59 protein-coding genes, 1 tRNA gene and 1 pseudogene (1 of these 61 running past the window's edge) are annotated in these 57547 nt (G+C 43.7%); 9 read left to right on the top strand and 52 right to left on the bottom strand.

The features are described from left to right. From gshAB to J1C91_RS00920, 3 genes are all read left to right on the top strand, one after another. A protein-coding gene (gene gshAB, locus J1C91_RS00930) for a bifunctional glutamate--cysteine ligase GshA/glutathione synthetase GshB (protein ID WP_125438885.1) crosses the window boundary here: on the top strand, nt 1-1206 show its 3' portion. Its footprint begins 1047 nt before the window's first position; only the last 1206 of its 2253 coding nucleotides appear in the window; the start codon falls outside the window, past its left edge; it ends in the stop codon at nt 1204-1206. A gap of 235 nt (nt 1207-1441) precedes the next feature. Next, on the top strand, nt 1442-2287 hold the full coding sequence (locus tag J1C91_RS00925; protein ID WP_002899214.1) for a membrane protein: 846 nt from the start codon (nt 1442-1444) through the stop codon (nt 2285-2287). A gap of 24 nt (nt 2288-2311) precedes the next feature. Then, nucleotides 2312-3568, top strand: coding sequence for a toxic anion resistance protein (locus tag J1C91_RS00920; RefSeq protein ID WP_125438887.1), 1257 nt, complete (start codon nt 2312-2314; stop codon nt 3566-3568). A 76-nt stretch (nt 3569-3644) separates the two neighbouring features. Here J1C91_RS00920 and J1C91_RS00915 read toward each other — a convergent pair whose 3' ends face one another. Continuing rightward, nucleotides 3645-4463, bottom strand: coding sequence for an ADP-ribosylglycohydrolase family protein (locus J1C91_RS00915; RefSeq protein ID WP_125438889.1), 819 nt, complete (start codon nt 4461-4463; stop codon nt 3645-3647). A 118-nt stretch (nt 4464-4581) separates the two neighbouring features. On the opposite strand from J1C91_RS00915, the gene hslO reads away from it, so the two are divergent. Together hslO and dusB are read left to right on the top strand one after the other, a co-directional pair. After that, complete coding sequence (gene hslO / locus J1C91_RS00910) at nt 4582-5454, top strand: Hsp33 family molecular chaperone HslO (RefSeq protein WP_125438891.1); 873 nt, start codon at nt 4582-4584, stop codon at nt 5452-5454. After that, on the top strand, nt 5441-6421 hold the full coding sequence (gene dusB / locus J1C91_RS00905) for a tRNA dihydrouridine synthase DusB (protein WP_002908560.1): 981 nt from the start codon (nt 5441-5443) through the stop codon (nt 6419-6421). Before hslO ends, dusB begins: the two co-directional genes overlap by 14 nt. 135 nt (nt 6422-6556) lie before the next feature. On the opposite strand, the pseudogene tnpA reads toward dusB, so the two are convergent. From tnpA to J1C91_RS00855, 10 genes and pseudogenes are all read right to left on the bottom strand, one after another. Next, a pseudogene (gene tnpA, locus J1C91_RS00900) lies at nt 6557-7021 on the bottom strand (IS200/IS605 family transposase). A gap of 194 nt (nt 7022-7215) precedes the next feature. Then, a complete protein-coding gene (locus J1C91_RS00895; protein ID WP_002908557.1) occupies nt 7216-7965 on the bottom strand; it encodes a DUF6287 domain-containing protein in 750 nt (249 codons plus the stop codon). Between the two features lie 167 nt (nt 7966-8132). Then, nucleotides 8133-8915, bottom strand: coding sequence for an NUDIX domain-containing protein (locus J1C91_RS00890; protein WP_002907840.1), 783 nt, complete (start codon nt 8913-8915; stop codon nt 8133-8135). A 54-nt stretch (nt 8916-8969) separates the two neighbouring features. Further along, on the bottom strand, nt 8970-9785 hold the full coding sequence (pnuC, locus tag J1C91_RS00885; RefSeq protein ID WP_002907838.1) for a nicotinamide riboside transporter PnuC: 816 nt from the start codon (nt 9783-9785) through the stop codon (nt 8970-8972). A 21-nt stretch (nt 9786-9806) separates the two neighbouring features. Next, complete coding sequence (locus J1C91_RS00880) at nt 9807-10865, bottom strand: AAA family ATPase (RefSeq protein ID WP_002907836.1); 1059 nt, start codon at nt 10863-10865, stop codon at nt 9807-9809. A gap of 185 nt (nt 10866-11050) precedes the next feature. Continuing rightward, a complete protein-coding gene (locus tag J1C91_RS00875; protein WP_002894007.1) occupies nt 11051-11452 on the bottom strand; it encodes a DUF4430 domain-containing protein in 402 nt (133 codons plus the stop codon). Further along, nucleotides 11436-11921, bottom strand: a complete 486-nt coding sequence (locus J1C91_RS00870) for a hypothetical protein (protein WP_002899229.1) — start codon at nt 11919-11921, stop codon at nt 11436-11438. Before J1C91_RS00870 ends, J1C91_RS00875 begins: the two co-directional genes overlap by 17 nt. Before the next feature lie 42 nt (nt 11922-11963). Next, on the bottom strand, nt 11964-12707 hold the full coding sequence (locus J1C91_RS00865; protein WP_002920391.1) for a DUF4272 domain-containing protein: 744 nt from the start codon (nt 12705-12707) through the stop codon (nt 11964-11966). 92 nt (nt 12708-12799) lie between these two features. Then, complete coding sequence (locus J1C91_RS00860) at nt 12800-15229, bottom strand: ATP-dependent Clp protease ATP-binding subunit (RefSeq protein WP_101771879.1); 2430 nt, start codon at nt 15227-15229, stop codon at nt 12800-12802. Then, the gene (locus J1C91_RS00855; protein ID WP_002922632.1) at nt 15230-15694 is read right to left on the bottom strand and encodes a CtsR family transcriptional regulator; all 465 of its coding nucleotides are present in this window, start codon (nt 15692-15694) and stop codon (nt 15230-15232) included. A gap of 146 nt (nt 15695-15840) precedes the next feature. Between J1C91_RS00855 and J1C91_RS00850 the strand changes: the two genes are divergently transcribed. Beyond that, nucleotides 15841-16329, top strand: a complete 489-nt coding sequence (locus J1C91_RS00850; protein WP_002922633.1) for a hypothetical protein — start codon at nt 15841-15843, stop codon at nt 16327-16329. A 103-nt stretch (nt 16330-16432) separates the two neighbouring features. Here J1C91_RS00850 and tsf read toward each other — a convergent pair whose 3' ends face one another. Together tsf and rpsB are read right to left on the bottom strand one after the other, a co-directional pair. Beyond that, nucleotides 16433-17476: a translation elongation factor Ts gene (gene tsf, locus J1C91_RS00845; RefSeq protein WP_002908543.1), complete on the bottom strand. Its 1044-nt coding sequence runs from the start codon at nt 17474-17476 to the stop codon at nt 16433-16435. A 73-nt stretch (nt 17477-17549) separates the two neighbouring features. After that, nucleotides 17550-18332: a 30S ribosomal protein S2 gene (gene rpsB, locus J1C91_RS00840; protein ID WP_002894015.1), complete on the bottom strand. Its 783-nt coding sequence runs from the start codon at nt 18330-18332 to the stop codon at nt 17550-17552. A gap of 307 nt (nt 18333-18639) precedes the next feature. On the opposite strand from rpsB, the gene J1C91_RS00835 reads away from it, so the two are divergent. Both J1C91_RS00835 and J1C91_RS00830 read left to right on the top strand, forming a co-directional pair. Then, nucleotides 18640-18710 (top strand) — tRNA-Cys (locus tag J1C91_RS00835). 129 nt (nt 18711-18839) lie between these two features. After that, nucleotides 18840-19604, top strand: a complete 765-nt coding sequence (locus tag J1C91_RS00830; RefSeq protein ID WP_125330342.1) for a hypothetical protein — start codon at nt 18840-18842, stop codon at nt 19602-19604. 86 nt (nt 19605-19690) lie between these two features. On the opposite strand, the gene nusG is transcribed toward J1C91_RS00830, so the two are convergent. The 4 genes from nusG to pbp2a form a co-directional block, all read right to left on the bottom strand. Further along, nucleotides 19691-20227 carry a transcription termination/antitermination protein NusG gene (gene nusG, locus J1C91_RS00825; RefSeq protein WP_002894018.1) on the bottom strand — a complete coding sequence of 179 codons (537 nt, stop codon included), beginning with the start codon at nt 20225-20227 and terminating at the stop codon, nt 19691-19693. Between the two features lie 327 nt (nt 20228-20554). Beyond that, nucleotides 20555-20734: a preprotein translocase subunit SecE gene (gene secE / locus J1C91_RS00820; RefSeq protein WP_002894022.1), complete on the bottom strand. Its 180-nt coding sequence runs from the start codon at nt 20732-20734 to the stop codon at nt 20555-20557. A 9-nt stretch (nt 20735-20743) separates the two neighbouring features. Then, complete coding sequence (gene rpmG / locus J1C91_RS00815; protein WP_002894024.1) at nt 20744-20896, bottom strand: 50S ribosomal protein L33; 153 nt, start codon at nt 20894-20896, stop codon at nt 20744-20746. A 68-nt stretch (nt 20897-20964) separates the two neighbouring features. After that, nucleotides 20965-23193: a penicillin-binding protein PBP2A gene (gene pbp2a, locus J1C91_RS00810; RefSeq protein ID WP_125338020.1), complete on the bottom strand. Its 2229-nt coding sequence runs from the start codon at nt 23191-23193 to the stop codon at nt 20965-20967. Nucleotides 23194-23369: 176 nt separating this feature from the next. Here pbp2a and J1C91_RS00805 point away from each other — a divergent pair, with 176 nt between their 5' ends. Further along, nucleotides 23370-24245 carry an RluA family pseudouridine synthase gene (locus J1C91_RS00805; RefSeq protein ID WP_049542162.1) on the top strand — a complete coding sequence of 292 codons (876 nt, stop codon included), beginning with the start codon at nt 23370-23372 and terminating at the stop codon, nt 24243-24245. 74 nt (nt 24246-24319) lie between these two features. Here J1C91_RS00805 and J1C91_RS00800 read toward each other — a convergent pair whose 3' ends face one another. The 35 genes from J1C91_RS00800 to J1C91_RS00630 form a co-directional block, all read right to left on the bottom strand. After that, complete coding sequence (locus J1C91_RS00800; RefSeq protein ID WP_124765017.1) at nt 24320-25294, bottom strand: acyltransferase family protein; 975 nt, start codon at nt 25292-25294, stop codon at nt 24320-24322. 184 nt (nt 25295-25478) lie between these two features. Continuing rightward, entirely contained in the window at nt 25479-26495 is a 1017-nt protein-coding gene (gene galE, locus J1C91_RS00795; RefSeq protein ID WP_124765019.1) for a UDP-glucose 4-epimerase GalE, read from the bottom strand. Nucleotides 26496-26947: 452 nt separating this feature from the next. Then, nucleotides 26948-28357, bottom strand: a complete 1410-nt coding sequence (locus tag J1C91_RS00790) for a lipopolysaccharide biosynthesis protein (protein WP_125438893.1) — start codon at nt 28355-28357, stop codon at nt 26948-26950. A gap of 10 nt (nt 28358-28367) precedes the next feature. Then, the gene (locus J1C91_RS00785) at nt 28368-29453 is read right to left on the bottom strand and encodes an NAD-dependent epimerase/dehydratase family protein (protein ID WP_185761324.1); all 1086 of its coding nucleotides are present in this window, start codon (nt 29451-29453) and stop codon (nt 28368-28370) included. Next, nucleotides 29434-30156 carry a 2-C-methyl-D-erythritol 4-phosphate cytidylyltransferase gene (gene ispD / locus J1C91_RS00780; RefSeq protein WP_002894037.1) on the bottom strand — a complete coding sequence of 241 codons (723 nt, stop codon included), beginning with the start codon at nt 30154-30156 and terminating at the stop codon, nt 29434-29436. The genes J1C91_RS00785 and ispD overlap by 20 nt, the downstream gene beginning before the upstream one ends. Further along, nucleotides 30153-31478 carry an O-antigen polymerase gene (locus tag J1C91_RS00775; RefSeq protein WP_002907806.1) on the bottom strand — a complete coding sequence of 442 codons (1326 nt, stop codon included), beginning with the start codon at nt 31476-31478 and terminating at the stop codon, nt 30153-30155. Before J1C91_RS00775 ends, ispD begins: the two co-directional genes overlap by 4 nt. After that, on the bottom strand, nt 31478-32401 hold the full coding sequence (locus J1C91_RS00770; RefSeq protein ID WP_002911474.1) for a LicD family protein: 924 nt from the start codon (nt 32399-32401) through the stop codon (nt 31478-31480). Before J1C91_RS00770 ends, J1C91_RS00775 begins: the two co-directional genes overlap by 1 nt. A gap of 5 nt (nt 32402-32406) precedes the next feature. Then, complete coding sequence (locus J1C91_RS00765; RefSeq protein ID WP_002911473.1) at nt 32407-33366, bottom strand: glycosyltransferase family 2 protein; 960 nt, start codon at nt 33364-33366, stop codon at nt 32407-32409. A gap of 77 nt (nt 33367-33443) precedes the next feature. Then, nucleotides 33444-34244 carry a glycosyltransferase gene (locus tag J1C91_RS00760; RefSeq protein WP_185761329.1) on the bottom strand — a complete coding sequence of 267 codons (801 nt, stop codon included), beginning with the start codon at nt 34242-34244 and terminating at the stop codon, nt 33444-33446. A 44-nt stretch (nt 34245-34288) separates the two neighbouring features. Then, nucleotides 34289-35149 carry an NAD-dependent epimerase/dehydratase family protein gene (locus tag J1C91_RS00755; RefSeq protein ID WP_002908525.1) on the bottom strand — a complete coding sequence of 287 codons (861 nt, stop codon included), beginning with the start codon at nt 35147-35149 and terminating at the stop codon, nt 34289-34291. Between the two features lie 6 nt (nt 35150-35155). After that, on the bottom strand, nt 35156-35761 hold the full coding sequence (locus tag J1C91_RS00750) for a sugar transferase (protein WP_002908523.1): 606 nt from the start codon (nt 35759-35761) through the stop codon (nt 35156-35158). Between the two features lie 15 nt (nt 35762-35776). Next, nucleotides 35777-37579: a polysaccharide biosynthesis protein gene (locus tag J1C91_RS00745; RefSeq protein ID WP_002908522.1), complete on the bottom strand. Its 1803-nt coding sequence runs from the start codon at nt 37577-37579 to the stop codon at nt 35777-35779. Between the two features lie 41 nt (nt 37580-37620). Then, on the bottom strand, nt 37621-38319 hold the full coding sequence (locus tag J1C91_RS00740; RefSeq protein ID WP_002894050.1) for a polysaccharide biosynthesis tyrosine autokinase: 699 nt from the start codon (nt 38317-38319) through the stop codon (nt 37621-37623). A gap of 10 nt (nt 38320-38329) precedes the next feature. Next, entirely contained in the window at nt 38330-39025 is a 696-nt protein-coding gene (locus J1C91_RS00735; RefSeq protein WP_002894051.1) for a Wzz/FepE/Etk N-terminal domain-containing protein, read from the bottom strand. A 7-nt stretch (nt 39026-39032) separates the two neighbouring features. Next, a complete protein-coding gene (cps4B, locus tag J1C91_RS00730; RefSeq protein ID WP_002908520.1) occupies nt 39033-39764 on the bottom strand; it encodes a capsular polysaccharide biosynthesis protein Cps4B in 732 nt (243 codons plus the stop codon). Continuing rightward, nucleotides 39761-41269, bottom strand: coding sequence for an LCP family protein (locus tag J1C91_RS00725; RefSeq protein WP_002908518.1), 1509 nt, complete (start codon nt 41267-41269; stop codon nt 39761-39763). Before J1C91_RS00725 ends, cps4B begins: the two co-directional genes overlap by 4 nt. A gap of 205 nt (nt 41270-41474) precedes the next feature. Next, entirely contained in the window at nt 41475-42074 is a 600-nt protein-coding gene (gene nrdG / locus J1C91_RS00720) for an anaerobic ribonucleoside-triphosphate reductase activating protein (RefSeq protein ID WP_002899261.1), read from the bottom strand. Beyond that, nucleotides 42040-42585, bottom strand: coding sequence for a GNAT family N-acetyltransferase (locus J1C91_RS00715; protein WP_002908517.1), 546 nt, complete (start codon nt 42583-42585; stop codon nt 42040-42042). The genes nrdG and J1C91_RS00715 overlap by 35 nt, the downstream gene beginning before the upstream one ends. A gap of 9 nt (nt 42586-42594) precedes the next feature. Continuing rightward, entirely contained in the window at nt 42595-43092 is a 498-nt protein-coding gene (locus tag J1C91_RS00710) for a GNAT family N-acetyltransferase (protein WP_002908516.1), read from the bottom strand. Nucleotides 43093-43144: 52 nt separating this feature from the next. Beyond that, nucleotides 43145-43285, bottom strand: coding sequence for a hypothetical protein (locus J1C91_RS00705; RefSeq protein ID WP_002894059.1), 141 nt, complete (start codon nt 43283-43285; stop codon nt 43145-43147). Between the two features lies 1 nt (nt 43286). Next, nucleotides 43287-45482, bottom strand: coding sequence for an anaerobic ribonucleoside-triphosphate reductase (gene nrdD / locus J1C91_RS00700; protein ID WP_032912558.1), 2196 nt, complete (start codon nt 45480-45482; stop codon nt 43287-43289). 221 nt (nt 45483-45703) lie between these two features. Then, on the bottom strand, nt 45704-47251 hold the full coding sequence (locus tag J1C91_RS00695) for a hypothetical protein (protein WP_002908512.1): 1548 nt from the start codon (nt 47249-47251) through the stop codon (nt 45704-45706). 38 nt (nt 47252-47289) lie between these two features. Continuing rightward, the gene (locus J1C91_RS00690; RefSeq protein ID WP_002899268.1) at nt 47290-47433 is read right to left on the bottom strand and encodes a hypothetical protein; all 144 of its coding nucleotides are present in this window, start codon (nt 47431-47433) and stop codon (nt 47290-47292) included. Between the two features lie 178 nt (nt 47434-47611). After that, complete coding sequence (gene cls / locus J1C91_RS00685) at nt 47612-49147, bottom strand: cardiolipin synthase (protein WP_125438898.1); 1536 nt, start codon at nt 49145-49147, stop codon at nt 47612-47614. A gap of 194 nt (nt 49148-49341) precedes the next feature. Then, a complete protein-coding gene (locus J1C91_RS00680) occupies nt 49342-49821 on the bottom strand; it encodes an SP_0198 family lipoprotein (RefSeq protein WP_125438900.1) in 480 nt (159 codons plus the stop codon). A gap of 57 nt (nt 49822-49878) precedes the next feature. Further along, complete coding sequence (locus J1C91_RS00675) at nt 49879-51111, bottom strand: bifunctional folylpolyglutamate synthase/dihydrofolate synthase (protein ID WP_125438902.1); 1233 nt, start codon at nt 51109-51111, stop codon at nt 49879-49881. 181 nt (nt 51112-51292) lie between these two features. Continuing rightward, complete coding sequence (locus J1C91_RS00670) at nt 51293-51604, bottom strand: DUF1292 domain-containing protein (protein WP_002894073.1); 312 nt, start codon at nt 51602-51604, stop codon at nt 51293-51295. A 24-nt stretch (nt 51605-51628) separates the two neighbouring features. Then, nucleotides 51629-52048, bottom strand: a complete 420-nt coding sequence (ruvX, locus tag J1C91_RS00665) for a Holliday junction resolvase RuvX (RefSeq protein ID WP_002902035.1) — start codon at nt 52046-52048, stop codon at nt 51629-51631. After that, nucleotides 52048-52314 carry an IreB family regulatory phosphoprotein gene (locus J1C91_RS00660; protein WP_002894075.1) on the bottom strand — a complete coding sequence of 89 codons (267 nt, stop codon included), beginning with the start codon at nt 52312-52314 and terminating at the stop codon, nt 52048-52050. Before J1C91_RS00660 ends, ruvX begins: the two co-directional genes overlap by 1 nt. A 177-nt stretch (nt 52315-52491) precedes the next feature. Further along, nucleotides 52492-53034 (bottom strand): hypothetical protein, encoded by a 543-nt coding sequence (locus tag J1C91_RS00655; RefSeq protein WP_125438904.1) that lies wholly within the window; start codon nt 53032-53034, stop codon nt 52492-52494. A 105-nt stretch (nt 53035-53139) separates the two neighbouring features. After that, nucleotides 53140-53712: an SP0191 family lipoprotein gene (locus J1C91_RS00650; protein WP_002926368.1), complete on the bottom strand. Its 573-nt coding sequence runs from the start codon at nt 53710-53712 to the stop codon at nt 53140-53142. A gap of 135 nt (nt 53713-53847) precedes the next feature. After that, nucleotides 53848-54246, bottom strand: coding sequence for a transcriptional regulator Spx (gene spx / locus J1C91_RS00645; RefSeq protein WP_002894078.1), 399 nt, complete (start codon nt 54244-54246; stop codon nt 53848-53850). 85 nt (nt 54247-54331) lie between these two features. Then, nucleotides 54332-55480 carry a recombinase RecA gene (recA, locus tag J1C91_RS00640; RefSeq protein ID WP_002894079.1) on the bottom strand — a complete coding sequence of 383 codons (1149 nt, stop codon included), beginning with the start codon at nt 55478-55480 and terminating at the stop codon, nt 54332-54334. 57 nt (nt 55481-55537) lie between these two features. After that, nucleotides 55538-56794, bottom strand: a complete 1257-nt coding sequence (locus tag J1C91_RS00635) for a competence/damage-inducible protein A (RefSeq protein WP_049552831.1) — start codon at nt 56792-56794, stop codon at nt 55538-55540. Between the two features lie 409 nt (nt 56795-57203). Then, nucleotides 57204-57482, bottom strand: a complete 279-nt coding sequence (locus J1C91_RS00630; protein WP_223310420.1) for a bacteriocin immunity protein — start codon at nt 57480-57482, stop codon at nt 57204-57206. Nucleotides 57483-57547 lie beyond the last annotated feature (65 nt).

The following is a 57547-nucleotide window of genomic DNA, read 5'->3' as shown; positions in this document are numbered from 1 at the left end:
CTCCAAGCCATGGAAGAGCTCATCCAGCATTTTGAACTGCCAACTTACTACCAAGCCTTGCTTGAGCAGCTTAAGGAGGCACTTCTGAATCCTCAGCTTACCCTATCTGGTCAGCTCCTGCCTCATATTCAGCAGGATTCCTTAATGCCCTTTGGACTAGAAAAAGCAGAGGAATATCACCATTACGCTTGGACTGCTCCTTATGCCCTCAAAGGCTACGAAAATATGGAATTATCCACTCAGATGCTACTCTTTGATGCTATTCAAAAGGGGCTGAATGTAGACATCTTAGATGAAAACGACCAATTTCTCAAACTTTGGCATGGTCACCATGTGGAGTATGTCAAGAACGGCAACATGACCTCCAAGGATAACTATGTCATTCCTCTGGCTATGGCCAATAAAACCGTCACCAAAAAGATTTTGGCTGCAGCTGACTTTCCCGTTCCGGCTGGAGCAGAATTTTCTTCCCTTGAAGACGGACTGGCCTATTACCCTTTGATTAAGGACCGACAAATTGTCGTCAAACCCAAGTCAACCAACTTCGGACTAGGCATCTCTATCTTCCAAGAACCAGCTAGCCTGGAATCTTATCGCAAGGCTTTAGAGATTGCTTTTTCAGAAGACGCTGCTGTCTTAGTGGAGGAATTTATCGCGGGAACGGAGTACCGCTTCTTTGTCTTAGACGGTCAGTGTGAGGCAGTCCTCTTGCGAGTAGCAGCCAATGTCGTCGGAGACGGTCAGCATACCGTGAGAGAATTGGTTGCCATCAAAAATGACAATCCTCTGCGCGGGCGAGACCATCGTTCACCACTCGAAATCATTGAACTGGGGGACATTGAACTGCTTATGCTGGACCAGCAAGGCTATGGACCCGACGATATCCTGCCTGCTGGAGTCAAGGTGTACTTGCGCCGCAATTCCAATATTTCTACTGGCGGAGACTCGATCGATGTCACAAACAGCATGCACCCATCTTATAAGGAACTCACTGCGGACATGGCAAAGGCTATGGGAGCTTGGGCTTGTGGCGTTGACCTAATCATCCCTGACAGCTCTGCTATTTCCACAAAGGAAAATCCCAACTGTACCTGCATCGAGCTAAACTTCAACCCCTCTATGTATATGCACACCTATTGTGCTGAGGGACCGGGACAAAGCATCACTCCTAAAATACTGGCCAAACTTTTTCCAGAAATGGACTGATAAAACACGAATCGCAGGGAATTCCTTGCGATTTTTGTTTGAATACTTGAGAGAAACGAAGAAACTTTCGTTTTAGAAATGACGCTTGCTTTATTGATAGGAATCAAATGTCTTCCTGAATTAAGCAAATATAAAAAATGGTCTCAATATATAAAATCATTTCAATCTTTATCCTTCAAAAACCAGCTTTTATGTTAAAATAGAGATATCACATTGAGAAGAAAGAGCAAAGTCCATGTCGAGAAAAAAGGATGATTCTAACCAGCAACCAGAATGGTTTAGCTGGATTTGGATACTTGTATTTGTATTTGGTTCTGGAGCTGTAGCCAGCTATCTAATTCCCATAGCTATTCTGGGGGCTATTGGTTACGGAATCTATCGCCACCAAAGCCAGAAAAAAGTTCGGATTGAAGCAAAGCAAGCCAGCATTGGCCGTATTGAAGATTTGAAATCAGAAATTGGTCAGGCTGACCGCCGCATAAAAAAATTGGAAGCCTACCAAGAAGATGGGGACCAAGAAAGCTATCAGAATTTAGCTCTAGAAATTCTTCCCCAGCTAACCTATATCAAAAATGCTGCTAACGACCTACGAGGAGAAATTCCTGCTTCAGTCTACCAGCGGATCCAGACCAAAATTCGTACCGTAACCGATGAAATTGATGAACAACTGAGAAAGATTGAACGAGAGAAAAAACGAAAAGAAGCTCAGCCTAAGAAAACTAGTCTAGAAGAGCTAGCCCCAGAATTGGTCGCTACGGTTCGCAATATTCAGATTGACCATGAGGCCATTCTTCAAAAAATCTCTCAATCCGAAAGCAATAATAAGGAAGAGCTGACTGCCATTCATCAGTCCCAGATGGAGCACTACGAAGATATTTTAGAAGGTTACCTCAAAATCAAAGCTTCACCCAAAGATTTTTACAATGCAGAGGAGCGGCTAGCCAAGGCCAAAGCAGCTATAGAGCAGTTTGACTTGGACCTAGACGAAGCGCTGCGCCAATTAAATGAAGCTGATTTGAGGGACTTTGACATTAGCCTGCGCATCTTAGATAAAGAAAAGCACACAGACACCGGCTTTTAAGCTAGATAAACCAAAGGAGAAACTATGAGCCAAGAATTTAATTTTGATATTGATAAAATTGCCAATAATGCTATCAGCAAAAGCGACAAAACAACAGAAATCATCGAAGCCAACACGACTCAAGAAAATGGTCAGCTAACTTTTCTGGAAAAGCTGACTCCTGAGCAACAGAGTGCGATTACGGCTAAAGCTCCGCAGCTGGTGGATAATTTCGTATCAGACCAAAATGCCTTGCTGGACTTTGGCCAATCTGCTGTAGAAGAAGTCAACGGTACTGTCAATCGTATCTTAGCAGAGCAGAAAAAATTACAGATTCCCCAGGTAGATGAGCTTTTAAAAAATACCAACAAGGAACTCAATGGCTTTGTCGCAAAATACAAGGATGCTCAAGTAGCAGAATTGGACAAGAAGCCTAATTTCCTGGAAAAGCTCTTCAAACAGAGCAAAAACACTCTTCAAGAATTCTATTTTGATTCACAAAATATTGAGCAGAAAATGGACGGCATGGCTGCAACCGTCGTCAAGCAAGAAGACGTTCTGGCTCGCAATATTGTTTCTGCTGAAATGCTGATTGAGGACAATACCAAATCGGTTGAAAACCTAGTTGGAGTTATTTCCTTTATCGAAGCTGCTCAGCAAGAATCTGGCAATCGAGCGCTCAAGCTACAGGCTGAAGTTGCTCAGTTAGATATGACAACCGTTGACTACCAAGTCAAATCGCAAGAATTAGCCCGAATGACAGAGGTGGTCAATACCTTAGAGCAGCAACACACTGAATATGTCAGCCGTCTCTATGTGGCTTGGGCAACTACCCCTCAAATGCGTAATCTGGTCAAGGTTTCCTCTGATATGCGCCAGAAGCTAGGAATGCTCCGTCGAAATACCATTCCAACTATGAAACTGTCTATCGCCCAGTTAGGCATTCTCCAGCAATCGATGAAGTCTGGTCAGGTAGCTGACGCTATCTCTAATGCGAATAACGCTGCCCTGCAAATGCTCGCCGAAACGAGCAAGGAAGTCATTCCTCAACTGGAGCGGATTTCCCAAAGCCCTACTATCGCTGTTGAATCTGTCACTAAGCTGGCAGAAAGCCTCGTCGCACAAAATCAAGGCATTATCGAAGCCATTGATAAAGGACGAGAAAAACGCGCTCTGCTAGAAGCCACTGTTATCCAATCTGCAGAGACCATCAACAACTCTGTCAAACTGCGTGATCAAAAGATTATCCAAGCCCTGTTGGACCAAGGCAAGGAAGCCCAGAAAGAATTAACTACAGAATAAGCAAAAGAGCCTAGATGGCTCTTTTAATGTTTTACTTTTTAAATGATCAATACAGTCCTGTCTTCCGATTATCCCTTTAAAACAAGCAGCTTTCCAACAATTCTTTATGGCGCAGCTGGGCTAACCAGTTATCAGGAATTCCTTCCAAACCATAGAGGATACCAGCCAAGCCGCCAGCAACTGCTGCTACTGTATCAGTGTCATCGCCCAAATTAACAGCTTTCAGGACAGTTTCCAGATAAGAAGTGCTAGTCAGCAGACACCACAATGCTGCTTCCAAGGTATCCACCACATAGCCAGTAGAGCGAATGTCATCTTCGGTCAGCTCTGCTAAAGTTTGCAAACGAGCATAGGTCGTACTAGTCTCTAAGCCTAATAGTATTTCCGGTAGTTGCTGGCCTTTTAAGAGCCTACGAGCAATATCCACATAAAGCTGGCAGGCCTCCACAGAAGTCGCATGGGCATGTGTAATACTGGAAACAGCCTCAATATCAGACGGACCAGCTGCCGTAAAGGCTAGGGGCAGAATCCGCATCAAAGAACCATTCCCGTTGGAATATTCATCAGACAGACCGTGTCCACTTGTCAAGGCTTCGCGAGTCGTATTTCCTACATCAAAGGTCAGGCCATCTGGCGTGTAAACTCCCTCGAAGAGCCAATTTTTAAACCGCTGCTGCATATCAACAGGATCAATCTTACCTTTTTCCCTGATAGAATCACAGGTCGCCAAAACAAGGCTGGTATCATCTGACCAAGTGCCAGCAGGTTGCTGATGGCTGCCATAGCCCACCATCTCAACTGCTTCAAAACTGCTACGGGGCAAGAATTCATACGGAACTCCTAATGCATCAGCCACTGCCAGACCATAGATTGCCGCTTTCAAAGATTGGTTCATGCTAGCCTCCTCTGCTTTTTATTTTATTATACTATTTTTGATTTTAAAATTCTTCCTAACCTCAAAAAACAAGCGCAGTCGCGCGCTTGTTTTTCTATTTTGTGTTAAAATAAAAGGTATGGACAAAATTATCAAAACTATCTCAGAAAATGGTTCTTTCCGTGCTTATGTGCTGGATAGCACAGAGACGGTTCGGACCGCTCAAGAAAAACATCAAACTCAAGCAAGCTCTACCGTTGCACTTGGCCGTACACTGATTGCCAGCCAGATTTTGGCTGCAAATGAAAAAGGCCAGACCAAGATTACCGTCAAGGTCCTCGGGACCAGCTCACTAGGCGCGATCATCACAGTGGCAGATACCGAGGGTAATGTCAAAGGTTATGTACAGAATCCCGGAGTAGATATCAAAAAGACAGCTACCGGCGAAGTTCTGGTTGGTCCTTTTGTAGGCCAAGGCGAATTCCTCGTCATCACGGACTACGGTACTGGCAATCCTTACAACTCCATGACTCCTCTCATCTCTGGAGAAATCGGCGAAGACCTAGCTTTCTACCTAACCGAAAGCCAGCAAACACCTTCCGCAGTTGGTCTCAATGTCCTCTTGGATGAGAATGATAAAGTCAAGGTTGCTGGCGGTTTCTTGGTACAAGTTCTGCCTGGTGCTAAGGAAGCCGAAATCGCCCGCTTTGAGAAACGAATCCAAGAAATGCCTGCTATCTCAAAACTGCTGGAATCAGATAACCATATCGAAGCTCTGCTGGCTGCCATCTATGGTGATGAGCCATACAAACGCCTGTCTGAAGAAGAAATCCGCTTCCAGTGCGACTGTAGCAAAGAGCGCTTCATGAATGCCTTGGCTACCCTGCCAAAGGCTGACTTAGAAGAGATGTGTGACCAAGACCAAGGAGCCGAAATCGTCTGCCAATTCTGCCAAACTGCTTATCACTTTGACCAAAATGACTTGGAGGAACTGATTCGTGACAAATCTTAATACCCCTTTTATGATTGGGAAAGTCGAAATTCCCAACCGTACGGTTCTAGCACCTATGGCCGGCGTAACCAACTCTGCTTTCCGAACCATTGCCAAAGAGTTGGGAGCAGGCCTGGTCGTGATGGAAATGGTCTCTGACAAGGGCATCCAGTATAACAACGAAAAAACCCTCCACATGCTCCACATTGATGAAGGAGAAAATCCCGTTTCTATCCAGCTTTTCGGTAGCGACGAGGACAGTTTAGCCCGCGCAGCAGAATTTATCCAAGAAAACACCAAGACGGATATCGTCGATATCAATATGGGCTGCCCGGTCAATAAAATCGTTAAAAACGAAGCCGGAGCTAAATGGCTCAAGGACCCTGAGAAAATCTATAAAATCATCAACAAGGTCCAGTCAGTGCTAGATATTCCTCTGACAGTTAAGATGCGGACGGGTTGGTCCGACAGCTCACTAGCTGTAGAAAATGCTCTAGCAGCCGAAGCCGCTGGAGTCTCAGCCCTGGCTATGCACGGTCGCACCCGTGAGCAAATGTATACTGGTCATGCTGACCTTGAGACCTTGCACGACGTAGCCCATGCTCTGACTAAGATTCCTTTCATCGCTAACGGTGATATCCGCAGCGTCCAAGACGCTAAACAGCGTATCGAGGAAGTCGGTGCCGATGCCGTCATGGTAGGTCGAGCAGCTATGGGAAATCCCTACCTCTTTAACCAAATCAACCACTACTTTGAAACCGGCGAAATCCTTCCAGACCTCAGCTTTGAGGACAAGATGAAAATCGCCTATGACCACCTCTCCCGCTTGGTAAATCTCAAAGGAGAATATGTGGCTATCCGCGAATTCCGTGGCCTAGCTCCGCACTATCTGCGCGGTACTGCCGGAGCAGCCAAGCTCCGCGGTGCTATTTCGCAAACTGAAAGTCTGGCTGAAATTGAAGAACTTTTACAAATTCAAAAATCATAACCACCCGTCTAACGGTTGGTTTGCACCAGGGCTATAAGCCCGAATTACCAGCCAGCGCCTAAAGACGCTGGCTTTCAATTTGTTCAAGCCCCATTGCTCTTGACTCGTCACAAATCTCTCAAAGAGGTATTTGCATTACTTACCACTATCCCTAAAGGGATCCTCATATTCTTTTACACTCAATTTATCCAACGCTATATCATGCTTTTCCTGCTCTTGAATATATTTCTTAATTGTGGCTTCATTAAGTCCTACTGTACTCACGTAATAACCTTCCGCCCAGAAATGTCGGTTCCCAAACTTGTATTTTAGGTTGGCGTGTTTGTCAAACATCATGAATGCGCTTTTCCCTTTTAAATACCCCATAAAACTAAAAACACTTAACCTCGGTGGAATACTTACCAACATATGTACATGATCCGTCATCAAGTGACCCTCGATAATTTCAACACCTTTATAACTACATAGTCGATGAAATATTTCACCTAAACTATTTCGATATTGATTATGGATTACTTTTCATCTATACTTAGGTGTAAACACAATGTGATATTTACACATCCACTTTGTGTGTGATAAACTATGTGCCTTTTGCGCCATATTTTTCTCCTTACGCTTCACAATTGGCTTGAACACCTTTATTGTATCGCGTTTGGAGTTTTTTTGGTATAGCCTTCGATACGCACTCGCATAGCGGGTAGTTTATTTGTCTCGCACCTAACGGAGCGAGACAGACTGAAAGTCACAAAAATAAAACCAAGAGGAAGCCAATTGGACTTCCTTTTTTGTTCTGTTTAGGGTTGAGTCACCACAACACTTGTTACTGAGCCATCTGCTCCTGTTGTAATCTGCAGATTGGCATTGCCTTGCCCGCTTAACTGCGCATTGTATTTGCCATCATCCAGCGTATAGGAGTAAGAAGCGATGGAATAATTATCTGTTTTTCCATCTGCAGACTGGACTGTGAATTGACCATTACCTGATACAGTCACAGTATTTCCATTGGCATCCTTCCAAGTTCCAGCAGCGGCTGAGAAATCCCCATCCACCATAGTCAAGACACCTTTATAGCGAGCATTGCTGGCTGCCTGCTTATTCTGAAGCTGGCGATTGCTTTCGGGAGCTTGGGCTGGTTGAGTTGCTTGACTCTGAGTGTTTTGTCGACCTGAAGCTTGCTGTGGCTGCGGTTGTTGGACTTGAGGAGCTTCGACAGTAGACTGTTGCTGACTGGCAGGAGCTTGGGCTTGTCCAGGCTGGCTAACTGCTCCTTCTGAAGAAGCGCTATTGCTAACCTTAGGAGAAGCGCTGACCTTACTGGATGACGCAGCTTTTGAGCCAGAAGAAGCTTGAACAGTCTTGCTAGAACTAGCACTTGTTGCACTTTCTTCTTTCTTACCACATGCCCCTAAAAGCAAACTAGAAGCCAGAACTGCAGCTGCCATCATTTTTGTATAAGTACGTGTTTTCATCTTTTGTCTCCTTGTAACATAAAGAAATCTTTTTGTAACATTATTGTAACACTGTAATTTTTCTATGTCAATCATTTATGCAAAATTCTTAAAAAATTTTTTTACTCAAGCGAAGTTCTGTTTCTCAATCTGTTTCTTTTGTCATGAGAAACTCGCTCCTACTTATCTATTCGTAATTAAAAATGAAAAAACAGGACAAATTTGTCCTGCAAGAGAAATATATGATCAACTTTCTTTTAATTTTATTTTTCTACCTTCAGCCGATACACTTTTCTCGGCTTCTTCTTCGGTACTCGCTTAACGCCAGCCTCCTCTAGGTATTCTCCAAATTTTACTAAAAAATTATTGCTGACGATAGGTCGTCTCGGCGAGATGAGATTGACCAGCTCAGTCCCTTCATAGACAGTAAACGGCGATTCCAGCAGATGAAGAAAAGTTGGATTCCAGTCCAGTCGTCCCTGAATCCGCTTGATAGATTCTAACAGGATTTGGTAGTGGTCAAAGGCAAAGTCTTCTGAGGTCAAGAACTGCTCACCATCTTTAAAACTACTAGTCTTAAAGTCAACATCAAGAAAGGTGACTTCCTTGGCATCATCCCCAGCTTGCGCTTGATCTACTGCTATGGCCGGCAGATAGACCAGATGGGCAATGGTAATGACCCATCCGCGTGGATCACGCCCTGGAGTAGATACCGTCATCAGCTGTTCCACCTTTTCCAGCGGTATCTCCAGCCCCACCTCTTCCTTGACTTCCCGAATGCAGGCCTGATAGGCATCCTCATGCTTGTCTACAAAACCTCCGACCAAAGCATATTTATTTTGATAAGGGTGAGCCTTGCGCTTGATGACCAAGAGTTTTATCTGACCTTCTACGAAGCAGTAGGCCACCATATCCGCTGTTACACTAGGTGTTTCATACTTGGGCAAATCCTGTGTCTTGTACCATGCCAAAAAGGCGGACTCATCCGCCATGGTTTCATAGTACTCTTTTTCCGACATTCCCGCTGGGATATCCTGTTTGGTCATGAGTTTCTTCCTTTCCTAAGCTATTTTTTCTATCAAAAAATCTCAAATCTTAGTCTAAGCTTTCTTCACCGCCTTGGTCCACTGATACCATCCAACGATACTATTAAGGGTATAGACCCAGTACATAGCCTGGATATGAAGGTTGCTACCCCACCAGAGATAGATACTGAAGAGATTGGTCGCAATCCAGAAAATCCACTGCTCGCGGTAGAGACCAGTCATGAGAAGCTGACCGATACCATTGGTCGCATCTGTCACACTATCACGGAAAGGACGGTGACTGTGAATGCTCTTATAGGCAAAGCCCATACCAATCCAAATCAAAGCCGTCAAGGCCAAATATTTAAGCCAGCCACGCCAGTCTAACTTCTTAGCTTCGAAGTGAGATGGCTCTTCCTTATCTTGTTCATTGACCCGGTTGGACAGCCAAGTATAGAGGCCGATTGGCTGCATGATAAAGAAGTAGACTGTAGTCAGCACTTCTCCATAAAAGCTAGCATTGAAGGACAATATAAGGTAAATTGCCGAATTAACAGCTCCAAAGAGGTAATTGCTGGCCCGCCCCTCGGCTACTAAAATTACACAGACGATGCCTGTCCAAGAAGCAAAGAGTCCCAGCCAGTCATGCTGCTCCTGACCACTGGTGAACTCCAAAATGAAAGGCAAACTGGAAAGAGTAATCAAGTAGAGCCATTGAGCCAAGCTGCGCCCGCCAAATAAATCCTGCCAAAACAATTTCGCGACCCCTTTTATCCCCTGCTTTTTAGCTGCGGCACAGACATTGCGGAAATTCCGAGCAAAAGTTTGAGATTTTTGTTTCAGTCCTGCGTAGAGAGCCGCAGGAGCGAGTTTTTGATTTTTTACTACCATTCTATTTTACCACTTTCTTTTTTAATCCGCTTGATAAATCATGTCGATCGCTTCTTTGGCCGCCTGATAATTATCAAAATAACTACCAGCTAGATAGACCGTCGGAATATGAGCCAAGCACTGCTCTTTCAGCCTTTTTAGATGGCTTGAAAAATCACTGCGGATAGCCTCGTCTGCCATGCTCATATCGCGAAAGCCATCGTTAACATAGGTGCCGACCGGCTCAGCAAAGAGAATCAAATCCCATTTTTCCTTGGACAAAATGCTGGCAAAGAGATTATCAAAGGTATCTGTTTCCTCGTCCTGAACCGGACTTTCTTTCAGATAGTAATCATAGTAAGCCTTGGTTACCAGCGAATTTGTATCAGCCACGACCAGACCACGGTTGGCGCTGCTGTCAATTAAGTGGGAAGTCTGAGCATATTGTCCCAAGAGCAGATAATAGTAGTCTTTAGGGGTCAGCTCATCGTCTCGCACGTTATTTTGAATCTGGTATTCTCGAGCATATTCCAGACTAACCGGAGCATCATAAAAGCGAGCCAAATCCTTAGCCAAGGTCGTTTTACCATTGCTGGCACTACCCATAATCAGCACTTTCTTAGTAAAGTGACGGCGGAAAGGTTGGGCGATATATTTCCAATAACGACTAGGATTTTCCCGAATCATCGTAGCTGAGATACCAAACTGGCGCTCCAGCAAAGAAGTTTTGAAGTCACGCTTTTCTATCTCTTCCTGATAGTCAGCCTCACCAACAAAGAAAATCAGTTCCTCGCGTTCTGCATCATAGCCCACCAACTCCAATAAAGCCGACAGCCACTTATCCCAACCTAGAGGATAGCGGGGAAAGGAAGTTTCATCTAGCTTATAAACCTGTGTTAACTCATCATCAGCGAAAGTCTCCCGCGTATAGCGGAATCGCTTCTGCAGAGACAGACCCACTTCCTGCCCACAATCTCCCTGATAACCTGAAACCACCACGCGCACCTTGTCGTAAGAACGCTTAGCCTTCTGTATCAAGTCGATATGCCCCTGATGCAAGGGAGCAAATGTTCCAAAGACGATTGCAATTTTTTCTTTCATACGCTTAACCTTTTTATTGTTTTTTATATTTTATTCTTTCTATGATTTTATTATAAACTATATTTTTCTTTTGTCAATAGTTTTTTATAAAATTTTATAAAAATATTTTTCAGACACTTTAAAACTGTATTAAGCACAAAAAAAGAACCTAATGCCTTAAGCATCAAATTCTTTTTATAAAAGATTTATTGCTGATAGACTTCTTGGTAGAATTCCAGCTTGTCTCCATCCTTGACAGTGATTTGATTGGCTGCCTTAGGAGCCATTTCTCCGTTGACCTTAAACATCCAGTAGAGGCCCTTTGCTTCATCCTGAGCATGGCCGTCAATAGAAGTGATAAAACCATCTTTTTCTTCGACCTTATAGGCCTTCTTCAAAGCATCCATAGCTGTCTTTCCTTCTTCAACAGCCACCGTTTTCTCGCTCTTCTCCTGACCATCTGGTGCAATACTGATGCTGATTTTCAGTTCCTTTTTGACAGAAGAATCAGCGGAACTAGAGCCCTTGTCAGTATTGGTCTGGCTGCTGCCGCAACCAACAAGGAGAAGGGCAAAAGCAAGTGTGAGCAAACTAAAGATTTTTTTCATTATAGAGCCTCCTTAAAATAGGGTACAAGAGTGGGTAAAAAAACAAGGTCGACAGTCCGTGCGCTATATTGAAGGTCAAAGCGTTGATAATCGCATAAGACCACCAGTGATAGTTGTAAAGCAAGGCTGTCAGTGTATCGATGGCAATGCCATAGCCAAAGGATAGGAGAGCTGCTACTATTCCCTGTCCCACTAGATTTAAGCGAGGATAGAGCAGTCGCCAAAGGCAAAGAATCAGTCCAAAGGACAGCAACTGAAAGAGGACGATTGGGCTCATCCCCAAAAGAAAGGCTGATGTAAACATCGTCACAGCCATCACTAGAAGTGAAGTCTGCAAATCCTCAAAGATAACGATCAGAAAAAAGATAGCTGAGATAGGCTGCACATTGGGCAGAAAGGAAAATGCATAGCGAAAGGCCACACATAGAGCCGATAGGATGGCAATTTTAGCCATTTTACGAGCGGACAAAGGTACCTCCTTTTCTAATTGAGTGAATCAATAGAAGTTGGACTAGGTATGCAGCTCAACAGCATCCCAGTCCTGGGCCGTATTCAGCCCCAGCAGCCAGTCAAGACCAGACCGCCTCTCCAGAACAACACTTTCATCAAGACCAACCGGTGCTGGCTGGTCATGAATCCGAGCCTCAACACAGGCCCAATGATAACGATAAATCAAGTCATCCTCATCCAGCAACTCTTCTAAGCTGCGCGGTTGGCATTTTCCCAGAAATTCCTGAAAGTCAACCGCACTAGCGACTGCGTCAATAGCAGCATCACAATCACAAATCTTATCTGGAAACGGCAAAGCATCTACTAAACCCAAGTGCCAAATCAAGGACCAATAGGCCTCGTATTTCCAAACCATATTGATGATAGCTGCCGGGTCGGCACGATCTTCCAAAACCGCCCTTTCTTTGGGCGTCAACTCTTCCTGCACTCCGTATTGCTGCAGTTTATCCTGCAGCCACTGGCGGCTCTCCTCATTATAATTATTATTTTCGATATCCAAGGCCGCCTGAATAATCAAGAGGCTGGTAATAGCCCGACGCGCAATTTCTTCTAGCGAGCGCGGCCGCACCTGCTCAGCACTTTCGATGACCGGCAAATGCTCAATGTAAGGAATTCCTTCCTTTTTCAAGCGCTGGATACTAGCCGCCTTGCGATCTTCAGGTGTTTTCGCTCTGGCTTTCTTGCCAGCAAACAAGTCTTTAAAAAACGACATATCAGCCTCCAATCCTTCAATTCCCAGTTTCATTGAATGATGAAACAACTGTTCGGTATCTATAGGTATGATTGCTATACGTGATTAACCGCGAGCACACCATTTCCCATTGCAAGGTTCGCTTTCTAGACCACTTCGAACTTGAGTTGGCCAGCTTTGACCCCGACCTTAAGAGTCTGACCCGTCGTCAAGTCTCCTGTCAAGAGGAGCTCAGACAACTTGTCCTCTACCTGGGTCTGCAGAGTGCGGCGCAATGGCCGTGCCCCCATTTCCACATCGTAGCCTTCCTGAGCCAGCAGCTTAAGGGCACTAGCCTGGAACTTCAGCTCAATTCCCTTAGCAGCAAGACTGGCAATGAGCGGTTTGACCATAACCTTGACCACTTCCTGCATATCTTCTGCAGATAAGCTGTGGAAGACTACCTTCTCGTCGATACGGTTGATAAACTCTGGTCGATAAGCTTTCTTAAGCTCTTCCAACATCCGTTTTTCCATATTGGCATGGTCCAAGCGAATGTCACGCGCACCAAAGCCCACCGTCTTATCATCCCGCAAACTAGTTGCTCCCAGATTGCTGGTCATGATAATAATCGTGTTGGAGAAGTCCACCTTGCGGCCCTTGCTGTCAGTCAACTGACCATCATCCAAGACCTGCAGGAGAACATTGAAAATATCCGGGTGCGCCTTTTCCACCTCGTCAAAGAGCAGGACAGAATAAGGTCGGTTGCGTACCTTCTCCGTCAGCTCCCCTCCTTCTTCATAGCCTACATAGCCTGGAGGCGCTCCGTTGAGGCGGCTAGCCGCGAATTTCTCCATGTACTCACTCATATCAAAGCGGATGAGAGCAGACTCATCATCAAAGAGACTTTCGGCCAAGGCCTTGGCTAGCTCTGTCTTCCCGACTCCTGTCGGACCTAGGAACATAAAGGAGCCAATCGGCCGCTTGCTGCTGCGGATACCAGACTGGTTCCGTCGGATGGCTCGGCTGATAGCTGAAATCGCCTCGTCCTGCCCAATCACGCGTTTATGCAGCTCTGTTTCCAAATTGAGGTATTTCTTCGCATCTGTCTGAGTCAGCTTCTGCACAGGAATACCAGACAAAGCACTAAGAGTAGCCAAGACATCGTCTTCTTCCACTTTCAGTTTATAGAGCTTTGGTTGCTGCTCTTGCTCAAGTAGCTTCGAAACCTTTTTAAAGTCTGCTGCCATCAAGGCTTGATCCACTGGCGTCAAATCCGACTGCTCGTAATTCTGCGGTCCTCTGTTCTGCACTGTCGCACTAGCCTCATCCAAAAGATCAATGGCAGAGTCCGGCAGATGCTTGCTAGTCAGATAGCGATGGGCATATTTCACCGCCGTCTCAATCGCTTGATCACTAATCTGCACCTTGTGATGGTCCTCATAGCTCTTTCTCAAGCCTTGTAAAATAGCAATGCTGTCAGCCACATTAGGCTCTTCTATGCTGACCTTAGCAAAACGCCGGGAAAGGGCCGCATCTTTTTCAATATGTTTCTGATACTCTTCCTGCGTCGTAGCGCCAACTGTCCGCAGAGTTCCGCGAGCCAGAGCCGGTTTCAGGATATTGGCCGCATCCAAGGTCGAGTCAATACCGCTGCCAGAGCCCATGATGGTATGCAGCTCATCGATGAAGAGAATGACATGACCATCTTCTTCAATGTCATTGATGATGTTGTTCATCCGCTCCTCGAAGTCTCCGCGAAAGCGAGTGCCAGCAACTACATTCATCAAGTCCAGCTCCAAAACCCGCATCTTGGCAAGTTCAGCGGGAACCTGACCAGCCGCTACACGCTGAGCCAGTCCTAAGGCCAGAGCTGTCTTACCAACCCCAGCATCTCCAACCAGCACTGGATTGTTTTTAGTCTTGCGACTGAGAATCTGAACTATCCGTGAAATTTCCTGATCGCGGCCAATGACGGGCTCCAATCGGCCATCTCTAGCCAGCTCGGTCAGATCACGGGTGTAGTCTTCTAGGCCTCCGCTAGTAGAAGCCGGCATCCCCATCATATTGGCCATGGTCTGCTTAGCGGCCATTACTCCCTTATTCAGACTGCGAATAGCCTTGATATCTTCCTTGCCCCAGCCAGCTCGCTGCTCCAAGACCTTTCGCAAATCACTAATTTTCGGTCCCTGCTCCTTATCCTCGTAGCTAAAGCCGGTAAATTCCAGGATACGAGAAGCCAAGGTTCCCCGGTCAAATAGCATGGCCAGCAGTACATGCTCGGTACCTACATGCTTAGCGCGAACAGCTTCGGCAATCTGGCCCGCTTCCTCAAACAGCTCCTCTAAGCGATAAGAAAAAGGCAGCAGCTCGAAGTGACCGTCTTTCTGATAAGCCTGACCAGTAATCTGAAAAGCTGCTTCTTCAAATCCATCAACTTCCACAGGAAACTCATTGAGGACTGAGCCAGCAACGCTGTAGGGATTATTAGCCAGAGCAATCAGCAGATGCCATGATTCCAGATAATCTGTCGTAAAATGGCCGGCCAAGAGCTGGGCTGCTTCCAAGCTTTCTATTAAGGCTTTTGAGTATTTCATTTATGATTCCATTCCTTTTCTGTCTAGTTGTTGTAAAATCTTTTTTAATATTCGGGCACGAATCACCGCAGCTCCATCACCCAAAATCGAGTCCGATGCTGTTGACAAGATTAGATTGCCCTCACGTTCAGTCATAATCTTCTCGTCAAAAAGAAGCTGAATAACATCTGTGAAAACTTGCTGGCTGACACGCTCTCCCACACTGTCGCACAGGCCGCAAAGCATCTGATGCCGGTCGGAAAATTCTATCTTTCCAATCCGAATATAACCTCCGCCGCCACGCTTACTCTCGACGATATAGCCCCGACTTTCCGTAAAACGCGTCTTAATCACATAGTTAATCTGACTGGGAACCACCTGAAAAACATCAGCCAGTTCACTGCGTTTCAGTTCAACCATCCCTGCCTGAGCCAGAATAGACTTGATATATGCTTCAATACTGTCCGATGTGTTTTTTGCACTCATGACTTCCCTTTCCAGTTGAGAATTTCAGAATAAATTTCTTTTTTTCTTGTTTCTCTAACATTGACTATCTTTGACTAATATTATACCGGAAAAGTCTCTATTTTGAAAGAAAAAGGGATGACTGAAAGGTCTGACAATTCAAACTAGTGAAAAAGCTTTGTCAGGCTTGTGTAACCGCTTGCTTTTTGCTTTTAAAGCGTTATAATATAGGTGGAAATCCACAAGGAAAAGACAGACAGAAACTCCTGCCTGCCAACTATCATCTAAACAAGGAGGATAATCCAATGAAAATGGATTGGCTCAACTATTCTCGTCATGTGCTCAAATGGCTCTTTGCAGCCCTGAGTATTTTCACCATCTTTTCTGCTGACTATGTTGATATTCCTATCGGAGCTCTCATCGCCTGTCTTTATGCTCCCCTGCTCTTCGAACAGGAGCTGGTCAGCAACCGAGTCAAATGGTATAGCTTTCTGATTATGATGGTGGTTACTCTGCCCCTTTTGTTTATTACCAAAGTCTACCAGTTTAGCTTAACTTACCCCCAAACGACAGTGCTTCTCTTCCTCTTGGCAGTCTTGATTTTTACCAACGGCTTGATTGCTCATAAGGAAGAAAGAGAAAAAGCAGCTAAGTAATGCTGCTCACCATTCTACAATTGATGTTTCAAAATGCTACAAACGAAAAGGTCTGAGAAAAAATCTCAGACCTTTTATTGTTCTATTTTTAAGCTAAAAATGATTAGTTCTGACCAAGAGCAGCAGCCATTGTTGCAGCTACTTCGTTTTCAAAGTCGTTAGCAGCTTTTTCGATACCTTCACCAACTTCAAAGCGAGCGAACTCAACTACTGAAGCATTTACTGATTCAAGGTAAGCTTCAACTGTCTTGCTGTCATCCATGATGTATACTTGTGCAAGAAGTGTGTATGCTTGGTCAACTTTAGTGTTGTCAAGCATGAAGCGATCCATTTTACCTGGGATGATCTTGTCCCAGATCTTTTCTGGTTTGCCTTCAGCAGCCAACTCAGCTTTGATGTCTTCTTCAGCTTGAGCAACAACTGCATCAGTCAATTGAGCTTTAGAACCGTATTTCAAGTGTGGAAGAGCTGGTTTACCAACCATTGCACGGCTTTCGTTGTCTTGATCGATGACGTGGTTCAATTGTGCCAATTCATCTTTGACAAATTGCTCGTCCAATTCTTTGTAAGAAAGAACTGTTGGTTTCATCGCAGCAATGTGCATAGAGATTTGCTTAGCAAGAGCATCGTCTCCACCTTCGATAACTGAGATAACACCGATACGGCCACCGTTGTGTTGGTAAGCACCAAAGTGTTGAGTATCTGTCTTTTCAATCAAAGCAAAGCGACGGAAAGAGATTTTTTCTCCGATAGTTGCAGTTGCAGATACGTATGCAGCTTCAAGAGTTTCACCTGAAGGCATTGTCAAAGCAAGTGCTTCTTCGTTGTTAGCTGGTTTGCCTTCAGCGATTACTTTCGCAGTTGCATTTACCAAGTCAACAAATTGAGCGTTTTTCGCAACGAAGTCAGTTTCAGCATTTACTTCAACAACAGCGGCAACATTGCAGTTTACGTAAACGCCTGTCAGACCTTCAGCGGCAACACGGTCAGCTTTCTTAGCTGCTTTTGCCATCCCTTTTTCGCGAAGCAATTCAATCGCTTTTTCGATGTCACCATCTGTTTCAACAAGTGCTTTCTTAGCGTCCATGACACCAGCACCAGATTTTTCACGCAATTCTTTGACAAGCTTAGCTGTAATTTCTGCCATTTTTCTTCTCCTATTTTTTTAATGCAAATAAAGGAGCTGGGCTGAGCCCTGCCCCTTTAGGTTAGTTTACTGATTATTCGTTTGAACCTTCAACAACTTCAACGATTTCTTCGATAGAATCTGCTTGAGTTTCAGTTGCAGCCAATTCTGCTTCTACTGATTCAACGCTATCTTCACCTTGACGGCCTTCGATAACAGCATCAGCCATTTTCGCAGTGATCAATTTAACCGCACGGATTGCATCGTCGTTAGCTGGGATGATAACATCGATATCATCAGGATCAGTGTTAGTATCAACCATGGCAACCACTGGGATACCTAATTTCTTAGCTTCCTTAACAGCGATTTGCTCTTTATGAGGGTCAACTACGTACATCACATCTGGGATGCGAGGCATATCTTCGATACCGCCCAAGAATTTTTCAAGACGAGCACGTTGTTTGTTGAGAAGAGCGACTTCTTTCTTAGGAAGAACTTCGAAAGTTCCGTCTTCTTCCATGCGTTTGATTTCTTTCAAACGAGCTACACGTTTTTGGATAGTAGACCAATTTGTAAGAGTTCCACCCAACCAACGGTGGTTGATGAAGTATTGACCTGAACGTTCTGCTTCTTCTTTGACAGCGTCAGCAGCTTGCTTTTTAGTACCAACGAAGAGGATAACTGCATCGTTAGCAGCAGCATCACGCATAAAGTCGTAAGCTTGGTCAGCATACTTTACAGTTTGCTGCAAGTCGATTACGTGGATACCGTTACGTTCAGTGAAGATGTACTTAGCCATCTTAGGGTTCCAGCGACGAGTTTGGTGACCAAAGTGAACACCAGCCTCAAGAAGTTGTTTCATTGAAATTACTGCCATGAGTAAATTCTCCTTTTTGTTTTTTTCCTCTTTTAGATTTCAGCTCGCAGGACCACCCGAGGGCAACAGTCCCACAATTCATCTAAAATGAGTATTTTGCCATTTACACGGCAACCTCTATTATAACAAAAGCGCAGCTCTTTGACAAGGCATTTACCAGATTTTCTTCCGCTAGCCACTATTCCCACTTCTCAGCAGAACATTTATTCTCCAAATTGTTCAGAATAGGAACATCTAATATTTTCTGCTTTGACTATGAAAGACTCTTGACGAAAGCAAGTATTTACGATAGAATAATAAGAGTTGTGGCGGTATAGCCAAGTGGTAAGGCACGGCTCTGCAAAAGCTTGATCGTCGGTTCAAATCCGTCTACCGCCTTCATAGATATATTTCCAGAAGCCCACCAAAGGGCTTTTTTATTGCATTTCCTATTGTTTCTAGCAAACTTTGCTGATATAATATTATAAAAATATCATTCATCATCAGCGAAAGGAAAAAAGATTGATTATGAAAAAAGTTAGCTTCTATGCCCTCAGCCTTCTCTCTCTGCTAGCTCTCTCAGCCTGCATGCCTGCCAAGCAGACGCAGCAAAGAAAAAAGACACCTAGCTCCCTCAAAGCTTCGAAAAGCTCATCCTCTAAGGGAACATCCAGCAAATCATCTAGCAGTAGCTCTAGCACCTATGAAAGTAGTGATGAGGTATTTCAGAAACGTGCTACCTTTGATCCAGATGATGCTTCTGCACTACAATACATAGCAGATGCAGCTTCTATTCCTGAATTAGAGAAAATAAGAAATTTTCATATTTCCACTGGCTTTGTCATTCAGGTAAACGGAGAGGATATCAATGGTGACAAACCTAAAACGTCTTACGATGAGGTAACAGCAGCTCTAGGCCAACCTACATTCAGCACTGATGAGAATGACCCTGGCAACTCTGTTAACATCTGGCACACAGACAACGGAGACATTATGTGCTACTTTACCAATAATGTCCTGACGAATTTGAGTTTTAGCCTAAAAGACGCTCAGCCGGCCAAAAGCAGCTACTCTAGCATCACCACATCCGACACTCCCAAGACAGCTTTCGACAAGCTTGGTCGTCCGGAAATGATTATGCGTTCAGAACGCGATACAACCTTTGTCTATAAAAATTCCAATGACGAACAGTTTAGTTTCTCTACCCAGAACAATCAAATCGTTGGGGTAATGTCTACCTATCAAATGAAACAAACCAAAGACATTATTGACTCCGTCATTAAGGATAAGTAGTCTCACACTTCGTTCCAAAAACACAAAAATCCAAGACTGAAAAAAGTCTTGGATTTTATTTTTGACGAGGATAGCGGCTTCGTCAATTAAAGCTCTGCAATTTGGCTAAGATTAACTTCGGCCACGGTGTCATTACCAAACATGGAAATAATCATCTTGACCTTGTTATTATCAATCTCCGTAATCTTACCTGTATAGTCAGTAAAGGCACCATCAATGATACGAACGGTATCCCCAACCTTGACATCCAAGTCAAATTCCTGCACTGTTTGACCCATGGAGATGAGAATGTTGCGAATCTCTTCTTCCAAGAGCGGCGTTGGTTTAGAGCGGTTTCCGTGCGACCCGACAAATCCTGTTACATTCGGAGTATTCCGAACGACAAACCAGGCTTCGTCTGTCATTACCATTTCCACCAAGACATAACCAGGGAAGCGATTTTCTTCGATTTCCTTGGTCTTGCCATTTTTCTCTACTTGCACGGTCTGAGTGGGGATTTCCACGCGCAAGATATTTTCCAGCATATTATAAGTCTGAGCGCGCTGCAAAAGATTTTCTTTTACCTTGTTTTCATAGCCTGAATAGGTCTGCAGTACAAACCAACCTTTGTCAAAACTGTCCATGAGTTCATCCTTTCCTAAATAAAAAAGCCTGCGGGCTTCTGCTTCTTTCTAGCCCTATTATACCATAATTTCCTCAAATGCAAAGGAATTTAATAACTATTTTCCTGACAAATCAAAGTCTTGCAATTCTGCCCAAAAATTCTTGAATCAGCGTTGTCTAGTATGAGAAATTTTTATTTCAAACGATGAATTATAGATAGATTTGATTTTTTTGAAATTGTCGGCGCGTAAATAAGGACATACGCCAAAAATCCCACCTACTGACAATAGGTGGGACTTTGAATGATATGGCTGCCGCAAGATTCTTCTCTATTTCTACTTCAGTTGTTAAGAGAAAATATTCAGAATCTGGAATAGACCGCTTGCCACTACTTTGTCAAAGATATAGATGATCACTACAAAGAATGCAGTGTATTCCATGACAGAGATAAAATCTGTCCATCTTTCTTTTCGGGTAGGCCAAGTTGTATCTTTCAATAATTTAAAAACGTCTTTAAAGAATTTCACAACAATCTCCTATCTAGTTTCTTTATGCAAGGTGTATTTACTACAATGCTTACAAAATTTATTAACTTCTAAACGCGTTGGTTTTGGAGTGCTACTGAGCTTAACCGAGTAGTTCCTAGAACCACAGACTGTACACGCTAGACTCGCTTTTTTTAATGCCATAACGCCTCCATCTTTCTTATTATAGCAGGATTCTATGCTTTTGACAAGCCGTTCAGCTCTTTTAAATCCTATTGAAACCAACTGGTAACAGTATCCCAGAGATTCTTAGCTTTCTCAGGAATACCAGTGTCATCAATGGCTTTCTTGGCTTCATCCACCAGATTTTGAGCTCGGTCCTGAACGTCCTGCAGGAAGTCTTTATTTTCAGTTGTAGTACCCGTTTCCTCTGTACCATAGGTGTCCACAGGGGCAATGCCGTTGGCAGCATAGGCATTCTTCTGCCCTTCAAAGGAAGTTCCTTCTGTATATGGCAGGATACTATTGGCAACATTTCGGAAAACCGCCGAGGCTTCATTCGCACTGGTCCCAGTTAGATAGTGGGTTTCATCAGTTTTTGGAAAGCCTAGCCACTGGCTGATAACCACATCCGGCGTATAACCAATAACCCATTGATCACCAGATAGATCTGGGTTAAAGTCCGTTTCAGTCGTACCGGTCTTACCAGCCATAGTATAGCCATACGGAGCCGCATAGATACCTGTACCATTCGAGAAAGTCCCCAGCATCATGCTGTTCATCTTGTCAGTAGTCGAGCCATTAAGAACTCGGGTAGAGGTTTGGCGATGGGTCTTGACGACCTGACCGCTGGCATTTTCAATTTTTGTAATGAGATGGGCATCATTCATCACACCGCCATTGGCAAAGACTGAATATGCCTGCGCCATCTGCATTGGATTGGTTGTAACTCCGCTTCCTAGCGCTACTCCCAAAGTCTTATCGACCTTGTCCATATTCAGACCAAACTTTTTCCCGTACTCAAAGGCTTTGTTAATGCCTAACTCATCTACAGTTGAAACAGCCGGAATGTTCAGAGATTCTGCCAAGGCTTGATACATCGGAACTTTAGGGGAGCTTTGGATATTGCCGTAGTTGTTAATGGTATAGTCGCCAAAGGTGGTTCTAGTATTATCCAGCTCCTTATCTGTCGGCCAACCAGCAGCGACGGCCGGGCTGTAAGCAACCAAGGGCTTGATAGTAGAGCCAGGGCTGCGGGAGGACTGGGTTGCATAGTTAAAGCTTCTGAAGGTCGAACCTTCTGCACTATTGACTCGCCCTACTAGTGCCCGCACACCGCCGGTTTTTGGATCCAAGGCAACACTGCCCGACTCAGCCATAGTACCATCTTCTGCTACAGGAAAGAGAGAGACATTGCTGTAAATAACCTGCATGCTGGCTTGGTAGTTCTGATCCAGTTCAGTATAAATGCGATAGCCATTATTGACAATCTCTTCTTCTGTCAAGCCGTAGTCATTGACCGCTTCATTGATAACCGCATCGAAATAGGATGGATAGCGATAGTCTTCTGACTTACCGGCATAAGCATCAACCAGCTGGCCACCGATTCCTACAGTGGCAGCCTGATCGGCCGTCCCCTGATCAATAAAGCCTGCAGCAACCATATTTTGCAGAACCGTATTACGGCGATTGGTCGCATTTTCAACTGAATACAGCGGATTATAAATCTCCGGTCCCTTGAGCATACCAGCCAGAACAGCCGACTGGTCCAAACTAAGCTGACTAGCCGAAACTCCGAAATATTTCTTAGAAGCATCCTCCACACCCCAGACCCCATTTCCAAAATAGGAATTATTGAGGTACATGGTCAGGATTTCCTGCTTGCTGTATTTCTTATTGATTTCCAGAGCCAGGAAAAATTCCTTGGCCTTCCGCTCAATGGTCTGGTCCTGAGACAGATAGGCATTCTTGGCCAGCTGCTGGGTGATGGTAGAACCCCCACCCGAGCGACCAGCTGTCAAAATAGCCAAGATAAAACGACTGTAGTTAATCCCGCCATTCTCATAGAAAGTCCGGTCCTCTGTCGCGATGACAGCATTCTGCAAGTCTTGACTAATCTCGGTCAGCTCAACATAAGTTCCTTTCTGACCAGACAAGCTTCCCGCTTCATTGCCATCCTTGTCAAAGATGAGCGTGGTAGCTTTGAGGGCATTCTGCAAATCCTTGACATTGGTCGTCTTAGCCACATAAAAGAGATAGCCGCCGACCACCAGACCAAAGGTCAAGCCGAGAATCAGGAATATCTTGGTCAGATGAAACCTGCGCCAAAAACGGCGGATAGGGTGCTGAGAGAGAGGTTTCTTTTTTGTCTTACCCGAACGGCTGAGACCAGACTTAGCCTGCTCTTCTGTCAGCTCTACCTCCTCTGCTGCTTCTTTTTGAGGTTTCTGTATGGTAAAATAATCTACTAATTTTTCAAACAAATCTTTTAAATTCTTCATAAACCTTATTTTATCACCTTATTTAGGTGCAGACAAGAAAGTACCCTATTTCCCGTCTGATTTTTAGTTATTTTTAAGAAAAAGGGTATATTAAATAGCCTTTTAAAGCCATCTGCAGCAAGTCTTATCCGACACTGCCTATTTCCAAAGTTCTAGCTTTCTGCTACAATAAATGTATGAAATTTACACTGACTATCCCAGATGGACTGCCTGCCATGACAGTCAAAGAGCTGCTGGAAGAACAATTTCTCATTCCACGAAAAATTCGGCACTTTCTGCGGACCAAAAAACATGTGTCTGTCAACGGTCTAAGTATCAATTGGCAGACTGTAGTCAAACCTGGAGATGATATCCGCCTGATATTTGATGAAGAGGATTATCCTCAAAAAACAATCTTGCTGGGAAATGGCGAACTCGTAGAAGAGCTCTACCAGGACCAACACCTCATTATCGTCAATAAACCCGAGGGTATGAAAACCCACGCTAATGAACCAACAGAGCTAGCCCTTCTTAATCATGTTTCTGCCTATGTTGGCGAGACCTGCTATGTCGTTCACCGGCTAGATAAAGAAACCAGCGGTGCTGTCCTCTTTGCCAAGAATCCCTTTGTCCTGCCCATCCTCAATCGGCTGCTGGAAAAGCGAGAAATCAGCCGCGAATACTGGGCTCTGGTTCAAGGCAAGTTCCCAAGCAAAAAGCTTATCTATAAAGACAAGATTGGCCGCGACCGCCATGATCGCAGAAAACGGCTGGTTGACCCCCGAAAAGGACTCTATGCAGAGACCCATGTGACTAGGCTCAAGCAACTTGGGCAGGCTGCCTTGGTCAAATGCCAACTCAAGACTGGCCGCACCCATCAGATCCGTGTTCATCTAGCTCACCACGGACACCCACTTATCGGTGACCCCCTTTATCATCCGCAGCCTAAAGGGCGGCTTATGCTCCATGCCCATCGCCTGACCTTCACCCACCCTTTTACGCTAGAAAAAATAACCGTCGAAGCTCGCTCTGACAGTTTTGAAAAAGTATTGAGCAGTCTGAACCCAAGATAGACCAAGAAAAGCAACAGTATTCTCTGTTGCTTTTAGTTTGGAGTCAAAGCGAGGATAAGCTATGACAGCTTACATCACTGAGCCGGAAGTGCACTGATAAGTCTGGGCCTGATGGTTTTCTGAAAAGCTATGCTCAGCAAGTAAGACAGTAAGAAAATGATAAAAAAGCCAAAACTATAAATAGTATTCCGAGGCATTATTGACCTGAAAATGAAGATAATAAAAGGATGGATGATATAAATCATGGTGGCGTACTTTTTGGCAATATTATTCAAAATCGGAATATCAATATTGGTCCCGTTTCTGACCGCATAGAGGAAAATTGCACTGGAAGACAAAAGGGTACTAGGATAGAGGTCGTACTCCGTACCCATGAAACAGTACTCAAGCAGAATCAAGCCTGCTATTCCCAAGCCAATCGCCCATTTCCTGACAGAAGACAAGTCGTAGGCTAAAATCCGATCTCGATGCTTGGCAAACTGCATGCCTAGAATAAAAAAGGGAAGGCCCATAAATAGGAAGTTTCGATAGTAAAGAGTGCCACTAATGTTGAACTCAATACAAAAAGCCAGAACCAACAAGAATAAGGACACACCAAAGCTAGTTAAGCGGTGGAAATGCTTATAAAAAATCAAATAAAGCGTGTAGATATAAGAAATAGCCAGCAAATACCAAGTCGGCGTGGCAGCTGAGCCAATCAAGTCTCTGGGACTATTAAAGAGGAAAAAGTCCGCAAAATCAGATAAGTCTATAGATGCCATCTTTTCTGTTAGCTCTCTGGTTAGCACTAGGTTGACAAAATGCACAATCGTGTAAAACAGGAGACTGGCAGCTGTCAAAAGGAGCATCTGCTTGAGACGATACTTGACCTTATCTCTGGAAATATTAAAGGAAAAATAGCCCGACAGCATCATAAAAAAGGGAACTGCAAAGCGGGCCACAATTTGATAAAAAACGCCAAATTGCCCCGGCAGCAGAAAGTGTAAGGAAACAATACTAAAGCAAGCTAGGGCCTTAAAAGCGTGCAAAGTTGTGTTTTCAGTCTTCATGCAGACATTATAGCATGTTTATTATTACAGCTCATCAAGACCAGATTACACACCCATTAAAAAACATATCAATTGATGACATTCTTTAAAAAGTTTTGTATCTGAGGGAGAAGACAGCTCTTATATAGAAAAACTCTTCTGCACTATTACAGAAGAGTTTTGTGCACCTGACTGATATTCTGCATTAGCTTTCATAGCCATTAGGATTTGAGCTTTGCCATCTCCAAGAATCTCGCATCATATCTTGGAGAGTTTTCTCAGCTTTCCAGCCCAAAATGTCATTCGCTTTACTTGCATCGGCATAGCAGGTCGCCACATCTCCAGGTCGCCTATCCTTGACAGTATAAGGAATTTTCACACCATTGACATTTTCAAAGACTTTAACCATATCCAGCACACTATAGCCAATTCCTGTGCCAAGATTGAAAACAGCGACTCCCTTGTTTTCTAAATTATGTTTCAAAGACAAAACATGGCCCTTGGCTAAATCGACTACATGGATATAATCCCGCACTCCTGTACCGTCATGCGTATCATAGTCATTTCCGAAAATGCTAAGCTCTTGCAATTTACCAACCGCAACCTGGGTAATATAAGGCATGAGGTTATGAGGGATCCCATTTGGGGCCTCACCAATCAGACCAGACTCATGAGCACCAATTGGATTGAAGTAACGAAGATTAGTCACAGACCAATCTGAATGTGCAAGAGCAAGATCCGTCAAAATCTGCTCCATCATCAGCTTAGTATGGCCGTAGGGATTGGTCGCTGGAATAGATAAATCTCCTGTCAAGAATGAACCATGATTCATTCCATAGACCGTGGCACTGGAGCTAAAGATGATATGTTCTACCTTATGCTCTTTCATAACTTCAAGAAAAGAAATACCAGCACTGACATTATTTTCGTAATATTTAAGTGGTTCCCGCACCGATTCTTCTACTGATTTATAGGCCGCTAAATGAATGACTGCATCAATGTGATTGTCTTCAAAAATCTGGTTCATCAGATCTTTATCAGAAATCGAACCCTTGTAAAACGGGATGTTCACACCAGTGATAGTTTCTAAGCGCTCTAGCACTTCTGGAGAGCTATTCGAAAAGTTATCCACGATAATAGCTCCATAGCCCGCTGCGACTAGTTCAACCACTGTGTGACTGCCTATATACCCCGATCCACCTGTAACTAAAATTTTTTTCATAGGACACCTCTTCTTGCTAATCCTAAAGTTCTCTTTAATTTTACTATTGCGACTAACAGGTATTTCTTTTCCCAAAGTTGACCGCCAAATTCTGCACTTACTAAAAATACCAAAACCTAGTCCAATTTGCTACCCTATAGCTTTGCTCTCCTGATGATTTTTGGAGTCTCTTCATGGTAGAATCACTTGCAAAACCATTTATATTCCCAGGCATAAAGAACTGAATTATTTTTAGCTAATTTCTAGTTATCCTCAAAAATACCATAATCCGCAATAAGTTACTGGAAAAATTGTCTTTCATTTCCACTATATACAATATATGGTTCAGCAAACTGATTGTAGCCAGAGTAACTTTATAAGTAACTTTGTAGGCTAACACTACATTACAAACCTAAAAAGCCCGGACGGGGCTTAGCGTTTAGATTGTTAAACTATTTATAATTTCTCGAACATCAACGAGCCCGCAATTGTTGGAGCAGACCTTTCAAACTTTGGTATTTGTAAATGCTATAGGTCAGATAGACAAATCCGTAGACTGCTGCAGCTAGATAAACTGATAAAAACCAATTCGAAGCAATAAATACAAGCGTCATTAGCAACTCAACCCAGATATCTTTGACGACTTCGATCTGCATCCTCTTGGCTAAGATTAGCTCTGCCAATATACTCCTAGTTGCCAGCAACAGCACGATAGACAGAACCGTAGCATTCAGATTGCGCAGAAAAACTGCAAAAATCAAGGTAGTAGCAAAACTTAAGAGCATGGCAATAACATTTACTTTAAAAATCTGCCTCTCCATTCGTAAGGCTTTTAAGTAGGTATTGATAAGCAGAGCCATCTTGCCCTCGTAGACAGACATAGGAAAGACTAGAGCCATAAATATCAAGGACTCTCTGTAAGCCGGTAGCCAGCTATCCAAAGCTATTTTCAGGGGATAATACAGCAAAAGCACACCAAACATAAGAACCATAAGGACATTCCGCAACTGATTGTAAATCTTAGGCAACTTGCTTTCGTCCGTCCGTTTCAAAATCGGAAAGATGACCAAACCGATAGCGTTGATAAAGGTCATAAGTAGATTGGAAATGCTCAGGGTTAAGGATACTTTCCCAAATGTAGCAATGTTCCATACCTTTTGAATCCCCATTCGAACCGTTCCGATAATGAGCATACTGGCTACATTTGATAGCATCAGATTGATACCGACAGCAATATTGCGAACCGTTTCCTGTATATCAAGCTTAAACTGATTGAGAGGTCGCAGGGCCATATCTCGGCACAGATACATGGCATAAAAAAGAGAAACAACTCTACCAATCAAATCTGCATAGACCATAATCTTGAAATCTCGAAAACCCACGAAAATAAAGACCAGTAAAAGCAGTAAATAGAGGAGTCGGTCTCCACTGACAACATAGGAACTTTCCTTTAGTCGATTAGTCATCTGAAGAACGTAAACAAAGAGAAAGCGCAGATTGGTGACCAACATAGTATAAACCAAAAGTATAAAAACAAACCGACTGCTCTCATCTCTAATAAAGGAAGAAATCCCTAAGAAAAATAAAATTCCAATCCCTGTCAGATAGATCAAAAGCATGAGAAACTGAGAGAAAAACTTCTCTTTATCCAGATCAGCATACTCCAGACCACCGTAGCGAAGATAGATTCCGTCCACCCAACCCAGATGAACAAAACCGGCATAAGATAAATAAAAAATATAGAGTTGCCAGTAGCCATACTCCTCTACACCCATAATCTTAGGCAAAATCAAGACAACCAGAGAAGAAACTATTACTGTCAGCAAATTGGACAAGACGACATAGGAAAAATTAGCTATTATTTTTTTAAATCCACCAGACAAATTTGCCCTCCTATTCCTTCCTATCTGCTGCCATGCTCTCAATCAAACGTAAAAACATGGTTTCTAAATCAGTATGAGCTTGCCAGCCCAAACTCTCAAGCTTGTCCGTATTGAGACGAATCTTAACTGTCGGATTATATCCTAGCTTTTCCACATCCTCTGCCAAATCAAAGACCAAATTCGATTCATTGCTACCGCTTAGTTCAATAACCATTTCCGCCATCTCACGAATGGAAATAGCCGTCTCTTTATTGGCGACATTATAAGCTTGACCTGCTTGGCCTTTCAGCAGAATGTAAAAAATGGCTTCAATGGCATCTTTGGTATAGCAGTAGTTCCGAACAGTTTCCCCTTTAGTTCGGAGGATAATATCTCTCTTTTCAAGAACGGCACGTGCAAACTGCGCAAAAACTCTGTTGTCTTCATAGCTCACACCTGGGCCAAAAGTTTGTGACAAACGAGCCATTCTAACTGGCACCTGATACTGATAACAATAGCCTACACACAAGGACTCTGCCATGCGCTTGCTTTCCGAATAACTGCTACGGACACTGGTTGGATCCAAATAACCGTAATCTTTCTCGCTAATGCTGGAAGCATCAGGACTTGTCGTCCCATAGACTTCCAGAGAAGAGAGATAGACCATACTGCGAACCTGCTTATTTTTAGCCAGATCCAGCAGTTTTTTCGTTCCATTTATGGCTAGATCAATTGTCTCCACAGGATGCTCAACGAAAAAAGAGGAGTCCGTCGCACTGGCTCCATGGATAATATAATCCAAATCCTCCTCTATCTGCCAATCTGACAGCAAGTCAGCATACACTAGCTGCAGATTCTCACTATGTAAAAAACCTTGAAATAGAGCTTCCGCTTTTTTATGATTTCGTACCAAGGCCACTACTCTGATATTGGCATCGTACAAATCGTTTAAAGCCATCAAAGCGGAAATACAGTGTCTGCCTATAAGTCCGGTTGCTCCGGTTACCAAGACTGTAACATTGCTCAGTTCTCTGAGAATAGGACTGACAGCAGCTAGGTCTTCCATATCCTTTTGTAAAATCGTATTATTGCCCATATCAACCAAAAATTTGTGCATTTTCACGCGCTTCGTAAATCGCTCTAAAGATATAAAAATCAGATGGAGTCGTAATTTTGATATTTTCGCTGCCCCCCATGACTGTATGCAGAGGGAGACCAAAATAACGAGCCAACGTCGCAGAATCCGTCATATCAAACTGATTCTCTGCCTGGGCTTTTAAATGCAGGGAGTGAATCTTCGAAAGCGCGAAGGTTTGAGGGGCGACAGCTGTCTGACAAGTGGAACGCTCAATAACCTGATTAATAACATCCGCCTCATCGACCTGAATAACCGTTTCGATAACCGGCTTAACCGTAATAGCTGCCCCATACTTTTTGGCTGCTTCAATATTTTTAGAAATGATTCCCCCGTCAATCAAGGGGCGAACACCATCATGAATCAAAACATAGTCGTCATCGTTCTTGTACTTTTCCCGTAAGACAGATAGACCATTAAAAATAGACATTTGTCCAGTCTCTCCACCAGGAACCACTTGACTGACTTTTTTAATATTGAATCGAGCTAATAAATCTCTGCAATAATCCAGCCAGCCGTCTACACAGACAACCACAATGTCCGATACTGCCGGATGGTCTTCAAAGTGCTCAATCGTATGAATAATAATAGGCTTACCGTGCAACTCTAAAAACTGCTTGGGTAAGGTCTTGGTATTCATGCGGCTGCCTGTGCCGCCTGCGAATATCAGAGCTGATGTCGTCATACCGATACTTTCCTTCCTCTCGTTGTAAATCGTACTCTACTCAGTAAATCAGCTGCCATATAAATCACAAAAGCATAGATAATCCGATTAATATGGGTTGTCAGCAATGACAGCAACGTTTCCTGAAAGAATGAAATGACCAAAGGATACGCAAATAAAGCGAAAACAATAACCTTTAGCGGGGTGAAATAGCGTTTTTTGATAGAATAGTAGAAACTTCCGTAAAAGAAGCCATATAAAAGCTGAAAGATAAGGACTGAAAAATAACCAAAATCCTTGATAAAGTAGTAATAAATTGTGTAAACATTGGTTTTATCGTCGTTAAAATGAACAACAGGCAGGAAAGGTGTCAGCTCATGGCTAGACAGACCGAGGGATTTCAACGTTCCATAGATAGCAATAAGAGTATTTTCTCCAAAGACTTGATTATCGCTATAAAGAGTAGGATTTTTCAGATAATAGTCTAAAGCCTGAATGGGTGAACCCATATATTTAACCAAATTATCCAAAATTCCGAACTCTGCCCGACTATCCACTCGATTGAGAACAAAGGTTCCAACCGCCATAAATAAGACAAGGAATACAAAGCCAATTATCAGCAAAGAGCGAAAAAGCTTCACACCATACCTGCTGTCTTTCCACGAATAATACTTCGAGAAAAACAACATATATACAATAGCATAGCCTGCAACCAAGCCCAGCAACTCCGTACGCCCAGTAGACAAAAGGGAAATACCTAAAGAAATCAGACTAACCAGCAGTAACTTGCCCTTGTAAAAAATGCCATCTTTTCCTGAAAAAAGAGACTCGCAGAAAAAATAGAAGAAAACAATTCCTAAGGAAAAGTTAACCCGCAACAAATTGAGGCTAAGACGACTAAGAGAGAAATCATAATTTGTAGTCATATGCCGAGCCAATTCAATGGTTTTAAACAATCCCCCAGGTACCTGCTTACTCTGCGCCGCCAAGTAAAGCAAATCGGAATAAATAAACCTGACCGCATAAGCCAAAAATAAGAGAACTAAAATAATGAAAAAATTACTCACCTTTATTTGACTAGGTTTGGCGTCCAACTTCCTCTCAGCAAACAAATTCGATGACAAGAGGACTCCCATTAAAAAAATGGCATTTCCAACAAAGATAACAGTGACCGTTATCAGAGAAAGTCCCTCTCCCCATTTGGATGAATAAAATGCAGTAAAAATGCTTGCTATCATCCATATTGCCAGATATATAAAAGCCGGGTTAGCATAGTCTCTTCCTACTGTTTTGATTGTCAAAAACAAGAGGAAAAGGCCACCCAAAATTAGTAAAAAAACCATTATCTTCCTTCTATTAATTCAACCCAATTATCTCTCAGTCTGACATGACGTTCTGTCTGTTCTTTTCTTTCAGGCGGTGTCATGTAATCACCGTAGCGATTGGTCAGATACTTGTCCGCATCATTAGGTCCATCGAACTCATAGCCTTCAAAGGAATACTTCTTAGCTGGATAGAAACTTTCATAGTCGATTGTCTCTCCCAAATAACCTTTTACACCATAAGCAATTGTTATTTTTGAAGTCTTCTTATTAGACTGGATGAGTTTTTCCATCAACTTATACATATTGGCTGGCCCCATGATAAAAGAAGGGAAGCCTATCAGTCTTCTGATCCAAAGATTTTGTCTGAGTTCTTTGGATTCTTTAGCCATATAGGTCAGATGCGGAGTAAACTTCGTATAGCAGCGTGAGCTATTGTGTGATAAATCCAAGGCTCTGAATAGAAGACCCTTGAGCTTGCGAAGCATGTTATTCTCTGGGACAAAGTCAATTGGCAACATATCAAGATAAAGATGTTTCTTTTTACTGAAACCTTCTCCCAAAACATCATAGTAGGTCAGTGACTTGCTCTGCAGCTTTAGAACCTTAAAGACACTGTCTGTCGCATTCGCAGGAGAGACCAGTTCGAAGTCCTCGCTGTCCGCAAAGATTTCCTGCAGACGATTGTAGTCCTCTCGGAACATCACTAAGTCGATATCATCGTCCCAAGGGATATAGCCCCCATGTCGCAAAGAACCAATCAAGGTCCCTGCAACCATGTAGGAATGAATATGATGCCGACGACATTCTGCATCAAATTTTTTATACATTTGTAAATAGGCTTTTTGTAAAACCTTTAATTTATCATCCGTAATTTTCTGATACATGGGGCTGAAGCGTTCTCCCAAAGCCAACTCCCATTCAATCTTACTGGTTCCTCTCATTTTTCTTACCTCCCAAACTTTTTCAATAATCTCCTAGCAAGTCCATTCAGTGAGTAGGTGTATACCAAATCACTGATGAAATCTTTTATTGTTCGATACTCCCTTATTTGAAACATCAGGCCCAAAGCCCAAAATGGATTTCTAGACTGCAATAATTTCAGTCTAAGATTAGCCAAGGCCAAAGTTCTAGCAAGCTGGCGATGGTCCGCCTCAGAAATCTGTCGCTCTTCTGCGATTTTTTGCACGGACTCATAGCGACTGATGACCTTCTGTAAATAGTTAATCCTAGATAACCTTGTTTTATTAAAACTGAGCGACGACGCAGACTGGGTTACATTCGCCTGATGAATGCGATGCTGATCTAGAAGCTGGTCCAAGCAAACAACTTTTCCATACAATGGAGCCAGCATACCAAATAAAACATCATGATAGTCAAATCCAGAATAATCCGTATACTGCTGCTGCAAAATATCTGTCAGTACCGACTTTCTAAAAGCTGTCTGATAACCTGACGGCCATTTTTTCAGAAGCCAAGCTAGATCTCTTTCTCGCCTTTCTCCTGAAACTTTAGGTTCCTTAATGACCTGACCATTTTGATCAATCAAGTAAGACTGATCGTACACCATAGCAGCGTCTGTTTCTAACAGTACTTTCTGCAAGGCAGCTGTTTTATCAGGCAGCCATTTATCATCCTGATCAGCGAAAAAAACAATATCGTGCTCAGCCAAACTCGCTAATTTTATAAAAGTTCGATAATGGCCCAAATTTTCCTGATTTTCAAGCAGCTGCCAATCAGTCAGTTGGTGCTTGGTGATGTAGTCCCTGATTAGCGCCACTGTCTGATCTGTCGAACAGTCATCACAGATAATGACCTGATCAGGCTTCAGCTTTTGAGTGCGGATAGAGTCTAGTTGCTCCAAAATAAACTCCGCCCCATTATAGGTCGCCATCACGACAGAAATCATTTCTCCCTCCTTCCTAAACTTTTCATCCTATATCGCTTTCTCCCTATCTAAGCTAGACTGCTCTGTCTGTAAAGCCATTACTTTCTTCTAAGCAGATACTTATAAATGAACGCTTTTATCCAAATAGGCGTTCCCACAAAAGCACGAATCATCAACATATTTTGATAATATTGCCCTCGGTTCAACATACCATGTGCCAGCAAAAAAGTATTGACTACTTTCCAGCTGGCAATCTGATCTGTCTGGCTTCTTCTCGTATGCATGCCATTTCCGACACGAGCATAAACCAAGACCCGATTAAGATTAGCGAAACGACATCCCTGAGCAGCCATTCTCGCCCAAAGATAATAGTCTTCCACTAAAGGCAGGGGCTTGTAATTGCCTGCTTTTAAAACAGATGATTTCTTGAAAAATACCGTCATGTGACAGAAAGGATTTCTCCGCTGCAACCTTTTGATAATCTCTTCATGAGAAAGCGGCATTTGTTTCTCTGCCACTATTTGATCTGGTTCCGCGTCAAATTCTATGATATTGCCACCCAGAACATCTAACTGCGGATGCTGCTCAATATAGTCCACTTGTTGCTGAAAACGGTCCGGTGTCGCAATGTCGTCTGAATCCATTCTAGCAATCCAGTCATAAGAGCAAGCCTCAACTCCCCGATGCAAAGCTTCTCCCAATCCGACATTTTCCTTTAAGGGTAGAACTTTCATCTCTGGAAATGTTCCCTGGAAATCTTGAATCGTCTGATAAAGCTCTTCTGTCAGCGGCCCATCCTCTACAAGGACAAGCTCATCTGGCTTGCGGCTCTGCTCTATAAGAACGCTATTTAGACTCTTTCTTAAGAAATCGGGATTCTCCTTCTGATAGACAGACATCAATACCGAAAATTTCACTAACAATCCCCCCCATTCATCCTAAACTAGTTTCCCTTCTCCGTCTTCTCAATAGACCTCCTAAAATCTGCTACCTGATAAGACTGAGGATAGCTAGACATCTCTTTTTCATAAGTTAAATCCGAAAACAGCTTATTCAGAGTCGAAACATGGTGAGACAGTCCTTTTAAAATCCAGTTAAATGCAGGCAGCAAGGCTACTCTCTGGCCATGAGTCCGTTTTATTTCTTTGACTAGCTGAGAGGTATTGACATAGTCCTGATTTTGAGGATAGAAGACACCACTGTCTTGATTCTGAACAATCAGTCTGATAAACTCACAAAGGTTATCAATATAAATCATACTACGTTCGTTCTGGACCAAAGGGAAAACTGGTAGTTTCTGAGCCAACTTTGACAGTCGCTTATAATTTCCCTTAGCTTGATAACCATAAACCATGGGCGGTCGTAAAACTGCCAATTTGAAATCTTCGCTCTCCAATTCCGCCAGAAGTTGCTCAGCAGCTAGTTTGCTTTTGCCATAAAAAGAATCAGGACGCTCTTCTGTATCCTTTGTGATAACTCGGTCTCCCAAAACTTCGCCATAGACACTCATACTGCTCATAAAGATAAACTGTTTGACACCTTCGCTCTTAGCCTTTTGAGCCAATTCATAAGGTAGCTGAGTATTGACTTGATTATATACCGATTCCATCTCTTTTGATGGGTTGGAGATATGGACAATCGCCGCCAAATGCAAAATTACATCAAAAGACGAAAAATCTTTCTCCTTCCAGACTTCTCCGCGGACGTCCAACTCATCAACCTGAACATCCTCCCGTGAAGAAACATACTTCTTAAAGCTCTGGCCGATATAGCTACCCTCTCCTGTAATTAATATTCTTTTCATCAGCCTTTAATCTTTCTTTTCCATATTTCCCGTGCCGCCTTCGACAACGCCTTCGCTCTTAGCAACACTCTTAATGGTGCCAAAAAAACAGCGGACATCCAATCCAAAAGACAAATGCTGGACGTAGTAGCCGTCCAATTCAGCTTTCTTAGCAATCGGCAACTCATCTCGCCCGTGAATCTGAGCCCATCCTGTCAGACCTGGCAAAACATCATTAGCTCCATAGCGGTCTCGCTCTTCAATCAAATCATACTGATTCCAAAGAGCCGGTCTTGGACCTATGATACTCATGTCACCGACAAAAATATTCCAAATCTGAGGCAACTCATCCAGAGACGTCTTCCTAAGAAACTTCCCAACCTTTGTAATCCATTGCTCAGGATTTTCCAGTAAATGAGTTGGGGTATCCTTAGGTGTATCAATTCGCATCGTTCTGAATTTCAAAATATAGAAGTGTTTCTTATGCAGACCGACCCGCTTCTGTTTGAACAAAACTGGTCCTTTAGAATCCAATTTAATAGCGAGTACTAGAAGCAGAAAAAACGGTGATAAGACAATCATTCCTAAGAATGACAAGACTATATCTAATGTTCGTTTAAAAAATTTATACATGATTATCCTAAAAACTTATTGCTGTGCAAACTTTACCAAGCTATCCTTGAGATCATTTGCACCAAGAGACAGAAGAGAGTCCACATAGGAATCCACCTCGGTCTTGGGCAACGACTGAACATTTCCTACAAAAATCTTTTCATAGACTTGATCATTGACCTTTTCCTTGGCAGACAAGAGCTCTTCATAAAGCTTTTCACCCGGTCGAATGCCTGCTTCCTGAATCTGAATCTCCTCTTCAGTATGACCACTGAGTGTGATCATCTTTTTAGCCAGGTCCAAAATTTTCACAGGCTCGCCCATATCCAAGACAAAAACCTCTCCCCCTTGCATCAAGGCCCCAGCCTGAATCACCAAGCGGCTGGCTTCTGGTATCGTCATGAAATAGCGTGTCATTCGAAAGTCCGTCACGGTGATTGGACCTCCCTTGGCAATCTGCTCCTTGAACAAAGGAACAACACTACCTCGGCTGCCCAAAACATTCCCAAAGCGGACAGCTGAGAAAAGAGTCTTTCCTTCTTCATTTAAACTGGTTACGACCATTTCTGCTACACGCTTAGTTGCCCCCATAACATTAGGCGGGTTGACCGCCTTGTCTGTAGAAATCATGACAAATTTAGCGACACCAGCTGCCTTTGCTGCTTCTGCTACATTTCGTGTGCCGTAGATATTGTTTTTGACCGCTTCTGTCGGATTGTACTCCATCAAAGGAACATGCTTGTGAGCTGCTGCATGATACACTCGATCAGGGCGATAGGTTTCCATAATATGGAAAATCCTCTCTCTGTCTTGAATATCTGCAATGATTGGAATCAACTCAATATCGTCTTTATAACGGCTTGACAGCTCCTTATGAATCAAATAAATTGAATTTTCTCCATGACCTAGAAGCAGGAGCCTAGCTGGGCAGAATTGAGCAATCTGACGGCAAAGTTCCGAGCCGATAGACCCACCGGCCCCCGTAACAAGAACTGTCTTGCATTTAATATTGGACTTCAAACTTTGCTGATCCAGCTTAACTTCTTTACGCCCTAACAGATCAGCAATATCAATTTCCTGAAGTTTGCTGACAGATAGTTTCCCCGTAATCACCTGTTCATACTTAGGCATGGCATTGACCTTGACCTCCGTTTGTTGGCAATACTCTACGATTCGCTCGTAATCATCCGGAGCCAACGAAGGAATGGCAATGACAATTTGTTCGACTTCATAATTCCCTACAATTTCAGGTATCTGCTCAGTTGTTCCTACAACTTTTACTCCATGAAGATAGGTATTTTGCTTATTCTTATCGTCATCTACAATCGCGACTATCTTTAAATCTTTTGATTTTTGCTGAGCTGTCTTGATAAAAAGACTAGCACCATCCCCTGAACCAACAACAAGGGTCTTCGTCCCATCTACTTTCTTTCCCAGTAAGGCTGAAGGGTGTTGCACGAATTCATGAATCTCCCGCCAAGTCAGCCTTGAAGCAATAACCAACAAAAAAGATAGCAGCATAGAAAGGACAATATATCTACTGTTTGTGGATTCGTAAAAAATTTTCTCTGCAATGTATACAATTGAGTAAGCTCCCAAAATTGAGCCCCCCACTCGAAACATTGTTTTGTAATCTGTATACCTTGTAATGGTAGAAAAGACATTCGACAGTGTTGCAAATGTCAAATACAGTATAATAATCCCCATTAAAATAGAGACAAAAGATAAATCCGTTATCCCGATATATTTTGCTAAGAAGAATTTTGAAATCCCCTGACTTATACTGAGCAAAATAATATCAACAATAATTAAGATGACTCTTTTTCTCGCTCTTGTCATGTTCCTAATCTCCCAATTATCCTAAAACTCTTTAATCCCTATTATTTCCCATAATTGCCATAGCTGCCATATCCCCCATAAGTTCCGTAGGCGCCATAGCGTTCCAAATCAATGTTATATTTATTGAGGACAACACCCAAAAAAGGAGTTCCCGTTTGTTCCAACTGCTCTTTAGCTTTCATGACTGCTTTTCGTTTGATATGGCCTGCTTGTGTCACCAAGAAGCTGGCATCGCATTTCTGAGCGATGATAGCCGCATCAATGACCAGACCAATCGGTGAAGTATCCACAATGATGTAGTCATAACGAACACGCAAGTCAGTCAAAAGTGCATCAAACTGCTTGCTTTGCAAAAGCCCCGTCGGATTAGGTGATACTGGACCAGATAAGATCACATCCAGATTTTCCAGATCTGTATCGTTGATGACTTCGTGCAGGGCAGCCTGTCCTGACAGATAGTCCGTCAGTCCTGATACTTTTCTCTGACTGCTAAACACACCTGACATGACTGAGTTGCGGATATCCGCATCGATCATCAAGGTCTTGTGACCAGCTCTGGCAAAGGCGGCTGCGAGGTTCACTGAGGTTGTAGACTTTCCTTCATTTGCCGTCACCGAGCTTATTTCGACCATTTTGATATTGGCGCCACTCAGCTGTACATTAGTACTTAGAGCATTGTAGTATTCCTCGGTTAGTTTGACAAGGTTCCTTTTTTTCCTAACTAATTCTAAGGTTGCCATTTTCTCTCCCTTACATTCTGTTCATATCTGGGATAACGCCCAATAGCGTCAAGCCCATGACTTCTTCAATGTCCTCTGGCTTCTTTACCCGATCATCCAAGATTTCTACCGCGATGATAAAGATCGACATCAGGACGCTGCCCCCTAAAAATCCTAAGATAACATTACGCCGAATATTTGGTGAAGAAGGCTCTGCTGGGACTGTTGCTTCTTCCAAAGTTGTCACATCAGAAACTTTTGTCACTTCGATGATTTTCTCAGCAGCGATATTACGGAAGGCATTGGCAATGCGAGCCGCTTCCTCTGGATTGTCATCCTTAACTGTAATCGAAACGATACGAGTATCCGCCGGAACGGAAACGGTGATGTGACGCGTCAGCTCTCTTGGTGACGTTTGCAGTTTCAACTCACTAATTGCCTGTGACAGAACCGCCTGTGACAGAATGATTTCCTTAAAGTCCTTAACGAGGTAAGACCCTGCCTGCAGGTCCTGATTGGTCAAAGCTGCCTGCGTTTCGTTCTGACGACTGACCACATAGATGCGTGTGGTACTCTGATACATTTTCTTAGCAATAAAGACGCTGTAGCCAAAAGCCAGCAAAGAAAAGAGCACCGCTCCCAATACGATGGTAAATTTCTTCAGCCATAAGGCTCTCAGCAAGGACAGAATATCGATTTCTACGATTTGCTTTTCTTGTTTTTCCATTTTTCCCCTAAATCAATTCATTTTTCAATAATAATGCTTGGTTGCCGCCAAAGAGGGCCTCTGCCCGGCGGGAACCGTATTTCTTAGCTACGATGTCAAAGGCCTCCTTCATAAAGGGCGGTCTCTGACTTAGATTGTGCATGTCGCTGGCAACAAAGTGGACCAAGTCCTTCTCCAAAAAGAACTGAGCACGTTTTTTCATAAATTTATGCGAGTCTCCAAGCAGCTTAGGTTTTAGAACACTGGAGCTGTTAATTTGAGTATAGCAGCCCATATTAATGAGTTCCTGCACCTTCTTTTCATCATTTTCCAGGCAGTGATAGCGCTCAATATGAGCAAGGACCGGTGTTAGACCTAAGCGCAGAATCTGAGCCAAACCTTTATGGATGTCTTTATAAGGCGTTGCCATGCTAAACTCAATCAGCACATAGCGTGTGCCAGCTAGACTGGGGAAAATCCCTTTTTCCAACTTATCCGCCACATCGCTGGTGTAGTAAATCTCTGCCCCATAGAGAACCGTCAAGTCAGGCGCTACAAGCTCTGCTAGTTCTTTTACCATTTTAAAGTTAGCTCTAATGGTCTCTTCAGGCGTTTCAAACATGCCCTTTCTGCGATGAGAGGTAGAGATAATAGTCCGAATTCCCTGTCGATAGCTTTCTTCCAGCAGTTTTTTGGAATCCTCAAAATTCTTAGGACCATCGTCCACATCAAAGATAATATGAGAATGGATATCAATCATGGTGTTTTCCCTTCCATTACCTGCTGAATCGCTGCCTTAGCATTATCAAGGCTTTCTGGCTGGATTTCCATCATGTAGAGATTGGAATCTGGCATAGCATAGGATGGTAGATCCATACGTCCGTTTCCACTAATTGCTTGTGACTGAACTTGATAGCTTCCACCTGATTCCAGCTGGGTATTGACCAGATTCATAAGAACAGGCAGCTCCATATTGGTCTGGATAGAGTCCTGCAAGCCGGAAATAATCTCGTTGTAGTTCTTCAAAGCACTGGTTGAAGTCAGCTTTTTAATGACTGCTTCGATAACCTTTTCTTGATTTTTCCCGCGGTCATTGTCGCCACCCTGAAGGGAGTAACGCTCGCGAACAAAGCCAAGTGCCTGATCTGAGTTCATATGGACTTTCCCTACTGGGAAATGATGATTGCCGTGTCTGCTGGTAAATTCTTGGTCATTTTCAACATCAATCCCTCCCAACAGGTCTACCAGCTTGAGGAAGGAAGTGAAGTTCAGACGAACATAGTAGTCAATGCGAATACCGTAAAGATTTTCCAGCGTGTGGACAGAAGCATCCACGCCATAAATCCCTGCATGAGTCAGCTTGTCCATCTGCCCAGCCCCTCCATCTGCAATCGCCACATAAGAATCACGAGGAGTTGTCGTCAAGAGGACTTTCTTGGTCTTGCGATTGACCGTCATGATGATATTGACATCTGAGCGAGAGACAGATGAAATCGAGCCATAAGTGTCAATACCGCTGACATAGATATTGAAGACATCCGCATCAGCAGCATCGCTGCGCTTGCCTGTCTCTACTTGACGAGTAATTTTATAAGTATAGATTTTCTTTATCTTTGAAGCATAGTCAGCATCGTGAGAGGCCAGCATATCTCCAAACGAGCTATTGAGGGCAATGGCCTCGGTCTCTTGATTGATGAGGGCCTTGTAGGCTGCGATATATGACGAGCTGTTTTCTACAGTTAGTTCTGTCTTTTTAGTCTTCTTGATGTGCTCCAGAAGAGCTGTCACATTGTCCTTATCCCCATTTTCAGTCGGAGCTGTCAGCTTCTTCAGTTGAGTCACATCTGATTTATCGCTGTCTGCTCGGACATAAACCGCCATTTCAATTTCAGAGTAATTTGAAGTGGAGTTCACTCCTCTAGATAAGTCCATCAGCTCCTTGACCCCGTACATAGCTCCTGAGGATACCAGCAAGGTCACAAGCAAAAGCACCGTGGTCAGGACTTTGAACTTATTTTTCCATACAAAGAAGGCTGCCAGTAAAATAACAGCCGCCAAAAGAGCAGACAAAATAAGGTTCAGGTAATGAAACGCCAGAACATTATTTTTAAATATAGAAAAAACAAGCAAACCTGAAACCAAGCTTACCAATGTCAGTAAAGCTGCATTAAAGAGCCTCAGCTTCTTCCCCTTTTTAGAAGCAGGCACATTTCTCCTATGTTGATTCATAATTCTCCCTTTTTCTCCCCTGAGATATAAATACATTTTATTATATCATAAATGCATTATGATACACTAAAATATTTAAAAATATTTTAGTTTTTCCCAAAATTTGTTGACAAAAAAGGACAGTCTGTATTAATTTTCGGTAAATTCTTTCTTTTCTCTCGAAAAACCGATATTTTATGCTGTTTTTGACAACAGAAAAAAAGAGGTAAAACCTCTTTTATATCAGTATCTTACTTAGTTTTTAAAGCATCTTATCCCTGTCAACTTGCTCATAGGCCTGGAGGCCATCATTCAGCTTATCCCAGATGACTACCTGGCCTGACTGAAGGGATTTCTGCACATCAATGATGCGTTGATTAGAAGAGCCGCGAAACTGCAGCATGAGATTCTTCTTGGTAAGGTCAAAACGGCCGTCCACCAGAATATCAATCAGACTTAGCAGCTCCAGCTTATCCTCCGTTTCCAGCATCATCTCCTCCCAGGTGTAGCCCGTCCAGGACCAGATATCCTTATCCGGAAGCTCTCTCCGAATCCGCTTGACCAAGGGCAGGAGAATGCCTGTATTGAGAAAAGGCTCGCCACCTAGGAGAGTCAGTCCCTGCACATAAGGCTCCGCCAAGTCTTTCATAATCTGCTCCTCCAACTCTTGGGTATAGGGAATGCCAGCATTGAAAGACCAAGTTGCTGCATTATAGCAGCCCTCACAGTGAAACATACAACCACTGACATAAAGGGAGTTGCGGACGCCTTCGCCATCTACAAAGTTAAAGGCCTTATAGTCAATGATTCGCCCCTTGCTCAGCTCCTCACTTTTCCATTCTTGAGGTTTGGGATTGTTCATCTTCATCCTCCAAATCAATCCAGTAGCGCTGACTTCTGTCGATTGTATTTTCGTAAACACCGCCAGCAGAGAGAATGGTGCGGCGGCTGGCTTCGTTGTCTTCATCGCAGGTAATCAGCACTCGTTCTAATCCTTGCTTTCTAGCTTCTGCTAGCCCTAGCTTTAGCTGCAACTTAGCCAAGCCCTTTCTGCGTTGACTGGGGCGGATAGAATAGCCAATATGCCCGCCCTCCACAAATAATTTGTCATTTAAGGACAAGCGCAGAGCTAAAAATCCCAGAGGCAAGCCGGTCTCATCAAAGGATAAAAATTGGATGGCAGGAACCCAACCTGCTGGCAAGTTTGCCACATCTTCCTGTCGTCTCACCATTTGTAACCAATCCTCATAATCCTTTGCTCGTTTCCAAGTGGAGCCCATGCCACCGTGCATATAGGATTTTGCTGCATCGAACTCAGCAATCATCTCTAAAATCGCATCTTTATCTTCCAAAGTTGGTCGTCTTAGCTCCATATTCCCTCCTTAATTGACATCAATCCAATAACGCTCTTTCCCGCCTCGAATATCCTCTAAAGCTCCGCCATTAGCCAGAATCACTGCTTGACTGGCTTCGTTGTCACCATCGCAAGTCACTAGGACTCGTTTAATATTTTTACTTTTGGCTACTTGCAATCCTTGTCGCAGCTGCTCTTTGGCCAATCCTTTCCCACGCGCAGACGGACGGATACTATAACCGATATGCCCCCCTTCTTGGAGCAAATAGTCATTGAGCCGCAAGCGCAGATTGAGAAAGCCCACAGCCTGACCATCCGCAGCAAAAGAGATTAGTTGGATGTAAGGCACAAAACCTTGCAGCAAGCCTAGACCTGCCTCAGCTAGCTGAATCGTCTCCAGCCAGTCCTCGTAGACAAAATCCACTCCACCAAAGAAGCCATCCTGCCGGCTGCCAGCTGCTTCAAAGTCAGCCAGCATCTCTAAAATCTTTTCCTTGTCTTCTAGTTTCGGTCGTCTTAGCTCCATAGTGCCTCCTGATACGAAGAGAGTGAGACCGCCTTGCGCCCCACTCTGACTTCTATTGTTTCTTGTTCTTTTCTAAAAATTGCTGACGTAGTTTGGCTAATCGTTCTTTTTTGCCGCTGCCTCCCTGCGAATGTTTTTCATGGAAACGCTGCACCTGAGCCTTTCCTTTGTCGTCCAATTGATACTTTCCCATCTTAATTTCCTTCGTACTTAATAGTCGAGCCATTCATGTGCTTGACCCGAGCTGATATTTCCTTGTGACGGCCATTGACCATTGGGCGGGCTTGCGGATTTCCTAAGTAGCCGCAGGTCCGCTTGACCACATCGACCGTCTTGGGATCGCTGTTGCCACAGTTTGGACAGGTGAAGCCCCGCTCGGTCGGCGTAAAATCGCCCTCAAAGTTACACTTGTAACAACGGTCAATCGGTGTATTTGTACCTAAGTAACCAACTCGGTCATAGGCATAGTCCCAGACAGCTTCCAGTGCCTTTGGATTTTGCTGCAGCACAGGATATTCACAGTAATGGATAAAGCCGCCTGAGGCTCCTACTTCAGGATAAATCTTCTCAAAGTCCAGCTTTTCAAAAGGCGTTGGATTCTTGCGCACATCGTAGTGGAAGGAGTTGGTATAGTATTCCTTGTCAGTAATATCCGGAACGACCCCAAACTTCTCTGTATCCAAACGGCAGAAACGGTCGGTCAGGCTTTCAGATGGCGTTGAGTAAACAGAGAAATGATAATCATACTGCTCGGACCACTCTTCCACCCGGCGCTTCATATCTTTGACAATAGCAATTGTAAAGTCCTTGGCTTCTGGATTGGTCTCCCAATTACCGCCGTAAAAGACTGCTGCCACTTCATACAGACCGATATAGCCTAGGGAAACCGTTGCACGACGGTGAGTAAAGAGCTGGTCTACCTGATCATACTTGCCCAAGCGTTGGCCAAAAGCCCCATACTGATAAAGAATCGGTGCATTGGCTGGACTAGCTTCTTTGGTCCGCTCCACTCGGTAGACCAAAGCATCTTCAGCGATATTCATCCGCTCGTTAAAGAGTTCCCAGAATTTATCCAAATCCCCCTCGGATTCAAGCGCAATCCGCGGTAGATTGACAGTAACGACACCAAGATTCATACGGCCGGAATTGACTTCCTGACCATTTTCATCCTTCCAACCTTGTAAGAAAGAACGGCAGCCCATCGGCACCTTGAACGATCCAGTCAAGTCGATAATCTTGTCATAGGAGAGGACATCTGGATACATGCGTTTAGTGGCACACTCCAGAGCCAGTTCTTTGATGTCATAGTTCGGCGTTCCCGGCTCGAGATTGAGCCCACGCTTAAGGGTGAAAATCAGCTTAGGGAAAATCGCTGTGCGGTGCTCGCTTCCCAGTCCCTTGATACGGATATTGAGAATGGCCTTCTGAATTTCCCGCTCAAAACGATTGGTTCCCAGACCAAAGCCCAGCGAAGTAAAAGGAGTCTGACCATTAGAGGTAAAGAGGGTATTGATCTCATACTCTAGCGACTGCATGGCATCGTAGATATCCTTCTTGGTCTTCGCCCAGGCGTACTCTTCCTGCTTATCCGGCAAAACCCACTGCTCTGCATCCTTGAGATGCTTTTGATAATTAAGCTCAGCATAGGGCGCCAAGACCTCATCAATTCGGTCGGCCGAACAACCGCCGTACTGGCTGGAAGCTACATTGGCAATAATCTGTGAGATTTGAGCTGTCGCAGTCTGGATAGATTTGGGACTCTCTACTTCTGCATTGCCAATCTTGAAGCCATTTTTCAGCATGCCGTCAAAGTCAATTAGACAGCAGTTCGTCATTGGCGTATAAGGGCTGTAGTCCAAATCATGGTAGTGGATATCCCCCTTCTGGTGGGCGTTGGCCACATGAGGCGGCAGCATCTTAAGCCCAATGGACTTGCCAACAATCCCAGCTGTCAAATCCCGTTGGGTATTGAAAACATCACTGTCCTTATTGGCATTCTCATTGACTACCGTACGATCTTTGTTGAGGAGCTTGTCAATAGTAAAGTTGATATCAGTCGCTTTTGAGCGCTCAAAATCCCGTTGGGTGCGGTAAGTGATGTAGTTCTCTGCAATGGCATATTCCTTGGCATTCAAAAGCTCATGCTCAACGATGTTCTGAATCTCATAAATTTTGACATACTTAGCGAAGCGACTACTGATTTCTGCCACAATGCGGTCTGTGATAGCTTCTAGCTTGGCTTCCAGCATCGGATTCAGCGGACCGACTTCCTGAGCTGCCCGCACCATAGCCTTATAGATCTTTGACACATCAAAAGCCACCCTACGGCCGTCTCGCTTCTCCACATAAATCGCTGGAGCAGTTTCAAACTTCTCTTCCCTTAAAATCATCATGAACACTTCCTTTTCCTGCCCTTAGGACAAATAAAGCCTCTTCAGACCAGATAGCTAGGGAGATATTTCTAAGAAATCTCCGACAGCAGTTTATCCAAAGAACAGTATTTTTTAAATAAGTCGATACAAGTCTCATTATAGCACGTTAAAATTAAAAATCAATATATTGTGGAAAAAAAGTTAATTTTTAACTTTAGACACAACATATTGATTTTTTACTATTTAAGTTGATAAAGCTTGAAATGGTTGAGTTTGAGGTCAGCTTCCTTGTAATTTTGGGAAATTAGCTGCTTCACATCTGACAGCAATTTGACATCATTGTTAACCAAAATATACTTGGGCTGGCTGTTTTCAAGTCCCTTCTGAAGACCTAGACGATTTTCAGCCGTTCCCACATACAAAGTTGGAGTCAAGAGAGAAACAGCTGATAGGCGGCTGCTCTTCTGATACAGACTAGCCGAGGTGTCCCAGGCATAGATAGTATCCCCATCCTTGGTCTTTTCCTTAATATACTGAGCCGCTTCACTTCTTTCAGCAGATACACCGCTGGAAAGGATATACTCATTCACCAAAGGATAGCCAATCAGATAAAAGATGGCTAAGAGTGGCAGAAAGAACTGGCCTGAAAGATAAGAAGTCCACATGGTAGGACGACGGCGATCCCTGCGATGACGCCCCGGTGCCTGCTGCTTGCCTTTATTGAACCACAAAGCAAAAAGAATCATGGCAAAAGGCAGAGCCGGAAGCAGTTGATAACTGCCTTGATCTGGCAGGATAAAAGCCGCAAAGACAGTAATGAAGAGCCCTAGCAAACCGATAAAGCGCAAGACGCGCAGGCTGGTTGCTTGCCCCTTTTCTCTTGAAAAGAGATTGACACCCAAAGCAGAAATGAAACCTAGACCGACCGTCAGCAAGCCATAATAAATCAAATTAGAAATACTATGACTGCCAATCAAGCTGATGGAATCCCAAGCATAGGTCACCTGACTGATAGCCTGGCCAAAGGTTCGATTGGCAACAGTAAAGTAGCCGATAGGATAAAAAATCACTGAGAAGCCAAAGAGACCAGCTAAAAGCTGATAAAAGCCTCGAGCCGCACGCTTGGCTGCGATATTGTAGACCAAAAGCACCAGAGCAGTCAAAGAATAGAAGACTAGGCTGGAAACCGGATCAATCATAAAAGAAAGAGCTCCGAAAGCCCCATAAAGAATGAACTTTTCATCCTTGATTGAATCCTGCAGATAGCGCACCAAGAAAGATAGACTCCAAAAAATAAAGGGCAGAACAAAAATACTAGAGTAAAGACCGCCAAATCCAAGGGCAAAGACTAGCAGGTAAAAGAGCAGCAGGAGGCTGCGTGATAAATCCTGTTTAGGCTGTAAGAGCACCAAGGTCTTGTGCAGGAAAAGTCCAGCCAGCCACAGAGCCAGCGTCTGAAAGACCATCCACAAAAGCTGGCCAAAAGCCAGGCTGCTGGTCCAAGCCATCAGATAGTAAAGCAGGCCACTAGTCCCATATATTTGCGAATAAGGCACCTGCCCCTGAGTCATGGCCCAGCCGGCATAGAGATTCTGACTTTGTAAATTCGTTGCTAGATTGGTCAACAAAGGATTGACCACACTCAGCAGGCTGATAGCCAAACTGCACAAGAGCGTCAAAAAATAGGGCGTCGGCTCTGGATTGGTAATTTTTTGCTCAGACCTTTCAGCCCTAGTCAGCTGCTCCTCTGAAACCTCTAAAACTTTTTCTTCCGTTGTATCATGCATATAAAATATTCTCCTTGATATCAGTCCCATCTAGTATATCAAATTCCTGTCCTCCTGTCAGCTTTCTCTTGACCCTTCTTCTGAGCATTATAGCTTCTAGCCAGCTCCTCCAATTCCCGAAAACAGCGATATTCTCTCGTTTCATAAGCAAGCGGCTGACTGGAAATTTTCTCCATTGTCATCTTAAAAAATTCCTTTATTTTTTACATTCGTAAAAACAGAGCAAAAATCCGTCCCCATATAAAAGTGAGAATGACAAAAAGATATCTCAGCACAAACCGCAAAAGCACATACAAAAAAATCTGAGACTTCTGCCTCAGATTTTCTGTATATTTCTGCAGAACTTGTTCACCTCCGGCATTAGAGCATGGGTGCAAAGAGCTGCATGATTTCTTTGATAAAGCGACGATACCAGCTGCTATCGAGATTTTCAGGAAGAATTTCCTCAGAAGCTTCAAAAATGGCTTCAAAATCTTCCTTGATAGCTGGAATACTCTCCGTATGGTACATCAGAACTGCATTTTCATAATGGTGCACCAGGCTGCGGTAATCAAAGTTAATCGTCCCTACCACGGCAAATTCATCATCGGCCACCACATTCTTGCTGTGGATAAACCCTGGCGTGTACTCAAAAATCTTAACCCCCGCTTCCATAAGATCCGGGTAGGCTCCGCGGGTAACAATCTGAATCAGTTTCTTGTCCGGAATGAAAGGAGTCACGATGCGGACATCCACTCCCCGCATAGCAGCATTCTTAATATCCTCCGTCAGGTCGTAGTCAATAATCAGATAAGGCGTAGTAATGTAGACATAGTCCGTAGCCTGACTGATGATATTTTGATAGACCGTTTTACCAACCTGACCCTTATAAATAGGCTTAGGCCCGCTGCCATAGGGAATGTATAGCCCTTGACCTTCGACAGCTTTATTTTCCAGATGATACTTGTCAAAGTCTGTGATTTCCCCGCGGTTGATGTACCAGTTCATGAGAAAGAGCCGCGTCAGAGCCTTGACCGCCCGACCTTCCAAGCGCACACCGCCATCTTTCCAGTGACCAAAACGAACGATATGATTGATATACTCGTCAGCCAGATTGATGCCGCCAGTATAGCCAACCTGACCGTCAATGACCAAAATCTTGCGGTGGTCACGATTGTTGTAGGATACCGTCATCCGCGGAATCACCTTGTTAAACTTATAAGCCTCGATGCCCATCTTGCGCAGCTTACGCGTATAATCACCAGGCAAAGTGGCCATGCAGCCAATATCATCATAGAGCAGCTTGACTTCAACGCCCTGAGCGGCTTTTTCGACCAAGATTTCCAGAACACTGTCCCACATCAGCCCTTCATCAATGATATAAAATTCCAGAAAAATGAATTTCTCAGCAGCCCGCAGATCAGCCAGCATGGACTCAAACATCTCCTCTCCGATAGGAAAATAACGAGAAGCTGTACCGTCATAGACATCCGCATTATTGTCCATACTCAGCAGTGATTTGATAATACCGTAGGCTGACTTGTTTTTCTTTTTCAGCTGGACACGAAGATCGTAGCTGTTGTCCTCACGAAATTTCATAGAGTCCATATTTTCCAGCTGAATCATTTCCTTTTTAGACAACCGTCGCTCACCAAACATCAGATAGAGCAGGAAGCCAAATACGGGCACCACAGCAATCAAAAGCCAGGTCACCTTGCTCTCAGGCGGCATATTGCGGTTGACAATCGCTAAAATAGTTCCGATATACAAGAAAACAATCATCGCCACCGACAGCCAGTTGGGTGCAATCTCATTAAAATAGAAGAACGCAACAAAGACAAAGGCTAGCTCCAGCAGCATAATAATGATGCTGAAACCGTATTTTGACATTAATAAGCGGAATTTCCTGAAAGTCATACACTCTCCTATCTCATTGCATATATTCTAGTATAGCAGTAAAACTGCTTTAAAACAACGTTTATATCAATGCAAACTGTATTTCTGATTGATAAAAATCTAAGTACAGCTTTTGAATACTACTATCCTCTAAGTCGCACTGCAAGATTACAACTGATAAAAGGAAAAGCCCTATTCAAGACAGGGCTCTTTCATCATTGTTTCGTAAAGACCAGTGTGTCATCATCATAAGGTTCTTGGGAAAGATCCTCAATTGTCAGCTGATTGCCCTCAATGCGATAGCGCTTGACATCATCTCCGATGATCATGGTCTGGTTGGTAGCATCAATCTGAACCTGTTCAATTTCCTGCTCACCATCCGACTCGACCTTGGTCAGCTGGCCAGTAGTTCCTGAAATCTGCAAGGTCAGCTGATCGCCTTCATGGCTTGTCTGATAGCTGCCATCCAGCTCGCCATTGGCTACTTGCTCGGAAGAGGATGCTGAAGCAGATGAGCTGTTATTGGCCGCACTAGACGTGCTAGCTATCGACGAAGACTCTGCTGGCTTGCTGGAAGCGGCTGACTGAGACTGAGAGGAAGGTGCCGTCTGGTTCTGATTAGAACCGCAAGCTGCCAAGGCAAAAACAGCCACAGCAGTTAGACCTGAAAACATTAACTTTTTAGAAATTGCCATACTATTCTCCTTTTTCTTCTGTCTTCATTGTACCAAAGCAGTACTCTGGCGGTCAATTTATAAACTTGTCAAATAAGCTCTGACTTCTGCAATAAAATAGAGAGAGCCCGTAATGAAAAGCAGTTGATTAGCGTTTTGTCTCTCTTGAAAATTCTGAATAAGCTGCCGATAATCCTCTATGTATAAGAAGCCTTCCGCTTCAGCTTGACCAAGGGAATCTCTATCAGAAAAGGAAGTAACCGTCAACTGAACATCTGGCAGAGCCTCTCGCAGATAAGCCAGCATAGTGCTATAGTCCTTACGCTTGAGAGCACCAAAAAGAAGCAAGCACTCTTTATCTTTCTGGCTCTGGATAAACTCCACTAACCTCTCCAGCGCGGGCAGATTGTGAGCCCCATCAAGATAAATACCTGGACTGACTTCTTCCAAACGCCCTGCCCAGCGAGTCTCCTGCAAGCCCGTTCGAATCCTAGCAGAATCTATTTCCCAACCTTGCTGCTGCATGAAGAGCAAGAATGCCTGCAGAGCCAACGCTGCATTTTCCTCCTGATAGGCTCCCTTGAGTCCCAATTCAAGATTGGATAGGGTCCTAGTCGAATTGGAAAAAGTCTGATTTGCCAGAGAAAAATCGCGACCATACTGATAGAGTTCTATTCCCAGCTCCTGAGCTCGCTGCGCACAAACCAATCGTGCCTCCTCTGGCAGCGGTCCGATGACAGCTGGCCGCCCCGGCTTGAAAATCCCTGCCTTTTGCTCTGCTATCGCCGTCAAGCTCTTTCCCAGAGTCTCCTGATGATCCAATCCAACAGAGCTGATGACCGCAATATCTCCCGTAATGACATTAGTCGTGTCCAAGAGTCCGCCAATCCCTACCTCAATCAAGGCTATGTCCACTTCCTGCTCCTTGAAATAAAGAAAGGCAATCAAGGTCAGAATTTCAAAATAGGACAGCTGGTCATGGCTTTTGAGCAGTTCTTGCTCCATCTTTTGCACCTCTTGACCCAGACGGATAAAATCAGCTGGAGCAATCGGTTGACCGTTAATACAAATCCGATCGTGAATACTAATCATATGGGGCGAAGTGAAACTTCCTGTCTTTCGACCATGCTCCGCAAACAGCCGACGCATAAAAGCAATAGTAGATCCTTTGCCATTTGTACCAGTTACATGAATCGTTGGATAGCTCCGCTCAGGATTCCCCAAAAGAGTCACCGCCTGCTGCATCCGCCCTAGTCCCGAACGAAAGTTTATACCAATTCGGCTGTTCAGCCATTCTTCAATTTCATTCATTTTCTTACCCAAAAAAGAGCAGCGAAGCAGAATTCAAATCTGAATTGCAACTCGCTCCTCTTTCTAATGTTTATGATATGAGATGGAAAATAACCGAGCCTTGGTTACTTCCTTCATCTGTCAAGTTTAGCTAGCTTTTCACCTGCGCTTGTCCATTTCTGGAAGCGAGGCTAGGCTAGTCTTACTCCTCCATAAAGCTGTTGAAGACTTCTTCAATCATATCCCATTCAGCATCTGAGTCTTCTGGGATTGGCTGCAAGTCACCTTCTGTGCCATCTTCATTTTCGGTAAAGGAATAAGCTTGAATCTCTACCTCACCGTTCTCATCTTCTTCCGCATTAGCCGGAATCAAAAGAACATAATTCTTGCCAAACTCTTCCTTACCGTCAATGGTCAAAAGAATTTCAAATAAAGTTTCGTTTCCTTGCTCGTCAACCAAGGTGATTAATTCACGCTCTTCATGCTCGTGGTCATGATTATGATCATGTGTCATACTAGTGTCTCCTTCATTTCTTTTCTAAAAATTTCGATCCAGATAATTCTGCAAAATCAGCTGCGCGGCCAGCTTATCAATGACTTTCTTGCGCTTGCTGCGGCTAATGTCTGCCTGCTCCACCAGCATGCGTTCAGCAGCCACCGTCGTCAGGCGCTCATCTTGGTAGTCAACCGGCAGACCAAACAGCTCAGCAACCCGCTGGCCATAAGCCTGACTAGCCTCCACCCGAGGTCCGCTGGTATTGTTCATATTCTTAGGCAGGCCAATAACGAACTTATCAACCTTATACTCTTTAACCAGCTCTCCCAAGCGCTCTAAGCCAAATTCGCCCTTTTCTTCATGAATCGGAATAATCTCCAGTCCTTGAGCCGTAAAACCAAGAGGATCACTAATGGCAACCCCAACCGTTTTCGAGCCCACATCTAATCCCATAATTCTCATTAGAGATCGACGCCTTGTCCTTTCAAATAATAACGAACCAACTCCTCAACAATCTCATCGCGCTCGTATTTGCGGATTTGATTTCGGGCATTGTTATAGCGAGGTACGTACGCAGGATCGCCACTGAGTACGTATCCCACGATTTGATTGATTGGATTGTATCCTTTTTCATTGAGCGACTTGTAGACATCGGTCAAAGTCTCGCTAATTTCCTTTTTATTTGAATCATCGAGATTAAAACGTACTGTTTCATCTGTAAATCCCACAATTACACCCTCTTTCTTTAGAATATCCCTATTATAGCATAATTATAGGCTTTTCACAAATTTAATTCACCCGAATTCTCCTAATTTTTCAATAAGCTTTAGCTAATATTTATCCAAAGTCTGGCTCTGAAATCCAGCAAAAATCCAGCTCTCTTCAGAGAACTGGATGGAAACTTCCTAATTTGAAGCGGGCACTTCCACGCCGTCGCTTCCCTTAAACTTGTTCAGCAATTCTTCCGGACTCAGGGTCTCGATTTGCTCAAACAACTGCGCATAGTTTGGAAGCTTTTTGGCTGCTTCGTAGTCTAGATTCTCAGGATCGATAGTCATCTCCAGAGAAATCTCTTCCGCTGTCATATCTGTTTTCAAGTCAAGACCGGTGATATTCACCGCCTCTTTCAGACCCAGTGCTTCCTCGATCAAAGACAGCATTTCTTTCTTCACAGTGGAAACATCCTGCTTTGACAAAGCTTCCTTGATGTTGTCAGGAATAGCCTTGCTGACATGCAGGATAACCTTCTCATACTTCTGTCCGCTGTAGCTGACGGTTAAGATTCTGGTTTCTTTTCCATGTTCTAATTGCTTCTCAGTTTTATAGGACTTAGTGACAATATCTCCTTTTCCAGCTCCTCCCTGTGAGGATGAACTGTTATTTGACTGCTGACTGCAAGCTGTTAAGATTGCCAAAGCTGCCAGCAAAAAGACAATTAATTTTCTCATGTCTTATCTCCTTCAATATTGAGCTGATTTTATCATATCATTATAAAATCGGCGCTGTCAAACTGATTGTCACTCTGTCATTAAAATGTAATAAAAAAGAGCAGCTTATTTCTGCTCTTCTGCTCCATTCATCAGGAGATTGTTGATATATTCTTCTGGCGTCAGCTTAATCATTTCTTTGAGCTTGAGATTTTGGAAATAAGGCATAGACGCCGCTTTTTCGATATCTAGGCTCTCAAAATCATAGGTAGAAGTCATTTTCAGCTCGTTCTCATTCAAAATTGTCACTGAACCGCTGAAGCCTTGAAGTCCACGAGCCTGTACATAGTCTGCATCCTGCTCCAGTGACTCATTGAGCGACTTCTGCGCTTCCTCCAGTCCCATCTGCTTGATAGCTTCTTTCATCTCATCATCAGTCGCAGTCAGCCTTTCAATAACCAAGCGTTTAAAATGCTCTCCCTGATAAGTCACTGTCTGACTCTGCTGGTTTCCTCGTTCATCCTTTGGAAAAACAAGCGTCCGAGTAATCACTTCCTGCTGCTTAGCATTATCAATGATAGGCAGATTATTGCTGATTTCTTTCTTGTCAGCCGCATTCGAATTTGTCTCTGTCTTTTTATGTCCACAGCCTGCTAACAGAGCCACACTCAATCCCAGTCCTAATAAAATTTTCTTCATCTTCCATCCTCCTCAGAGATATTGTATCACAGTTCTGCTCCTTGTCAATCCATCCAGTCGCCAAAGCCCTCTATCAACCCGAACAAAAAGAAGAGCCGAGATTCTCTTCCCGACTCTTTCAGTTATATTCAAAGATTAGAGAGCTGCCCGCAGACGAGCTTCTGCATTTTCAACATTACGAACAGAACGTGGCAGAAAAGCACGGATATCATCTTCTTTGTAACCAACTTGGAGACGTTTATCATCCACTAAAATGGGACTTTTCAAAATACGCGGGGTCTCCATGATGATGTCAAGAACTTCGTTGACACTTAATTCCTCAATGTCAACACCCAAACCTTTAGCATAGCGGTTTTTTGATGAAACAATGCTCGCGATACCATTTTCTGTTTTGGTTAAAATATCCAGAAGTTCCTCTTTGGTGATGCCTTCTTTGCCTAAATTTTGTTCTTTATAAGTTAATTGATGAGCGTTTAGCCAGGTTTTTGCTTTTTTACAACTAGTACAACTTGAGACAGTATAGATTGTGATCATGTAAGTACTCCTTTCGCTACACGATACTAATATCGTAGTCTATTATATCACAAAAACCATCGGTCTTGCGACCTATTTTGCAAAATTACTCTTCAATTTCGATGGCATCGTCCAAATCCAGAGTCACTTCTTCCATCGTTTCCACAGGGCTTTCAGCCTTGCTGCCAACCACTTCTGCCAAGTCATCGCCTTCAATCAAACCATAGCGTACACGAACCTGGCGGTCAATTTCGTCAAAGACTTCTGGATGATCAGCCAAGTACTTCTTAGCATTTTCAGATCCTTGACCAATCTTTTCATCATTGTAGGAGTACCAAGCACCCGCTTTTTTGATGATATCCAAATCAGTCGCAATCTTAATCAACTCACCTGTCTTAGAAATACCTTCTCCGTACATGATTTCCACGAAGGCTTCTTTGAATGGCGGAGCTACCTTATTTTTAACAACCTTGATCTTGGTTTCTTTACCAACATTAGTATCCTTCTCATCGCCAGTTCCCTTGATTTGAGTATTACCACGGACATCCAGACGGACAGAAGCATAGAACTTCAGTGCACGGCCACCTGGTGTTGTTTCAGGATTACCAAACATAACGCCAACTTTTTCACGCAGCTGGTTAATGAAAATCGCAATCGTCTTCGTTTTGTTGATAGAAGCAGACAGCTTGCGCATAGCCTGGCTCATCATCCGAGCCTGCAAGCCGACATGGCTGTCACCAATATCGCCATCGATTTCCGCACGTGGTACTAGGGCTGCAACGGAGTCCACAACCACCAAGTCCACCGCACCTGAGTCAATCAGCTTACCAGCAATTTCCAGTCCCTGTTCACCAGAGTCTGGTTGAGACAGCAGCAACTCATCAATATTAACACCCAGAGCAGCCGCGTATGACGGATCCAAAGCATGCTCAGCATCGATAAAGGCTGCGATACCACCTTCTTTTTGCGCTTGAGCAACTGCGTGAAGAGCAACGGTTGTCTTACCAGAAGACTCCGGACCATAGATTTCAATAATCCGTCCCTTAGGATAACCCCCAGCGCCAAGAGCAATATCCAAAGCCAGAGAGCCTGAACTCATGACTTGAACCTTTTGCTCTGCCCGCTCGCCAAGACGCATAATGGCTCCCTTACCGAAGTCCTTTTCAATGTTTTTCAGGGCATTATCCAAGGCTTTTTGGCGCTCATCGCCGAATTTCTTTGAGATTTCGTCTAATTTTTTTTGTTTCTTTGCCATTTATTTCTCCTGTTTTTTCTAAAATGTCTTTTGGCCATCTGTTAATTATACCAAAATTCAGCTATTTAATAAAGTTTTTCGTACTAGGTTGAAGGCGTGCAGAACAGCAATTTTCCGCACATCACGACGACTGCGTCCAGCAATATTGACCTTAATAGTTTCCGTTCCTGAAGCACTAGCTAAACCGATAAAAACGGTCCCTGCAGGATGATCTTCCAGTGAATCTGGGCCTGCCACACCTGTCAAACTGACAGCTAAGTCGCTTTCGGTCAGCTTTCTAGCCTGCTCTGCCATTTTCCCTGCCGTAAAAGCTGAAACAACTCCATGCTCCTCCAAGTCTCCCAACGGAATATCCAGCATCCGGCTCTTTTCCTCCATGCTGTAGGTGACAAAGCCACCTGAAAAAATGGAAGAGGCTCCAGCAAAATCAGCCAAGGTCGCTTGAAAGAGGCCTGCTGTCAGACTCTCCGCCGCCGAAATCGTCTTCCCTTGACTCTTCAGCAACTCAAAAGCCACCTGTGCCAAGGAATTGTCATCCCCGTAACCATAGAAAATCTCTGACAGTGATTGCCCCTCAAAAGTCTTATGTTCCAAAATTTCCTTTTCCACAGCCTCAAACTTGGTGTCAGCTTCTACCTGACTCAGAGCCTTGGTGGACAGTCGTAGGGTAACTTCCCCTGTCTTTGCATAAGGAGCAATGGTGGGGTCACTCTGCTGCTCAATCATCTCTGACAAAATAGTCACTAGCTGACTCTCGCCGATACCAAAGAAACGCAGCACCCGTGAATATAATTTCTGGCCTGTGGATAAGAGGGGAACCAACTCATTATTAACCATAGGCTTAAGCTCACTAGGCGGGCCAGGCAGGACTACATAGGTCACTCCGTCTGCTTCTAACAATCCTCCGACAGCTAAACCAGTCGCATTTGGTAACGGAGTCGAACCTTCGACCAGCTGGGCCTGACGCTCATTATTGGGCGTTCGAGCATAATCTGGCCGGCTAGCAAAAAAGCGATCCAGCTTTTCCACAGCCTGTGAGTCAAAAATGAGCTCACGTCCTAAGAACTTAGCCAAGGTCTGCTTGGTCAAATCATCCTCTGTTGGCCCCAAGCCTCCTGTTAGGATAATCAGATTATTGCGCCCTTGAGCAATTTCCAAAACAGATAGGAGACGATTTTCATTGTCCCCTACTGCTGTCTGAAAATAAACATCAATCCCCAGACTCGCAAGTTTTTCAGATAAAAATTGGGCATTGGTATTGACAATCTGACCCGTCAGAATCTCAGTGCCCACAGCAATAATTTCTGCTTTCATAGAACCTCCTACCTTACTATTCGGAATTGGCTTTATTTTATCACAAAAAATCTTAAAAAAGTTGATTTTCATTTCAGGAAATAAAAAGAGCTGTCAAGTTCCTTGACAAACTTGTCAACATGCTGTGGAAAACTTTTAAGAATGACTGGTGTTATGCAGAATAACTAGATTGTTAGGGAAATGCTATTGGCAAATGGTTTGAATCTTTTTATAATGGAGAGATAAATTCCAATAAAAAGAGTTTGGGACAAAAAGATTTCAATTTTTAAAAATCTTAATTATTAAGCCCTTCAAATCTATAATTAAATACGAAAAGCGAACAAAGCAGAATTCTGATTACCAGAAAACTAGTTTTGTTCGCTTTTTATATTTGAGGTTGGACTTTTGTCCCAGGTTCTTTTAAATACAACTAAAACCAGCTAAAAAAACTAATCCAGCCCCTGTAAAAATTACTTTCCCTTTGCAAGAAGGTCTGTAAGTCTACTAATTCTTTTGAAGGGGCAGACAATAGATACTGATTTAAAAAAGGGATTAGACGGACACACTCAATTGAAGCATTCTTACCATTTTCAATCTTATAAACAGTAGATAAGATTAGCTGTGAAAATTTCTCATCCTTTTTAGTCGTATCTAAATGGTATACTTCTTGCAATAGATGTAAAAGCTCTTTTTCTTTAGCTTTTCTCACAGCAGCTACCTCCTTATCTATAAACACGCGGTACCCACGGTCCGTATCTAGCCCAACCATCAAAC

Source organism: Streptococcus sanguinis (genome assembly GCF_050222175.1).
Taxonomy (GTDB): Bacteria; Bacillota; Bacilli; order Lactobacillales; family Streptococcaceae; genus Streptococcus; species Streptococcus sanguinis_M.
Note: the sequence above shows the minus strand (reverse complement) of the source record. Positions and strands in the feature narration are given on the sequence as shown.

Excerpts from the sequence above, each read along its gene's own strand:
- J1C91_RS00925 (WP_002899214.1), top strand. The coding sequence starts at position 1,442 with ATGTCGAGAAAAAAGGATGATTCTAACCAGCAACCAGAATGGTTTAGC.
- J1C91_RS00920 (WP_125438887.1), top strand. The coding sequence starts at position 2,312 with ATGAGCCAAGAATTTAATTTTGATATTGATAAAATTGCCAATAATGCT.
- J1C91_RS00915 (WP_125438889.1), bottom strand. The coding sequence starts at position 4,463 with ATGAACCAATCTTTGAAAGCGGCAATCTATGGTCTGGCAGTGGCTGAT.
- hslO (WP_125438891.1), top strand. The coding sequence starts at position 4,582 with ATGGACAAAATTATCAAAACTATCTCAGAAAATGGTTCTTTCCGTGCT.
- J1C91_RS00895 (WP_002908557.1), bottom strand. The coding sequence starts at position 7,965 with ATGATTGACATAGAAAAATTACAGTGTTACAATAATGTTACAAAAAGA.
- J1C91_RS00890 (WP_002907840.1), bottom strand. The coding sequence starts at position 8,915 with ATGACCAAACAGGATATCCCAGCGGGAATGTCGGAAAAAGAGTACTAT.
- pnuC (WP_002907838.1), bottom strand. The coding sequence starts at position 9,785 with ATGGTAGTAAAAAATCAAAAACTCGCTCCTGCGGCTCTCTACGCAGGA.
- J1C91_RS00880 (WP_002907836.1), bottom strand. The coding sequence starts at position 10,865 with ATGAAAGAAAAAATTGCAATCGTCTTTGGAACATTTGCTCCCTTGCAT.
- J1C91_RS00875 (WP_002894007.1), bottom strand. The coding sequence starts at position 11,452 with ATGAAAAAAATCTTTAGTTTGCTCACACTTGCTTTTGCCCTTCTCCTT.
- J1C91_RS00865 (WP_002920391.1), bottom strand. The coding sequence starts at position 12,707 with ATGAAACTGGGAATTGAAGGATTGGAGGCTGATATGTCGTTTTTTAAA.
- J1C91_RS00860 (WP_101771879.1), bottom strand. The coding sequence starts at position 15,229 with ATGAAATACTCAAAAGCCTTAATAGAAAGCTTGGAAGCAGCCCAGCTC.
- J1C91_RS00855 (WP_002922632.1), bottom strand. The coding sequence starts at position 15,694 with ATGAGTGCAAAAAACACATCGGACAGTATTGAAGCATATATCAAGTCT.
- tsf (WP_002908543.1), bottom strand. The coding sequence starts at position 17,476 with ATGGCAGAAATTACAGCTAAGCTTGTCAAAGAATTGCGTGAAAAATCT.
- rpsB (WP_002894015.1), bottom strand. The coding sequence starts at position 18,332 with ATGGCAGTAATTTCAATGAAACAACTTCTTGAGGCTGGTGTTCACTTT.
- J1C91_RS00830 (WP_125330342.1), top strand. The coding sequence starts at position 18,840 with ATGAAAAAAGTTAGCTTCTATGCCCTCAGCCTTCTCTCTCTGCTAGCT.
- nusG (WP_002894018.1), bottom strand. The coding sequence starts at position 20,227 with ATGGACAGTTTTGACAAAGGTTGGTTTGTACTGCAGACCTATTCAGGC.
- rpmG (WP_002894024.1), bottom strand. The coding sequence starts at position 20,896 with ATGGCATTAAAAAAAGCGAGTCTAGCGTGTACAGTCTGTGGTTCTAGG.
- pbp2a (WP_125338020.1), bottom strand. The coding sequence starts at position 23,193 with ATGAAGAATTTAAAAGATTTGTTTGAAAAATTAGTAGATTATTTTACC.
- J1C91_RS00805 (WP_049542162.1), top strand. The coding sequence starts at position 23,370 with ATGAAATTTACACTGACTATCCCAGATGGACTGCCTGCCATGACAGTC.
- J1C91_RS00800 (WP_124765017.1), bottom strand. The coding sequence starts at position 25,294 with ATGAAGACTGAAAACACAACTTTGCACGCTTTTAAGGCCCTAGCTTGC.
- galE (WP_124765019.1), bottom strand. The coding sequence starts at position 26,495 with ATGAAAAAAATTTTAGTTACAGGTGGATCGGGGTATATAGGCAGTCAC.
- J1C91_RS00785 (WP_185761324.1), bottom strand. The coding sequence starts at position 29,453 with ATGCACAAATTTTTGGTTGATATGGGCAATAATACGATTTTACAAAAG.
- ispD (WP_002894037.1), bottom strand. The coding sequence starts at position 30,156 with ATGACGACATCAGCTCTGATATTCGCAGGCGGCACAGGCAGCCGCATG.
- J1C91_RS00775 (WP_002907806.1), bottom strand. The coding sequence starts at position 31,478 with ATGGTTTTTTTACTAATTTTGGGTGGCCTTTTCCTCTTGTTTTTGACA.
- J1C91_RS00770 (WP_002911474.1), bottom strand. The coding sequence starts at position 32,401 with ATGAGAGGAACCAGTAAGATTGAATGGGAGTTGGCTTTGGGAGAACGC.
- J1C91_RS00765 (WP_002911473.1), bottom strand. The coding sequence starts at position 33,366 with ATGATTTCTGTCGTGATGGCGACCTATAATGGGGCGGAGTTTATTTTG.
- J1C91_RS00760 (WP_185761329.1), bottom strand. The coding sequence starts at position 34,244 with ATGTCTGTCTATCAGAAGGAGAATCCCGATTTCTTAAGAAAGAGTCTA.
- J1C91_RS00755 (WP_002908525.1), bottom strand. The coding sequence starts at position 35,149 with ATGAAAAGAATATTAATTACAGGAGAGGGTAGCTATATCGGCCAGAGC.
- J1C91_RS00750 (WP_002908523.1), bottom strand. The coding sequence starts at position 35,761 with ATGTATAAATTTTTTAAACGAACATTAGATATAGTCTTGTCATTCTTA.
- J1C91_RS00745 (WP_002908522.1), bottom strand. The coding sequence starts at position 37,579 with ATGACAAGAGCGAGAAAAAGAGTCATCTTAATTATTGTTGATATTATT.
- J1C91_RS00740 (WP_002894050.1), bottom strand. The coding sequence starts at position 38,319 with ATGGCAACCTTAGAATTAGTTAGGAAAAAAAGGAACCTTGTCAAACTA.
- J1C91_RS00735 (WP_002894051.1), bottom strand. The coding sequence starts at position 39,025 with ATGGAAAAACAAGAAAAGCAAATCGTAGAAATCGATATTCTGTCCTTG.
- cps4B (WP_002908520.1), bottom strand. The coding sequence starts at position 39,764 with ATGATTGATATCCATTCTCATATTATCTTTGATGTGGACGATGGTCCT.
- J1C91_RS00725 (WP_002908518.1), bottom strand. The coding sequence starts at position 41,269 with ATGTATTTATATCTCAGGGGAGAAAAAGGGAGAATTATGAATCAACAT.
- nrdG (WP_002899261.1), bottom strand. The coding sequence starts at position 42,074 with ATGAACAATCCCAAACCTCAAGAATGGAAAAGTGAGGAGCTGAGCAAG.
- J1C91_RS00715 (WP_002908517.1), bottom strand. The coding sequence starts at position 42,585 with ATGGAGCTAAGACGACCAACTTTGGAAGATAAAGATGCGATTTTAGAG.
- J1C91_RS00710 (WP_002908516.1), bottom strand. The coding sequence starts at position 43,092 with ATGGAGCTAAGACGACCGAAACTAGAAGACAAGGAAAAGATTTTAGAG.
- J1C91_RS00705 (WP_002894059.1), bottom strand. The coding sequence starts at position 43,285 with ATGGGAAAGTATCAATTGGACGACAAAGGAAAGGCTCAGGTGCAGCGT.
- nrdD (WP_032912558.1), bottom strand. The coding sequence starts at position 45,482 with ATGATTTTAAGGGAAGAGAAGTTTGAAACTGCTCCAGCGATTTATGTG.
- J1C91_RS00695 (WP_002908512.1), bottom strand. The coding sequence starts at position 47,251 with ATGCATGATACAACGGAAGAAAAAGTTTTAGAGGTTTCAGAGGAGCAG.
- J1C91_RS00690 (WP_002899268.1), bottom strand. The coding sequence starts at position 47,433 with ATGACAATGGAGAAAATTTCCAGTCAGCCGCTTGCTTATGAAACGAGA.
- cls (WP_125438898.1), bottom strand. The coding sequence starts at position 49,147 with ATGACTTTCAGGAAATTCCGCTTATTAATGTCAAAATACGGTTTCAGC.
- J1C91_RS00680 (WP_125438900.1), bottom strand. The coding sequence starts at position 49,821 with ATGGCAATTTCTAAAAAGTTAATGTTTTCAGGTCTAACTGCTGTGGCT.
- J1C91_RS00675 (WP_125438902.1), bottom strand. The coding sequence starts at position 51,111 with ATGAATGAAATTGAAGAATGGCTGAACAGCCGAATTGGTATAAACTTT.
- J1C91_RS00670 (WP_002894073.1), bottom strand. The coding sequence starts at position 51,604 with ATGACACATGATCATAATCATGACCACGAGCATGAAGAGCGTGAATTA.
- ruvX (WP_002902035.1), bottom strand. The coding sequence starts at position 52,048 with ATGAGAATTATGGGATTAGATGTGGGCTCGAAAACGGTTGGGGTTGCC.
- J1C91_RS00655 (WP_125438904.1), bottom strand. The coding sequence starts at position 53,034 with ATGAGAAAATTAATTGTCTTTTTGCTGGCAGCTTTGGCAATCTTAACA.
- J1C91_RS00650 (WP_002926368.1), bottom strand. The coding sequence starts at position 53,712 with ATGAAGAAAATTTTATTAGGACTGGGATTGAGTGTGGCTCTGTTAGCA.
- spx (WP_002894078.1), bottom strand. The coding sequence starts at position 54,246 with ATGATCACAATCTATACTGTCTCAAGTTGTACTAGTTGTAAAAAAGCA.
- recA (WP_002894079.1), bottom strand. The coding sequence starts at position 55,480 with ATGGCAAAGAAACAAAAAAAATTAGACGAAATCTCAAAGAAATTCGGC.
- J1C91_RS00635 (WP_049552831.1), bottom strand. The coding sequence starts at position 56,794 with ATGAAAGCAGAAATTATTGCTGTGGGCACTGAGATTCTGACGGGTCAG.